The sequence below is a fragment of the Streptococcus sp. A34 genome (assembly GCF_043674115.1).
GTDB classification, from domain to species: Bacteria; Bacillota; Bacilli; order Lactobacillales; family Streptococcaceae; genus Streptococcus; species Streptococcus suis_V.
The window spans coordinates 56,226-113,896 of the sequence record NZ_JBIMJM010000001.1 but is presented as its reverse complement, the minus strand read 5'-3'; the positions used below and the strand labels follow the sequence as shown (position 1 = coordinate 113,896).

The 57,671-nt window shown below is 45.4% G+C and carries 53 protein-coding genes and 1 pseudogene (2 of these 54 cut by a window edge); 16 read left to right on the top strand and 38 right to left on the bottom strand.

Annotation, left to right across the window (positions count from 1 at the left end):
- The 6 genes from ACHBGV_RS00575 to ACHBGV_RS00550 all read right to left on the bottom strand — a co-directional run.
- Positions 1-1,199 carry the 5' portion of an ABC transporter permease/substrate-binding protein gene (locus tag ACHBGV_RS00575; RefSeq protein ID WP_394735418.1) on the bottom strand. 316 nt of this gene lie to the left of the window's left edge, so the window shows 1,199 of its 1,515 coding nt (coding positions 1-1,199); its start codon is at positions 1,197-1,199; the stop codon falls past the left edge of the window.
- A complete protein-coding gene (locus ACHBGV_RS00570) occupies positions 1,199-1,930 on the bottom strand; it encodes an ATP-binding cassette domain-containing protein (protein WP_394735417.1) in 732 nt (243 codons plus the stop codon). The genes ACHBGV_RS00575 and ACHBGV_RS00570 overlap by 1 nt, the downstream gene beginning before the upstream one ends.
- The gene (locus ACHBGV_RS00565; protein WP_394735416.1) at positions 1,923-2,372 is read right to left on the bottom strand and encodes a MarR family winged helix-turn-helix transcriptional regulator; all 450 of its coding nucleotides are present in this window, start codon (positions 2,370-2,372) and stop codon (positions 1,923-1,925) included. The genes ACHBGV_RS00570 and ACHBGV_RS00565 overlap by 8 nt, the downstream gene beginning before the upstream one ends.
- 87 nt (positions 2,373-2,459) lie before the next feature.
- The gene (locus ACHBGV_RS00560; protein ID WP_394735415.1) at positions 2,460-3,224 is read right to left on the bottom strand and encodes an aspartate/glutamate racemase family protein; all 765 of its coding nucleotides are present in this window, start codon (positions 3,222-3,224) and stop codon (positions 2,460-2,462) included.
- On the bottom strand, positions 3,225-4,454 hold the full coding sequence (locus tag ACHBGV_RS00555) for an NAD/NADP octopine/nopaline dehydrogenase family protein (protein ID WP_394735414.1): 1,230 nt from the start codon (positions 4,452-4,454) through the stop codon (positions 3,225-3,227).
- Positions 4,455-4,570: 116 nt separating this feature from the next.
- On the bottom strand, positions 4,571-5,878 hold the full coding sequence (locus ACHBGV_RS00550) for a nucleobase:cation symporter-2 family protein (RefSeq protein WP_394735413.1): 1,308 nt from the start codon (positions 5,876-5,878) through the stop codon (positions 4,571-4,573).
- 212 nt (positions 5,879-6,090) lie between these two features.
- Here ACHBGV_RS00550 and ACHBGV_RS00545 point away from each other — a divergent pair, with 212 nt between their 5' ends.
- The 4 genes from ACHBGV_RS00545 (at position 6,091) to ACHBGV_RS00530 (ending at position 8,927) form a co-directional block, all read left to right on the top strand.
- Positions 6,091-6,672: a xanthine phosphoribosyltransferase gene (locus tag ACHBGV_RS00545; RefSeq protein WP_394735412.1), complete on the top strand. Its 582-nt coding sequence runs from the start codon at positions 6,091-6,093 to the stop codon at positions 6,670-6,672.
- Positions 6,673-6,856: 184 nt separating this feature from the next.
- Entirely contained in the window at positions 6,857-7,330 is a 474-nt protein-coding gene (locus ACHBGV_RS00540; RefSeq protein WP_105111282.1) for a DUF2975 domain-containing protein, read from the top strand.
- A gap of 9 nt (positions 7,331-7,339) precedes the next feature.
- Positions 7,340-7,564, top strand: coding sequence for a helix-turn-helix transcriptional regulator (locus ACHBGV_RS00535; RefSeq protein ID WP_105111283.1), 225 nt, complete (start codon positions 7,340-7,342; stop codon positions 7,562-7,564).
- On the top strand, positions 7,554-8,927 hold the full coding sequence (locus ACHBGV_RS00530; RefSeq protein ID WP_172094780.1) for a DUF4153 domain-containing protein: 1,374 nt from the start codon (positions 7,554-7,556) through the stop codon (positions 8,925-8,927). Before ACHBGV_RS00535 ends, ACHBGV_RS00530 begins: the two co-directional genes overlap by 11 nt.
- Before the next feature lie 65 nt (positions 8,928-8,992).
- On the opposite strand, the gene ACHBGV_RS00525 is transcribed toward ACHBGV_RS00530, so the two are convergent.
- Both ACHBGV_RS00525 and ACHBGV_RS00520 read right to left on the bottom strand, forming a co-directional pair.
- Positions 8,993-9,721: a pseudouridine synthase gene (locus tag ACHBGV_RS00525; RefSeq protein ID WP_172059198.1), complete on the bottom strand. Its 729-nt coding sequence runs from the start codon at positions 9,719-9,721 to the stop codon at positions 8,993-8,995.
- A gap of 14 nt (positions 9,722-9,735) precedes the next feature.
- Positions 9,736-10,899: an MFS transporter gene (locus ACHBGV_RS00520; RefSeq protein ID WP_394735411.1), complete on the bottom strand. Its 1,164-nt coding sequence runs from the start codon at positions 10,897-10,899 to the stop codon at positions 9,736-9,738.
- Between the two features lie 129 nt (positions 10,900-11,028).
- Between ACHBGV_RS00520 and def the strand changes: the two genes are divergently transcribed.
- Complete coding sequence (gene def / locus ACHBGV_RS00515) at positions 11,029-11,643, top strand: peptide deformylase (protein WP_024377359.1); 615 nt, start codon at positions 11,029-11,031, stop codon at positions 11,641-11,643.
- A gap of 43 nt (positions 11,644-11,686) precedes the next feature.
- Here the strand turns inward: def and ACHBGV_RS00510 are convergent, their stop codons facing one another.
- Both ACHBGV_RS00510 and ACHBGV_RS00505 read right to left on the bottom strand, forming a co-directional pair.
- Positions 11,687-14,029, bottom strand: a complete 2,343-nt coding sequence (locus tag ACHBGV_RS00510) for a hypothetical protein (protein WP_394735410.1) — start codon at positions 14,027-14,029, stop codon at positions 11,687-11,689.
- Complete coding sequence (locus tag ACHBGV_RS00505) at positions 14,026-14,910, bottom strand: ABC transporter ATP-binding protein (RefSeq protein ID WP_394735409.1); 885 nt, start codon at positions 14,908-14,910, stop codon at positions 14,026-14,028. Before ACHBGV_RS00505 ends, ACHBGV_RS00510 begins: the two co-directional genes overlap by 4 nt.
- 163 nt (positions 14,911-15,073) lie before the next feature.
- On the opposite strand from ACHBGV_RS00505, the gene ACHBGV_RS00500 reads away from it, so the two are divergent.
- The gene (locus ACHBGV_RS00500) at positions 15,074-15,934 is read left to right on the top strand and encodes a helix-turn-helix domain-containing protein (RefSeq protein ID WP_394735408.1); all 861 of its coding nucleotides are present in this window, start codon (positions 15,074-15,076) and stop codon (positions 15,932-15,934) included.
- Between the two features lie 217 nt (positions 15,935-16,151).
- Here ACHBGV_RS00500 and ACHBGV_RS00495 read toward each other — a convergent pair whose 3' ends face one another.
- The 14 genes and pseudogenes from ACHBGV_RS00495 to ACHBGV_RS00430 form a co-directional block, all read right to left on the bottom strand.
- On the bottom strand, positions 16,152-16,937 hold the full coding sequence (locus ACHBGV_RS00495; protein WP_014638675.1) for an L-threonylcarbamoyladenylate synthase: 786 nt from the start codon (positions 16,935-16,937) through the stop codon (positions 16,152-16,154).
- 340 nt (positions 16,938-17,277) lie between these two features.
- Entirely contained in the window at positions 17,278-17,871 is a 594-nt protein-coding gene (gene leuD / locus ACHBGV_RS00490; RefSeq protein ID WP_394735407.1) for a 3-isopropylmalate dehydratase small subunit, read from the bottom strand.
- The gene (leuC, locus tag ACHBGV_RS00485; RefSeq protein ID WP_394735406.1) at positions 17,871-19,250 is read right to left on the bottom strand and encodes a 3-isopropylmalate dehydratase large subunit; all 1,380 of its coding nucleotides are present in this window, start codon (positions 19,248-19,250) and stop codon (positions 17,871-17,873) included. The genes leuD and leuC overlap by 1 nt, the downstream gene beginning before the upstream one ends.
- Positions 19,247-20,299: a 3-isopropylmalate dehydrogenase gene (leuB, locus tag ACHBGV_RS00480; protein ID WP_394735405.1), complete on the bottom strand. Its 1,053-nt coding sequence runs from the start codon at positions 20,297-20,299 to the stop codon at positions 19,247-19,249. The genes leuC and leuB overlap by 4 nt, the downstream gene beginning before the upstream one ends.
- An 8-nt stretch (positions 20,300-20,307) precedes the next feature.
- On the bottom strand, positions 20,308-21,870 hold the full coding sequence (locus tag ACHBGV_RS00475; protein WP_394735404.1) for a 2-isopropylmalate synthase: 1,563 nt from the start codon (positions 21,868-21,870) through the stop codon (positions 20,308-20,310).
- 379 nt (positions 21,871-22,249) lie between these two features.
- A pseudogene (locus ACHBGV_RS00470) lies at positions 22,250-22,385 on the bottom strand (GlsB/YeaQ/YmgE family stress response membrane protein); the annotation flags it as partial.
- A 7-nt stretch (positions 22,386-22,392) separates the two neighbouring features.
- On the bottom strand, positions 22,393-24,042 hold the full coding sequence (locus tag ACHBGV_RS00465; RefSeq protein ID WP_394735403.1) for an AAA family ATPase: 1,650 nt from the start codon (positions 24,040-24,042) through the stop codon (positions 22,393-22,395).
- A gap of 9 nt (positions 24,043-24,051) precedes the next feature.
- Complete coding sequence (locus ACHBGV_RS00460; RefSeq protein WP_394735402.1) at positions 24,052-24,609, bottom strand: hypothetical protein; 558 nt, start codon at positions 24,607-24,609, stop codon at positions 24,052-24,054.
- A 103-nt stretch (positions 24,610-24,712) separates the two neighbouring features.
- Complete coding sequence (locus ACHBGV_RS00455; protein WP_394735401.1) at positions 24,713-25,429, bottom strand: hypothetical protein; 717 nt, start codon at positions 25,427-25,429, stop codon at positions 24,713-24,715.
- A gap of 24 nt (positions 25,430-25,453) precedes the next feature.
- A complete protein-coding gene (locus tag ACHBGV_RS00450) occupies positions 25,454-25,783 on the bottom strand; it encodes a hypothetical protein (protein WP_105206516.1) in 330 nt (109 codons plus the stop codon).
- Between the two features lie 126 nt (positions 25,784-25,909).
- Complete coding sequence (locus ACHBGV_RS00445; protein ID WP_394735400.1) at positions 25,910-27,031, bottom strand: LPXTG cell wall anchor domain-containing protein; 1,122 nt, start codon at positions 27,029-27,031, stop codon at positions 25,910-25,912.
- A 54-nt stretch (positions 27,032-27,085) separates the two neighbouring features.
- Positions 27,086-28,459, bottom strand: coding sequence for an SEC10/PgrA surface exclusion domain-containing protein (locus ACHBGV_RS00440; RefSeq protein ID WP_394735399.1), 1,374 nt, complete (start codon positions 28,457-28,459; stop codon positions 27,086-27,088).
- 346 nt (positions 28,460-28,805) lie between these two features.
- Positions 28,806-29,732 (bottom strand): helix-turn-helix domain-containing protein, encoded by a 927-nt coding sequence (locus ACHBGV_RS00435; protein WP_394735398.1) that lies wholly within the window; start codon positions 29,730-29,732, stop codon positions 28,806-28,808.
- A gap of 152 nt (positions 29,733-29,884) precedes the next feature.
- A complete protein-coding gene (locus ACHBGV_RS00430; protein WP_105111298.1) occupies positions 29,885-30,118 on the bottom strand; it encodes a GlsB/YeaQ/YmgE family stress response membrane protein in 234 nt (77 codons plus the stop codon).
- Positions 30,119-30,247: 129 nt separating this feature from the next.
- On the opposite strand from ACHBGV_RS00430, the gene ACHBGV_RS00425 reads away from it, so the two are divergent.
- Positions 30,248-30,388, top strand: coding sequence for a putative holin-like toxin (locus tag ACHBGV_RS00425; protein WP_105111299.1), 141 nt, complete (start codon positions 30,248-30,250; stop codon positions 30,386-30,388).
- A gap of 220 nt (positions 30,389-30,608) precedes the next feature.
- On the opposite strand, the gene ACHBGV_RS00420 is transcribed toward ACHBGV_RS00425, so the two are convergent.
- The 5 genes from ACHBGV_RS00420 to dhaS form a co-directional block, all read right to left on the bottom strand.
- Positions 30,609-30,842: a GlsB/YeaQ/YmgE family stress response membrane protein gene (locus tag ACHBGV_RS00420; RefSeq protein ID WP_024377350.1), complete on the bottom strand. Its 234-nt coding sequence runs from the start codon at positions 30,840-30,842 to the stop codon at positions 30,609-30,611.
- Between the two features lie 59 nt (positions 30,843-30,901).
- Positions 30,902-32,143: an aminopeptidase gene (locus tag ACHBGV_RS00415; protein ID WP_394735397.1), complete on the bottom strand. Its 1,242-nt coding sequence runs from the start codon at positions 32,141-32,143 to the stop codon at positions 30,902-30,904.
- Positions 32,144-32,440: 297 nt separating this feature from the next.
- Positions 32,441-36,835 carry a PolC-type DNA polymerase III gene (locus tag ACHBGV_RS00410; protein ID WP_394735396.1) on the bottom strand — a complete coding sequence of 1,465 codons (4,395 nt, stop codon included), beginning with the start codon at positions 36,833-36,835 and terminating at the stop codon, positions 32,441-32,443.
- A gap of 96 nt (positions 36,836-36,931) precedes the next feature.
- The gene (dhaQ, locus tag ACHBGV_RS00405) at positions 36,932-37,927 is read right to left on the bottom strand and encodes a DhaKLM operon coactivator DhaQ (protein WP_394735395.1); all 996 of its coding nucleotides are present in this window, start codon (positions 37,925-37,927) and stop codon (positions 36,932-36,934) included.
- The gene (dhaS, locus tag ACHBGV_RS00400) at positions 37,924-38,478 is read right to left on the bottom strand and encodes a dihydroxyacetone kinase transcriptional activator DhaS (RefSeq protein WP_105122619.1); all 555 of its coding nucleotides are present in this window, start codon (positions 38,476-38,478) and stop codon (positions 37,924-37,926) included. Before dhaS ends, dhaQ begins: the two co-directional genes overlap by 4 nt.
- Before the next feature lie 147 nt (positions 38,479-38,625).
- On the opposite strand from dhaS, the gene dhaK reads away from it, so the two are divergent.
- From dhaK to dhaM, 3 genes are read left to right on the top strand one after another with little or no spacing between them, the layout of a single operon-like run.
- Complete coding sequence (dhaK, locus tag ACHBGV_RS00395; RefSeq protein ID WP_172066899.1) at positions 38,626-39,615, top strand: dihydroxyacetone kinase subunit DhaK; 990 nt, start codon at positions 38,626-38,628, stop codon at positions 39,613-39,615.
- 10 nt (positions 39,616-39,625) lie between these two features.
- Complete coding sequence (dhaL, locus tag ACHBGV_RS00390) at positions 39,626-40,204, top strand: dihydroxyacetone kinase subunit DhaL (RefSeq protein ID WP_105160275.1); 579 nt, start codon at positions 39,626-39,628, stop codon at positions 40,202-40,204.
- Positions 40,201-40,575, top strand: coding sequence for a dihydroxyacetone kinase phosphoryl donor subunit DhaM (gene dhaM / locus ACHBGV_RS00385; protein WP_105122616.1), 375 nt, complete (start codon positions 40,201-40,203; stop codon positions 40,573-40,575). The genes dhaL and dhaM overlap by 4 nt, the downstream gene beginning before the upstream one ends.
- 357 nt (positions 40,576-40,932) lie before the next feature.
- On the opposite strand, the gene ACHBGV_RS00380 is transcribed toward dhaM, so the two are convergent.
- The 5 genes from ACHBGV_RS00380 to ACHBGV_RS00360 form a co-directional block, all read right to left on the bottom strand.
- Positions 40,933-42,786, bottom strand: coding sequence for a proline--tRNA ligase (locus ACHBGV_RS00380; RefSeq protein WP_394735394.1), 1,854 nt, complete (start codon positions 42,784-42,786; stop codon positions 40,933-40,935).
- Positions 42,787-43,125: 339 nt separating this feature from the next.
- Positions 43,126-44,385: an RIP metalloprotease RseP gene (gene rseP, locus ACHBGV_RS00375; protein WP_394735393.1), complete on the bottom strand. Its 1,260-nt coding sequence runs from the start codon at positions 44,383-44,385 to the stop codon at positions 43,126-43,128.
- Between the two features lie 9 nt (positions 44,386-44,394).
- Complete coding sequence (locus ACHBGV_RS00370; RefSeq protein WP_105122233.1) at positions 44,395-45,201, bottom strand: phosphatidate cytidylyltransferase; 807 nt, start codon at positions 45,199-45,201, stop codon at positions 44,395-44,397.
- A 9-nt stretch (positions 45,202-45,210) separates the two neighbouring features.
- Entirely contained in the window at positions 45,211-45,966 is a 756-nt protein-coding gene (locus ACHBGV_RS00365) for an isoprenyl transferase (protein WP_105111706.1), read from the bottom strand.
- Positions 45,967-46,124: 158 nt separating this feature from the next.
- Entirely contained in the window at positions 46,125-46,982 is an 858-nt protein-coding gene (locus ACHBGV_RS00360; protein WP_172009548.1) for a helix-turn-helix domain-containing protein, read from the bottom strand.
- Positions 46,983-47,290: 308 nt separating this feature from the next.
- Between ACHBGV_RS00360 and ACHBGV_RS00355 the strand changes: the two genes are divergently transcribed.
- Entirely contained in the window at positions 47,291-48,055 is a 765-nt protein-coding gene (locus ACHBGV_RS00355; protein ID WP_394718679.1) for a YiiX/YebB-like N1pC/P60 family cysteine hydrolase, read from the top strand.
- A gap of 12 nt (positions 48,056-48,067) precedes the next feature.
- Positions 48,068-49,186, top strand: coding sequence for a hypothetical protein (locus tag ACHBGV_RS00350; protein WP_172009550.1), 1,119 nt, complete (start codon positions 48,068-48,070; stop codon positions 49,184-49,186).
- 356 nt (positions 49,187-49,542) lie between these two features.
- Here the strand turns inward: ACHBGV_RS00350 and yajC are convergent, their stop codons facing one another.
- From yajC to ACHBGV_RS00335, 3 genes are all read right to left on the bottom strand, one after another.
- Positions 49,543-49,866 (bottom strand): preprotein translocase subunit YajC, encoded by a 324-nt coding sequence (gene yajC / locus ACHBGV_RS00345; protein ID WP_394735392.1) that lies wholly within the window; start codon positions 49,864-49,866, stop codon positions 49,543-49,545.
- Positions 49,867-49,959: 93 nt separating this feature from the next.
- Entirely contained in the window at positions 49,960-50,295 is a 336-nt protein-coding gene (locus tag ACHBGV_RS00340) for a hypothetical protein (RefSeq protein ID WP_105122234.1), read from the bottom strand.
- Between the two features lie 44 nt (positions 50,296-50,339).
- A complete protein-coding gene (locus ACHBGV_RS00335) occupies positions 50,340-51,632 on the bottom strand; it encodes an adenylosuccinate synthase (protein ID WP_394735391.1) in 1,293 nt (430 codons plus the stop codon).
- A 409-nt stretch (positions 51,633-52,041) separates the two neighbouring features.
- Between ACHBGV_RS00335 and gshAB the strand changes: the two genes are divergently transcribed.
- From gshAB to ACHBGV_RS00315, 4 genes are all read left to right on the top strand, one after another.
- Positions 52,042-54,273, top strand: coding sequence for a bifunctional glutamate--cysteine ligase GshA/glutathione synthetase GshB (gene gshAB, locus ACHBGV_RS00330; protein ID WP_394735390.1), 2,232 nt, complete (start codon positions 52,042-52,044; stop codon positions 54,271-54,273).
- Positions 54,274-54,351: 78 nt separating this feature from the next.
- Positions 54,352-55,218, top strand: a complete 867-nt coding sequence (gene hslO / locus ACHBGV_RS00325; RefSeq protein WP_394735389.1) for an Hsp33 family molecular chaperone HslO — start codon at positions 54,352-54,354, stop codon at positions 55,216-55,218.
- Complete coding sequence (gene dusB, locus ACHBGV_RS00320; RefSeq protein ID WP_105122238.1) at positions 55,211-56,215, top strand: tRNA dihydrouridine synthase DusB; 1,005 nt, start codon at positions 55,211-55,213, stop codon at positions 56,213-56,215. The genes hslO and dusB overlap by 8 nt, the downstream gene beginning before the upstream one ends.
- A 185-nt stretch (positions 56,216-56,400) precedes the next feature.
- Entirely contained in the window at positions 56,401-57,225 is an 825-nt protein-coding gene (locus ACHBGV_RS00315) for a C39 family peptidase (protein ID WP_125265905.1), read from the top strand.
- A 61-nt stretch (positions 57,226-57,286) separates the two neighbouring features.
- On the opposite strand, the gene pnuC is transcribed toward ACHBGV_RS00315, so the two are convergent.
- Positions 57,287-57,671, bottom strand: partial view of a nicotinamide riboside transporter PnuC gene (gene pnuC / locus ACHBGV_RS00310; RefSeq protein WP_172079647.1) — the end only. It continues 419 nt past the right edge of the window; only the last 385 of its 804 coding nucleotides appear in the window; its start codon lies off the right edge, out of view; its stop codon occupies positions 57,287-57,289.

Genomic DNA, 57,671 nt, shown 5'->3' with positions numbered 1-57,671 from the left:
GGCTCCATGGTTTTAACAGTAAGATTGAGCCCGTACAGATTGGTCAGACCGACATTCCCGTCCTCACGATCATTAAACTCCAAAGAGAAGCCTGCGACAGCTGTCTGCCGCACTTTTGCCAAATCCGAAATCTTTTCAAGACCATGATCTTGAGCATAGTCTTCCATCACCGCCAAGGCAAAGGTATTTTGAAAATCCGTCGGAGCCAAATAAACCAAATTATCCTGCTCCAAAATCGCCTCCTTGGCGTAGCTGTAAACCTCCTCAGGATTGTTGGACAGATCAGACGGTGGACTAGTCAAAAGAGTGGTCGTAATGGTGCCAGTGTACTCAGGGTAAATATCAATCGAGCCTGATTTGAGGGCTTCATAGAGGAAGCTGGTCTTGCCAAAGTTTGGCTGCAGCTCCACATCGATATCTGTTTGATCTTCAATCAAGAGCTTGTACATATTGATAAGAATTTCAGGCTCTGCCCCTAGTTTCCCAGCGATGACTAGCTTTTTCGATGACGATTGGTTGAGCGGAACATAGCTAGCTCCGACTGCCAAAAGTGTCACTAAGAGAGCCACCAGAATGGTACGAGGCTTCTTGTCCTGCAAGAACTTGATGACCGAGCCAAAGAGGACTGCCAAGACTGCCGACGACACCGCCCCAATCAAAATCAGAGCCGAGTCATTGCGGTCAATTCCCAAGAGGATAAAAGAACCCAGACCACCTGCACCAACCAAGGCAGCAAGCGTTGCCGTCCCGATAATCATAATGGACGCCGTCCGAATGCCAGACATGAGAATGGGCATGGCCAGAGCCAGCTGGAACTTACGCAGTTTTTCCAGCTTGGTCATCCCAAAAGCCGTCGCAGCCTCTTCCAGCGAAGGATCGATTTCCGAAAGTCCGGTCAAAGTCCCCTGTAAAATGGGGAAAATGGCATAAATAACCAGAGCCACCACCGCAGGCAACGTGCCAATCCCCATAAAGGGAATGAAAAGTCCCAAGAGTGCCAAGGAGGGAATGGTCTGGAAAACGCCTGTCACCTGCAAGCTCCACTCGGTCAGCTTTTTCTTGTTAGACAAGACCAAGCCCAGTGGCACCGCAATGGCAATAGCGATAATTAAGGCCAGAAGGGAAATCCGCAGGTGCTCAAAGAGAGCTGTCAGCCAGTCTGACTTGCGTTCTAGAAAGGTTGTTACCAACTGATCCATTAGGCACCTCCCCGATTTTTCATAAATTCAACAACAAAGTCATTAGCAGGCTGGTTGCGAAGCTCATCAGGCGTGCCCAACTGGACCACCTCACCTGCCTTCATCAAACAGATACGGTCTGCCAGCTTAACCGCCTCGTCCATATCATGCGTCACGAAAACCGTTGTCATCTTGAATTCTTCATGCAAGTCCTTGATCAAGTCCTGCAACTGCCCCTTGCTGATCGGGTCCAAGGCTGAGAACGGCTCGTCCATAAGCAAGACCTTAGGATTGGCAATAATAGCTCGCAAAATGCCTATTCGCTGCTTTTCTCCCCCAGACAAGTCCTTGGGCAGACGGTCCAGGTAGCTGTCTGGATCCAAGCCCACCTTAGTTAAAAGTTCTCTTGTTTTTTTCAAGGTTTCATCCTTGCCCAAACCTTTCATTTCAGGAATAAGAGCGATATTTTCAGCCACGGTCATGTTAGGAAAAAGGGCAATCTGCTGAAGGACATAGCCTGTTTCCAACCGCAAATCACGTAGGTTAAAATCCTTGAGCCGCTTGCCCTGAAAGAGAATGTCCCCATCTGTCTGCTCAATTAGGCGGTTAATCAATTTCAACGTGGTTGTTTTTCCGCTCCCGCTTGGTCCAATCAAAACAAAGAATTCTCCCTCTTGAATGTCAAAGGTCAAATTTTTCAAGATTGGCCCGCTGACCTTACAGGTCAAGGATACATTTTGGTAATCAATCATCATTTTCACCTTTTAACAAGTCTGTCAAGCCCTGGCTATATCGCTCGGTCAGCTCTAGCAAGCGTTCCTGGTCTTCCAAGCTGAGCTGGGACAGGGCTGTTTTTTCAGCTTCTTCCAAGGGATCTAAAATCTGACTGGCAAACTGCTTACCTGCTTCTGTCAATTTGACCTTCTTATGCCGTTTGTCTGCTGAATTTTCCTCTAGAAAGACCAAACCTTTTTCCTGGAATTTCTTAATGGTGGCATTGACCACTTGCTTACTAGAGTAAGTCTTCTTACTGACCAAATTCTGTGTCAAACCTCCGGGATTATAATAAAGCCACATAAGGATCGATAGGCACTTGCCGTTGAGGCTCTGCCGCCGTGCATAACCCTCGTAAAGCCCGACCTGCTGGTCAAAGATACGGGCCAAGTTCTTACTCCGCTGTCTCAATTCTGTCATCGTCGCTCTGCTCCTGTAATTAGTCAATTTTTTTTACTATTTTACCAGAAAAAGAAAGATAGTCAATATTATTGACCATCTTTTCTCTCACATATACCCATAAAATTCCCTGCGGACCACTGCCGAATGCACCCAGTTAATCAAGGTGGTGAAATCAAAGACTGGCAGGCCTGTTGCTCGGTGAAGAGCCGCCGCATAGGGAGGCAGGTCACTACATTCCAGCAAAATCGCCCCAATTTCTGGATGATTGGCACCTAGTTCCTGCACAACTGCGATCAGGTCTGCCTTCAAGCGACCATTGTCCAGATAGGGCTTGTTGTAGCGGATAGGAGCAAAACTCTCCAAGCTACCAATTTCCTTGACAATACAGTCTTCAATGGAGGCATTGGCCTTGGCAAAGAAATCTGCATCGGCCCCCTCTCCGTCTGCTACCAGAACCGCAATCTTCTGGTCTGGTTTGAGCCCCATTTTAATCAAGGGAATCTGAAGAACGCTGGACAGATAGACAGGAACCGCTACCGCATCCCGCACCTGCTCTTGAAAATGATTGAAGTAGCCACAGGCACCAACAATAGCCCGCACACCCTTTTTCTCCAGCTTCTTAGCAGCCTCAATGACCATATCCAACAATTTTTCCTCACCATTGAAGAGGTCTTCTATTTCCAAAACAATGTCCTCATAGACGACCGGGAAGGAGAAGGTAGTCGCATTGGCGACATTGCCTGGCAACTTGACATAGTTAAAATCTATGGTAATAATTCCAATGGAAAATCCTGCCACAGAAGCATCCTGCACCTGATAAAACTGGTCTAGCTGCCCTGCACTCTCAATACTGGCTCTGAAATGTGTCATTTATACCTCCCGCTCTCGAAAGAGTCCTGTTTCCAAATAAGCCAAGGTCTCCTCCTTGGTCAAATGGGCCAAATCCAAGTCTTCCAAGGTCAAGCCTTCTTCAAAAAATTTACGACCTGTCATGACGGAGCCCAAGACAATCATACTATCAATAACCGGCGTAGTCACCCCGTATTTCTTACCTAATTCATGATAGATATGGCAACCAACTGGCACATCCTCTGTCACATAGCGGTCCTGAATGGTGAAGGGGCCTGTCCCATAAGCCATCGGAAACTGCTGATCAAAGGGAACAATGCAGTCATCACCCATATACTCTGGCCCCAAAATACTGGTCCGCGACAGAAAATTCTCCTTGGGATAACGGAGCAAATCAACACCAATTGCCTCTGCCAGTTGCACTTGCTCCATATAAAAGGCGTATTGCACTTCTGCCACGGATTCACTATAAGCGTGTGAATAGATTGAGTACTGGAGCGGATCATTGCCACCGAAAATTCGACCAAAATTCTCCATCACACTAGCCCCCAAAATCGTACCAGGACAATGCAGGACTGGATTGACATTGCTAAAACCAACATCCAAAACGGTCTGACCACCCGTCACACCGTCCCCTTCCGTAATGGCATCAAAAGCTCCAATCGCCTGCGAACTTTCTAGGAAGAGTTCTTGGTCGGTCATGGGCAGAGCTGCACCCCGAAGCGTAATGGCCCGATATTTTAACTCGATTTTAGGCGTCATGACCCCGCCCTCCCTGACAATTCGAGCTCCGTAAGGGGCACTGGTCCAGCCACCGACAATCACCTGCTTCTGACAACCCAACTCTCTCATCTTCTTACGAAGTTTCAAACTGCCAAAATTATCCGGAATGATATGAACAATCATCCCATCTTCTAAGACAGGCACCAAGGCTTCAAAAAATTGGTCATGGGCAATGGACGGCACCGCCACAATGATAATCTTGGCTCCTGCTACAGCCTCTTCAATACGGTCTGTCACCAGGTCAAAAAAGGCACGTCCGCTACGCTCAAAACCGTAAAGGCTATTTTGTCCACCTGTCAAGGTGATTCCTGTCTTGTCCAGATTCTTCAAGGTTTGTTCCGCAAATCCTGGCAACTCAAAGAGGTGGACACGATTCCCAGCCAACTTAGAATCCGCTCCAACCGCTTTTCCAACCGCACCTGCTCCCAAAATCGCTATCGGTGCTTGTTTCCATTCTTCTACTGTCATAAATCCCTCCCATAGTCGTTTCTTCCTAGTATACCAAAACCAAATTCTCTCGGCCAATAGCAATAAATTATAACTATCTATAAGAATAGACTATCACGAGGATAGCCTATTTCATCTTATTTTTCTTTCAAAACGACATTTAGTAAGAGAGCTGCCAAGGTTCCTGTTGAAATACCAGATGAGAAGACCATTTGGAGAGCTGAGGGAAGATGACTTAACAACTCTGGACGTACCGTCACACCAATACCAAGCGCAAAGGCAATGGAAATAATCAAGAGCTCACGGTCACCGATTTTGATAGTCGCAAGGGTCTTAATTCCCTGAGCCGCCACGAGACCGAACATGATGACACCGACGCCACCCAAGACAGGTTGAGGCATGATCGAAATCAAGGCAGATAACTTAGGAAAGACACCAAAGATAGCCAAAATCAAGCCCGCTAAAATCATGACATAGCGGCTGGCAACCTTGGTCAGGGTAATCAAGCCAACGTTTTGCGAGAAGGCTGTGTTGGGACCTGCTCCAAAAACACCGGCAATCAAGGAACCAACTCCGTCTGCCAGAACACCATTTGCTGCCCGCTCAGAAGAAATCTTTTGATTTGAAGCTTCTCCAATGGCCATCATAATTCCGACCGTACCGATCAAGGATACAACATAAGCAGGAATAAAGGCTAGAATGGATGACACATCAAAAGTCACACCGTAGTGGAAAATTTTCGGAAGCGCAAACCAAGCTGCATCTTTAACCGCAGTCATATCAACTTTTCCAAGGAAAATGCAGAGAATATACCCAAAAACCATTCCGAAAAAGACAGAGGCTGTTGACAACATACCCTTACCATAGTGATTGAGGGCAAGAGTGAAAATCATAACCACGACTGCAATGCTGACATTTTCAACAGAAGCATAGTCTGCCGCACCGACACCACCCGCTGCCCAATCCATGCTGACCGGCAAGAGGGTAATCCCGATAAGAGCGACAACTGTTCCTGTGATCAGTGGCGGGAAGAAACGCATGAGGGGCTTAATAAAGCGACTAAGGACAATTTCCACCAGCGATCCGACAATGGTCGCACCAACAATTCCTGCAATACCAAACTGGCTACCGACAGTGATGGCTGGATTCGCAAAGGTAAAATCCGTCCCCATCATACCAGACACGCGCGAACCAATCGGACCGAGCCCCTTGGACTGCAAGAGGGTCGCAAGACCGGCTACGAAAATGGACGCCGAAACCATAATGGACGTATCTTCAACCGACAAGCCCAAGGCCGTTGCCACCACCAAAGGAACCGCAATAATACCTGCAAAAGCTGCTAAAATATGCTGCAGGGCCAACAAAATCGCAACCCCAACAGGTGGCTTTTCTTCAATCCCGTAGAGCATGTCTGATTGGACTTCATGTGTTTGTTCTTTGGACATAATAACCTCTTTTTCATAAAATAGATGGTTTATTCTATCAAAAACTATCCGTTTTTACAATATATTTTTAAAAAACCATATATAATCATTCGGATTTTAAGCCAAAACCCTCTTTCAAAACTATTATTTATTCACAATGTTCCTATTTTCCTTTTTCTATTTCGAAAAAAGTGTTATAATACCAAAAAAGATTTTACGAGGTTGAATATAGTATGCAAACATTGGAAGAACGCATTTTAAAAGATGGTCAGATATTAGGAGAAAACATCTTAAAAGTTGACTCATTCTTGACCCATCAGGTTGATTTTCGCTTGATGAAAGAAATGGGGCAGGTCTTGGCAGATACCTATCGCTCTAAAGAAATTACCAAGGTTGTCACGATCGAAGCCTCAGGTATTGCACCAGCTATCTATGTTGCAGAAAGTTTAGAAGTTCCGATGATTTTTGCTAAAAAACATAAAAATATTACGATGACAGAAGGCATTTTGACTGCTGAAGTCTATTCCTTTACCAAGCAAGTCACCAGCACGGTCTCCATCGCTAGCAAATTCCTCAGTCCAGAGGACAAGGTGCTGATTGTCGATGATTTCTTGGCCAACGGACAGGCAGCCAAGGGCTTGATTGACATTATCCAGCAAGCGGGCGCTACCGTGGTCGGTGTCGGCATTGTCATCGAAAAATCCTTCCAAGACGGGCGTCAACTGCTCATTGATGCCGGCGTTCCTGTCACATCTCTAGCTAGAATTGACCGTTTTGAAAATGGACAGGTCGTCTTTGCACCAGCAGATATTTAAACTAGAAATCGGTTGTTCTGACCGATTTTTTTCTTTTGTTTTGGCAAATGGCAGAGCTTCCTATACGACTTGCTCTGTTTATTCTTTATCCTTTTTTAATAAAAATATATCATTTTTCATTATTTTTTTATTGAAATTCGATAAATTCTGTGGTATGCTAGAGAAAAATCACAAAGGAGTTTTTATGTCACAACCACATCCGACCTATGAAGACTGGAGTATCAGTCTGACCAAAACTTGTTTAATCCTTCTCTTCTTGGCCTCCATCCTGCTCATGTGCACGGGTACATGGGTAGTTGATTTGGTTATCATCTACCCTTCTCCTTTGCTCCAAGGAGACACGCGCTACCTGACCCTGCTGATTTTCGGTTATCTTTTGGGCTTTTTGGCGCTGATTTTCCTCTTCCATCTCTACCAATTGGTGGCGCGCATCGGGAAAAATCAAGTATTTGTCGCAGAAAATGTCCGCAGTTTACAAGTCTTGGGCTGGGAAATGGCGCTTGCTACCCTGATTTCATTCGGTCTGGGGGTCACTTGCTACGTGCCCATGCTCTTAATTACAGTTGCTGGTCTCGCCTTGACCTTGGTCATTCGCGTTGTTCGCAATGCCTTTGGTAAAGCCGTCGAACTGCAAGATGAAGTCGACTATACGATTTAAGGAGGGCTTATGATACAAATCAATTTAGATATTATTATGGCTCAAAAGCGGATTAGCGCCGGTCGTCTGGCAGAATTGATTGAGCTGACGCCTGCCAACCTGTCGATTTTGAAAAATAACAAGGCCAAGGCCATCCGTTTTTCGACCTTAAATGCCCTCTGCCGTGAATTGGGCTGCCAACCGGGGGATATTTTAGAATATGTCCCCGATGAGGAGGATGAACATGAAGGTTAAAAGCATTTCTGACCAGACCATTTCCCCAATCAATCCCGCTCTTTCCCCGACAAAGAACCGGATTGCCCAGCTGACTCCGGCTGAAAGACAGGTCTTTAACACTGGACGCTGGCTCAGCTACCTACTGGCCTATCTCTATATCTATATTTTCTTCGATTACCAGCCTCGACTTCTCCTTCTCTTTAGCTTGGGAATGATAGCGCTGGTGGAGCTCGGACAATTTTTATCCACGGAAAAAAGATTAAACAAGCCTAACTTAGAAAGTATCATCTTTGCCAGCTCCTGCCTGCTGCAAGCCTTAGCCCTATCGATTTGGGACTTTCGCGAATCGATTGAGATGTTACAACTGCTAGCTCTCCACACCAGTTTCGTCTGTTATGTTCTCGCACGAAATGGTTGGCTGGCACAAGGACGAATTGGTGTTCTCTTCTGGTATGATGTGCTACAAGGTTTTATCCTCTTGCCCTTCAAACACTTCTTACTTCGCCTGCATTTTGCGACTTTTAAAGAAGATAAACCAGAACAGACCGGACAATCACTTGCCCGCTTCCGCTTTATCCTTCTCTTAACTGTCAGCTCCATTCTCACCTTTTTCCTTGTTTACTTTGTTTGGCAGCAGCTGTCGCAGGTATCACAAACCTTCTCTCTAGCAACTGGCGACCTCGGGAAATGGATTGACAATTTCATTCAAGGTTTGCTTTCTGGCTGGGATTTCAATCTCCTTTTCGGACGCTTTATCTTCTCTCTACCTGTCGGTGCTTGGTTATTCGGCTTGGTAGCTGGCAGCTTGCTCTATTATCCGAAAAAATCACTGACCTATTCGCAATTTCAGGACCAACTGAAACCGCTACGTATCTTTCCTACCCTGTCTGTCTATCTCCTACTGGGCAGTTTATTGACCATCTACCTGCTCTTTTTCGTCACCAGTTTGACCGAAATTGGGGATTTGCTGGCACTCAATGGCATTTCTCCTCAGACTGCCTCGACAGTTGCCGTTACAGGTTTTTGGCAATTGGTCCGGGTCTGCTTGGTCAACTTTGCAGTCTTAGCAGGGGCCTATATCTTTGCGGACAAACCACTCTGGGAGCGAAAAAGCACCCGCTTGCTCCTGACCTTGGTCTTTATCAGCGCCAGTCTCTTTGCCCTATTAGCCGCTTGGAAATTGTTTGGCATCTATATCTACCTCTACGGACCAACACCCCTGCGACTCCTATCAGGTTGGTTCATTACCGTTCTGATTGTTTGGTGCGCTTTGGCTCTCATCCGTTTCCACAAACCTATCCAAGCCATCCGCTACGCCATCTTCTATGCCCTCATCAGTTTTACCCTCTTGACCTATCTCCATCCCATTATTTTGGGATAAAGAAAAATCTGCCAGTGAGCAGATTTTTTTCATTTACTTCAAAGTAGGCATAGAAGCCACAGAGTTTACAGCTCCACTCCGAATCCTTCCAAACTGGTCAACTCCTCCACTGTCAACCTTCTGTAATCTCCCAGAGCCAATTGCGAATCCAAGCGCAAGGGTCCCATGGACAAGCGTTGTAAATCCGTAACCGTCTTACCACGCGCCTGCACCATACGTTTGACCTGGTGAAATTTGCCCTCTCGAATCGTGATGCGGACGGTAGATTGATTTTTTTCCTCATCTAGGGCAAGAATCTCCAGCTTGGCTGGTTGACAGGCAAAATCTTTCAGCTCAATCCCATTTTCAAAAGCAAGCCTATCTGCCTCATCCATGATTCCGTCAACCTGAGCTTGATAGATCTTATCCACGTGTTTCTTGGGCGACAACATGACATGAGCCAAGGGACCATTATTGGTCAAGAGCAGGAGTCCGTGGGTGTCAATGTCTAGTCGCCCAACTGGAAAAACTTCCTTGCGACGATCCGTGTCATCCAGCAAATCCAAAACCGTCCGATGCTTGTCGTCATCTGTCGCCGAAATGACACCCTTAGGCTTGTTGAGTAGATAGTAGACATATTTTTCATGCGTCAATCCTTGACCTGCAACTGCTATCTGGTCAGCCTGCTCATCGATCTGAGCCTTGGGCGACGTCTCCACTTGTCCGTTGACCGTGACTTGCTTGCTTTTCAAGATTTTTTTGACCTCGGTCCGACTGCCGACACCGCAGTCCACCAAAAATTTATCTAATCGCATGACATTTCCTATTTCTATTTACGAATTTGTTTATAAATCAAGCCTGAGCTGATCAAGGCACAGCCGATGGCGTAAATACCAAAGGCACCTGTTGGGGTTGGATTGAGTTTTTCCAGATAAGTCGGCAAGATGGCAGATGTCGCACCGCCGATATTGCAGCCCATAAGGACGATTGTCATGACCGCATTGAGCAAGGCCTTGGGTGCACGGTCTGTTACCTGACTAAAGACAATGGTTAGAATGATGCTGTAGAAAAATCCTGACACCATACCACCAAGTCCCAGCACCCAGAGATTATCCGCAAAGGCAATGCCGACAACCGCGAGTCCAAAGACCACGTAGGAAACAGCTAAAAGCCAACCCTTCAAACGACCAACCAAGCTACTAAAGACCGTCCCTGCCACAATCCCCATGACCTGCATAAGACTGAGAATGAGACTGGCTTGCTGAGCAGTACCAATGCCCTTGGCTAAAACAATCTGAGGAATACGAATGGTCAGAAAGGTATTGACATTGATAACAAAGAAGGCTAAGAATGCCAGATAAATGCCCATCATCCACATGGTCTTATCCAGCTTGACCTTGGGCGCGTTCTCCTCAACCTTTACCTCCATGCGAGCAAGTAATTCTTCCTTGGGAACAAAGAGAAGGAAGAGAGCCAAGATGACCAAGGCAAAAAGGTAGACCAAGAAGGCAGGTTGCCAACCAAATTGAGTCAACCAACCGACAAGAAGAGTTAAGCCTGCGCTTCCCAAAACCTCTGCTGAACCACGCAAGCCCATCATTTTGACCCGTTCCTGACCGGTGAAAAAATTACCGATGATATTAATCGCACGCGCATTGATCAAGCCAATCCCCAAACCAAGTAAGATACGAGCCAGCAAAATCAGAGGATAGGCAGTTAGAAACACCGGTAAAGCACCTCCAATTGCCATTAACAAGAGCCCTACAATGATAATGTTGCGTTCCGATAAGAAACGGACAACCAAGCCATTCATCAAGAGTGCTACCATAATGGCAAATGATGTCACCGTAATCAAATTTTCCACCTGGGCCGCTGCAATTCCCTGCTGAGCAAAATACTCAATCATCTGCGGAATAGCTGGTGAAACTGCAAATGTCGAAACCAGCATGGTGGACAAGGCCAGCAAACTGGCTTTTTCTAAAATTCTTTTCATTTTTCTCCCTTTCAACGTTCGTCTTTTACTAGTATAACAGATTTGAAAGCGAATGGATAGAAAAGTCCGACTTTTATTCTCTCCCATTTCATGCTATACTTATCTTAACTATATTCAAAGGAGAGAATTATGTCTGTTATTGAACGATTGACAAAAGCTGCCCATTTGATTGACATGGATGACATCATCCGTGAAGGGCACCCAACCCTACGCCAGGTCGCTGAAGAAGTTGCATTTCCTCTATCTGATCAGGAAATTATTTTAGGCGAAAAAATGATGCAATTCCTCAAACATTCGCAGGATCCAGTCATGGCGGAGAAAATGAAACTCCGTGGCGGAGTTGGTCTAGCAGCGCCTCAGATTGATGTTTCCAAACGCATCATTGCTGTCTTGGTCCCAAACCCAGAAGACGAAGAAGGCAATCCACCTGCCCAAGCCTACTCTCTACAAGAGGTCATGTACAACCCTAAAATCGTGGCTCATTCTGTCCAAGAAGCCGCCCTTGAAGGAGGAGAAGGTTGCCTATCTGTTGACCGCGAAGTCCAAGGCTACGTAGTCCGCCACGCGCGCGTGACTGTTGATTACATGGACAAAAACGGAGAAAAGCACCGCATCAAGCTCAAGGGCTATAATGCCATTGTGGTCCAACACGAAATCGACCACCTCAACGGTGTCATGTTCTACGACCGCATCGACCCAGAACACCCATTTGCCGTTAAAGAAGGCATGCTGGTGATTGAATAAAGATAAGAAACTGACTGAAAATTTTCAGCCAGTCTTTCTTTTTTTATGAAAATAGCAGAGCTAACTGCCTAAAGACCTCCTGCCCATCCAAAATCAGATCTTGAAAGAGGAGGTAGTCCAGCAGAGCCAGCAAACCAGCTAGTAGGATGAAAACCACTAAGCGATTTGAAAACCGAACTTGCAAAAGATGATTGAGACTGACTAGAATAATTTCCAAGACAAGCAAGCCAAGCACCATCCATAAGAGATAAGGAGCATTGGGCAGGAACCAAGCCCAGAGTTCTTGTCCCCTCAGGAGTTCAAGAAAAATACCCCTCTCCGAATGTGAAAGCAAGATAAGGCCATCTTCCAGATAACCGATTCCTCCGACCAGACTATTGACTAGGAAAAGGCTAACGAGAAAGAACACTGTGAATCCTAGTGCCTGCCCCAGTCCCAGCAACCACTTGGTGAATAGAACCTGACGCAAATCCACAGGCTGGGTCTGATAAAGACGCCAGTTTTTTCCAGCAACTTCCACCGCCTTGCCCCGACTGCCAATCCAAACCGCCAGCAATAGCAGCACCAAATAAGCCGGACCATCAAAAAAAGAGCGCAGGCTGCCGATACCTGACAGATCTCTGGAGCGGTCCCAAGAGGGATCATCTACTGGAACCAAGGCATCATTGGTATCAAAACGATTTTCCAAGCTGGGCAAAATGACATCCTTGCCCCGCTTAGTTGCTGGCACCCCAGCCTCCATCAGCTGCTTCCAGTAATACTGACTGACCTGATTGCGGGTCTGGTAACGGCGAAGATTATCTACCGTCTGGGTGGCCCCAATATCACCATTGGCAAATGCCTTCTCCTCCCTAGCCCATAGATAGACCTGCTCTGTCTCCAGCATAGCAAGGTGACTGGCTGGCAAAGTATTAGGATTGTCCTGATAAACCTGCCACTGCTTGACATATAGGTCTTTATAGACACGATATTCTTGCAAGAGACCAAGCCTCAGCTCCAACTCCTCCTGATAGCTCACGTCCTCTTTGACCAACTGCCTCAGACGGTTGATTTCCGACTGCAAAACCTCCACATATGCCCCATTCTGCTCATAGGACTGGGCAACCAACTCCATCGAAACCCTCTCCTCCTGGGCAACCTCTTGCTTTTGTAGGCCTGTTACTAGGGAAAATAGCAGAGCTAAGAGCAAGTTTACTAAGACGAGCCCTTTCCAAGTCTTGAGCCGACTAAGGATGAGTATTTCAAAAGACCAAACCTTGTCCAAAGGACCGGTTTCCCATTCTTTCTGATGACCAACTGACAAGACCAATCTTTTCTTTTCTGTCAGCACATAATAGGCAACGAAAAGCCCAATGGTCAGCAGGAGGAAAACATCCACCTGTAAAAAGACCTGTGAAAATGCACCTGTGTCTAAAAAACTCGGAAAGGCAAGCAAAGGCAGAATTTGACCTGACCAACCAGCTACTGCACCAGCCTGATAGGAAAGCCCCAGAGCCAATAGTAACCCCGTCACCACAAAAATCAGCCGACTGGCTAACAAGTGGTCCAAAAATCCAAATAGCAGGCGAATAGCTAGGAGTAAGATTAGCCAAAAGCCAAGCAAGATAAGCCCGTAAAGCCAAGAGCCGATCAACTGACTCTGACCCAACATCTCAAGAGGAGCTTGAAAACTAGATACAGCCAACTGACCTGTCAGCCCATCATAGACCAGGATAAAGAGCAACCCCAGCCCAACTGCAAAGAGTAGCGATAGCATGGAGGCAGCCAAACGCCTGATCCCCTGCAAACTCAGACTATCCCACTGCCGCAACTGCCAAACTTGATGAGCCAGTGTCTTTTCCGCCAGCTGATTGGCAAGCAGAAAACCAAGCACCAAAAATACAGGAAGAAAACCAAACAAACTTTCTAAGTAGGCTTGAACAATACGCCCTGTTGACCAAGCCTTGTTTTCAGGACCATCAGGCAATTGGTAGGCAAGCAACCAGTCATTCCATCTGGCCAAACGCTCGACTTCCGTTTGTGTCAAGGAATTCCGAGTTTGAAAAAGCTGTCGATTGCGACTGACAAAATAGTCCAGGTCTTGATACATGAGTTTGCTGTAGTTGGGGATAGCTTCAAACTTCCCCTCATCTAAAGCCTGACCGACACTTTCTATATCGGATTTCAAGCCCAGCATTCGCGGTGCTTCTTCTGAGCCCTCCTCAATTTTTATATCTACCAAGACACTGGCCAATTCACTCAGTTCTTCTTTATAGGTTTCCACATAGGTCGCTTGGTGGACTTGGCGCTGAGAAATAGGAAGGTAAGCCAGACCCAGAAAACCCAGCACGAGCAGGCAGTAAAGAGGCGACCAGAGGATTTTCTTGATTTCAAAGTTCAGCCTCATGTCTCCTCACCACCTTCCTCCACGTAGAGATCACGGTAGAGGGACTCCATATAGTCGCTGGCTTTTGTAAGGCCAGCCACCTGCTGGATTGGAATACAATCCAGACAGTCTAGTAAATCTCGCTCAGGCAAGAAGATTTCCACCAGACCCTGCTCTGCCTTTTTCCACAAGAGTTGAGGATAATCCCGTAAAAATTCCTGAACCTGCTTGGAGTTTTCCACAGCAAGATGGTAATCATAATCCGCCGACAACTCCACTTCTATGGCAATCAACTTGCTGGCCTTGAGGAAATAAACCTGATTAGTCAGCTTCTCAATCTCCGACAGATGGTGGGAAGAAAGCAAAATGGCAACCCCTTCTGCTTGTAGGTTTAGAAGAAATTCCCGCTGTTGAATGATATTGGTCGGATCCAAGCCGATATGGGGTTCATCCAGCAACAAGAGCTTGGGCTTGGGAAGGACAGCCATGGCAAAGAGCAACTTCTGCTTCATACCCATGGAATAGCCAGCCACCCGCTTTTTGACATAGTAGCCTATCCCCAATTCTTCCACCAATGCATCCACTTCCTTTTTCCCCAGCTTGTGGGTGGCAGCCACATAGGTCAGATGGTCATAACCCGTCAACTGTGGATAAAGGGCTTGGGCATCCAACATGACAGACATATCTTGAAAAATCGCTCGGTCACTATTGGGACGACCATTGATGGTTACCGACCCACGGTCAGCGGTTTCTGTGTTGCTGATGATATTCAACAGAGTGGATTTCCCCACCCCATTTGGTCCCACAAGAGCCACCAAGTCCCCCGCTTGTAGCTCAAAGGACACATAGGACAAGACCTGGTGGGCACCGTATCGCTTGCAGATATCGACTACTTTTAACATAGAAACTCCTTTCTTGGGGAAATGGCAGAGCGGTGCAGCAGACTTTCATCAGCCTATTTTCTATATACAAAAAACAATATTTCCATATTATTATGATATACTATTTTTATAAAGTTAATTCGTTTTGTTGCATATAATCACAATTTGATGAAAGGATATTGTTATGCGATGGGATTACGGAAGTGTTTATAGGAGCATTCGGAAAAGCAAGCATTTGAGTCAGGAGCAGATTTGTGGGGATTATCTCAATCGGTCTACTTTGGTTCGTTTCGAGAAAAATCAAACCATTCCTAGCTATGAGCTCATGCGGTTCTTGCTTAAGCAAGTTGATATGACCTTCGAGGAGTTTGAATACCTCTGTAACTACTACCAGCCCAGCCAACGCCAACAACTGCTCTATGATATAGATAATCTCAGAAATCCGACCACGAAGACCATGGAGGATTTGATAAAGCGTTGCCAGGACCACTTGAAAAAAGAACCAAATGATGGTCCTATCCGTCGAAAATGTCAACTTTTAGAAACTGTAGTAGCAATTCGAAACAGTACCTCTTTCAATCAACTTTCCGACGAGGCTGAAACCCTGTCCAAACTCCTCTGGTCCCAACTAGAAGAATACGACAACTGGTATCATAATGATATTATCTTAGTAGGCACTCTTCTGTCTAAGATTTCTTCACCTGATAGCCTTGAAGAAACTGCCAATCTTCTTCTTAAACGATTGGAAAAATACAAGGATTACAAGAAAATTCAACCCACTATACTGTCACATTATCGTTCACTTTCTTATTTTTTCTTGGAACAAAGACAGTACAGCAAGTCTACTTTTTTTGCCACCAAACTCATGGACCTAGCCAAGCAAGAAAAACGCTATGACCAACTATCCCGTGCCTATGTCTATCTAGGCATAGCCCAAAACAAGCAGGAACTGATTGACAAAGGACTACAAATCTTGGAACTGACAGACGAGAAAAGGATAGTCGACAACCTCCAATTTCTTATCAAACAGCACCAAACTGACTAAATCTCGGTCAGTTTTTTTCTGGTAGAAAAAACGATCCTTTCGGATCGCTCTATCATAGAACCTGTATTTACAAGTGAAGTGCTTGTATATAAGAGAAAGTTTTTCGCTCATCAAGGCAGTTTTTTGAGGGAATACTGACCGTATTTTGAAAAAAACTAACGATAAGTAGCTGAAAAACTAGCCTTAGATGGAAATGCTGAACTGTGAATATAGGTTCTTAGTAATATTCCCCTTGTCTATAATCCCAAGAGTTGAAATGATCAGACAAGTGCATCATGATTTTATCGATGTCCAAACCTTTACGGATGACAACTGGGCATGGGCTGATAGAACGGCTATCTGCACCTTGTTCTGGAATGAGTTTACCATCTTTGTCTACCATAGACACCATAACCCCTTGTTCATAGCGGGTTTCAATGGTCTTGTCTGGCTGGATAGATGCTACATAATCATCCGCCTCGATAATCAAGTCTACTTTAGACGCGATACGCTCACCGATACCTTCTACCTTGCCACGATTTCCCTTACCTGATGGGTTAGCAGATGAAGCGTAGACCATACGACCTTCTTTTTCCCACATTTCCTTAGCAATCTGCTCGCCAGCTACACCAAACTTGATAACAAAGCAAGAAGTCCCACGCACGTCAGTCATCAACTCTTCACGACCATCGCCATAGGCTTGCAACTTAGCATAAGCCTCTGGTTTCCACGGCAGGATACAGCCCAACAAAATGTCCTCATCCCAATGTTTTTGGTAGAAAGCATCAATCTCAGGAGTCAACTGAGCCAACTCACGAAGCTCCTCCATGCTACCACAAAGGACCACGCCCGGTTTATTCCGCTTGCGCTCTTTGGCATCAAACTTCCGCTCCAAACCAGCCTTGTCGGCAGTCATGATGATGTAACCAACCTTCGTCGGGCATACAATCACGCCTCCCTCACCCTTGATAATGTCAAAACCTTCTTGTGAAAGTGCGCCATCCCAGTGAATTTGTTTCGTCATAATCATTTCCTCTTTTCTTTTGTTCCATAGCAGAGCGACCTGCTTGTTTTCTTCATATTTCGTAGGAGTCTTTCAGTTTGCTTTTAGTACTAGCTCTAACTGTCTGGGAGACAGTTAGATGTTGGAGATAAAACGAACATTGTTCGTAGCAACGAGCTACAGACAGTTTCAACAGTCAGAGTAGTGACTTTTGAAGTTTAGAAATCATACTTACGATAGTAAGTAACGCTTGTAAAGTACGGCAAAGCGAGTTCAAATAATGATGAAATTATTTGAAGTTGGAAATAGGGAAACGGAGTTTCCTCGTTCGTCGCAGTAATAAAAGATAAAATGAAAGACTCTATTCTTGCCAGTAGCTTGGACGATTTACCTCATACTCCTCAATCAACTCCTGATACTGAAGGGTAATCCCAATATCATCTAGACCATTGAGTAATTTGTGTTTCCAATCTGCATCGATCTCAAAATCAAATTCTCCGACTGGAGAGATAATTTTTTGCTGGTAGAGATCGACAGTCACCTCATCAGTCGATGCCAGCGCAGCCAATTTCTCCCGAACCTCACGGGGCTGAACGATTGGCAAGATACCATTGTTGAGGTCATTGTTATAATGAATATCCCCGAAGGAGCCTGCAATGATAACCTTGAAGCCGTAGTCAGCAAGGGCCCAAGCGGCGTGCTCCCTAGAGGAACCTGCCCCAAAGTTATCCCCTGTAATCAAGATCGTTGCCTGACGATATGGGGCCGTATTAAAGATAAAATCAGGGTCCTCAGTGTACTTGTTATCCAAATAACGCCACTCATACATGAGGTACTTGCCAAACCCCTTCTTGTCAATCAGCTTGAGAAACTGCTTGGGCAAAATCTGGTCGGTATCAATGTTGTCATTCATGAGTGGAACGGTCGTCCCAGTGTAGATTGTAAACTTTTCCATCAGACCACCTCCATCTCACGAACATCTACAAAGCGTCCTGCAATAGCGGCCGCTGCTGCCATGGCTGGGCTGCAAAGGTGGGTTCTCGATCCAACTCCCTGTCGATCCTCAAAGTTTCGGTTACTGGTTGATGCACAGTGGACACCTGTCGGCACCTTGTCTGGGTTCATCCCCAAACACATGGAGCAACCCGGATCCCGCCATTCAAAGCCAGCTTCCAAGAAAATTTTGTCTAAGCCTAGTGCTTCTGCAGCTGACTTAACCGGCCTCGAACCCGGAACCACAATTGCAGTCACATGATCTGCCACACGTTTGCCTTCGACAATCTTGGCGGCCACTTGTAAGTCAGAAAGACGGGCATTGGTACAAGAACCTAGGAAAACATAGCCAATTTCGATGTCCCTTGGACTTTGTCCAGGCTGTAAGTTCATGTACTTATACGCTCGTTCATCATTCATATCGCGAACTTCAGGAAAGGTCTCATCAAAGGATACCCCCATGGAAGGATTGGTTCCCCATGTTACCATCGGTGCCAGATTCGAAACATCCATCTCAATGACCTTGTCATAAACTGCATCTGAATCAGATACTAGGGTTTTCCAATCAGCCACCGCCTCCTCAAAGTCTTTGGGGCGTTTTTCCTTGTCCGCTAGATAATCAAAAGTAGTTTGATCTGGGTTCATAATCCCCATCTTGGATCCGAACTCGATGGACATGTTACAAATCGTCATCCGTTCTTCCATGGTCAGAGCATCAATAGCCTCACCCACATACTCGACTACATAACCAACCCCCAGTGCCACACCATACTTAGCAATCAATGCTAAGACATAATCCTTGGAGTATATCCCCTTTTTCGGCTTACCTGTAAACCGTACTAAGAGCTTTTTGGGTTTGACCTGCCACAGGGTTTGAGTCGCAAAGACATGCTCTACTTCTGTTGTCCCAATCCCAAAGGCAATGGCCCCGAAAGCTCCGTGGGTTGCCGTATGGCTATCTCCACAGACGATGAATTTCCCAGGCTGGGTCAAGCCAGTCTCTGGACCCACCATATGGACAATGCCTTGATTGGCAGATCCATGTGGCGCATGTGGAATACCAAATTCCACCACATTTCGGGCTAAGGCATCCATCTGTGCCTTGGAAATGACATCACGAATATCATAAATATTAACCGTTGGAACATTATGGTCAAATGTACCAAAGGTCAATTCCGGCCGACGGACCTGACGTCCAGCCTCTCGCAAACCATCAAAAGCCTGGGGACTGGTCACCTCATGGATATAGTGTTGGTCCACATAAAGGAGCTGGGGCTGACCTTCCTGCCCTGTAATCACATGGCGGTCCCAGAGTTTATCGAAAATGGATTTTCCACTCATGGCGACCTCCTTTCAAGCTGTTCAATAATAGCCGCTGTCATTTCTTTGGTAGAGGCAGTGCCACCTAGGTCTTTCGTGAAAACGCCTTGTGCAAAGACTGCTTCAACGGCTTGGCGAATGGTCTGACCTGCTTGGACCAAATCAAAACTTTCTTCCAACATCATGGCAACAGATAGAATCATACTGACAGGATTGGCAATGCCCTGACCTGCAATATCTGGTGCCGAACCGTGGATAGGTTCATAAAGACTAGGACCTGCCACCGCATGACTGGCAGAAGGCAGAACACCTAGCGTTCCTGTCAGTACACTGGCCTCATCCGACAAAATATCTCCGAAAAGATTTTCCGTCACCAAAACATCAAACCGACTAGGATCAGTAATCAAGAGCATGGCCGCACTATCCACCAACTGGTGCTCCAAGACCACATCTGGGTAGTCCTTCGCTACCTCATCCGCCACCTTACGCCATAATTTTGACGTCGCCAGTACATTTTGCTTATCAATGCTGGTGACTTTTTTTCGTCTTTTTTGGGCTAGGTCAAAGGCAGAGCGGACAACCCGTTCAATCTCTTCTGCCTGATAGGTATTGCTATCGCTGGCTTGGTCTGTTTCCAGAATATGCTCCCCAAAATAAATCCCACCTGTCAACTCCCGTACCATGACCAAATCCACACCGTCCAAGCGCTCCGCTTTCAGAGGAGAATAGTCTTTCAGGCTATCAAAAATCTTAACGGGACGGATATTGGCAAAAAGACCCAATTCCTTACGAAATTGAAGAAGGCCTTGTTCTGGACGGACAGCCGCATTGTCATACTGAGGGCTACCGATTGCTGCCAACAAAATCGCATCCGCCTTTCGGCAAGCTTGCAAGGTATCCTCAGGTAGAGGATGACCTGCTACATCAATCCCAGCGCCACCAAAAGCTTTCTCCTCAATCTCATAATCAAATCCTACTTGCCCAGCCACAGCCTCAAGGACTGCTAGGCCAGCCTCCATGATTTCAGGACCGATACCATCACCAGCCAAGGCTACAATTTTTTTCGTCATATTTCCTCCTAGATGTGTGGCAAGTCTTTCTCTGATAGTTTCTTATCTATCTGGCCACTATTTTCTTTTTGCACCATGACATTGGCATGGATATAGGCAATGGCCGAAGCCTTCAGTACGTCAAAGTCAATACCAGAGGCATTAAAGACCGTTTCCGTTGCCTTGTTTTCTACGGCGACAAGCACACGCGCCTGGGCATCAATCCCATCAGTAATAGCGTCGATATGGTAGCGTTCTAAGCTGATTTCCTGCTGGAAGAATTGGTCAATGGCATTAAAGACAGCCTCAACCGAACCCTTGCCTGACTCTGCAACAACCACTTCTTCCTCATCCTGATTGATAAAGATGACCTGAGCCTGAATGCTGCCGTCAGACTGACTATCCAAACGTAAATCTTTAAATTGGAAACCATCTCTATTGCTGATTTCTGTCCCTGCTACCAAGGCACGAATATCAGCATCCGTAATTTTTTCCTTCTTGTCTGCAAGGTTTTTGAAACGAGCAAAGAGGCCCGCAACATCACTCTCTTCAAAATACAGGTCTAGTTCTTTCAGCTTTTCTACAAAGGCATGGCGACCAGATAGTTTACCCAGTGGCAGAGAATTTTTCTTGACCCCTACCAACTCAGGTGTAATGATTTCATAGGTCAATGGATTTTTCAAGACACCATCCTGATGGATACCAGATTCATGTGAGAAGGCGTTGCCACCAACCACCGCCTTATTGCGTGGAATAGCAATACCAGAAAAGCGAGAGACTAATTCCGAAGTATTGAGCGTTTCCTTAAGGACAATGGGACTAGTCACATCATAGAAATCTTTCCGAATTTCAAGGGCTACAGCCACCTCTTCCAGAGCCGCATTTCCTGCTCGCTCACCGATACCATTGATAGTACCTTCGACCCGACCAGCTCCATTTTTTATGGCTGAAAGGGTATTGGCAACAGCCATACCTAGGTCATTGTGGCAATGGGGACTGAAAATAATCTCACGGTCCGATTTGACATTAGTTGTCAGATAACGGAAAATTTCTCCGTAGTGCTGAGGTGTCGTAAAACCAACTGTGTCTGGAATATTGATGTAGGTCGCACCCGCATCTACCGCTGTTTGCACCACCTCAAGCAAGTAATCCAACTCCGTCCGCGTCGCATCCTCTGGTGAAAACTCGACCACCTCAAAACGCTCACGGGCATAGCTGACATGTTCAGTGATTTGCGCCAAAATTTCTTCTTTGGTCTTTTGAAGTTTAAATTCACGGTGAATGGGGCTGGTCGCAATGAAAACATGAATCTGCGGATACTTGGCATCTTTCAGAGCCTCATAACAAGCATCAATGTCTGACTTGACTGACCGAGCCAAACCTGTGACGGCCGTCTTGGTCATGGTTGCCGCAATCTGACGAACCGCTTCAAATGAATCAGGACTGGCCGCTGGGAAACCCGCTTCAATGGCAGAAATCCCCCATTTCTCCAACTGCTTGGCAATGGTCACTTTTTCCTTGATAGAAAAATTCACACCCGGCGTCTGTTCACCATCCCGTAAAGTCGTATCTAAAAATTCAATCACACGCATAAGAACACCTTTCTAAACAATACAAACTTCAATATTGGGTTCTCTTTCTTAGTTTTTCTAAGTAAGCTAAGGAAAAGAAAACACCTCGAGGATTACTACCCGCGAGATGTTGTCAACAGCGCCCGCCTGGTAAGCCAAACAGGACTAATGCATTCTTTCAGCACTAGCCCGACCGTCGCAACAACAAAGCAAAGAATTTTGTAGTGACAGTGTTCATTTGACTTTTCCTCTCTGTGTTCTAATTGTTTACTATGATACCTCACTTATTTTCACTTGTCAACAGAAAAATGGAAATTTTCTGAAAAATCCGAACAATACGGCAATTCATGCAAATTCATATATTAAAGCCAAGCTCTTTTTCAAAACTCGGCTTTATTTTTTAATTCCGTCTAGAACTGCGAAAAATCGCCACCAACAATACGGCTCCAAAGACTGACGGTACCAAGGCCATTCCAGCAAACTGTGGACCCCCGGTCACCGAATAGCAGTTGTCCAATCCATGAACCTGCAAGTCCAGGTTCTCTATAAGTCAGCAACATCAAAGCCTAGCAACTTATCGATGTCTGCCTTGGCAATTTCTGTTACATCCACATTCATATCCATCATGACACGCAAGGCATTATTCATAGTTAACTGTTCATTAAAACCACGAACATAACGGGCGTTGCTCTTGTCTGTGTCATGCTGATATTTATAGGAAAGGGCTTTTCGATAGAATTCTTCATCGACGTGATACTGATCCTTAGCCAAACTTTGTAGACCCAAGTCAGCTAATTCTTCCACACTATAATCTTCAAAGAAAAATTCATGTGAAATACGCGAGGCAATACCTGGGTTGATTTTCAAAAAGTTCCGCATCTGTTGTGTATAACCTGCAAAGATAATCATAATATCATCACGATGATCTTCCATGTACTTCATGATGGTTTCAACAGCCTCCTTACCGAAATCATTAGATGACTCATTGTAAAGGGTATAGGCTTCATCAACAAATAAAATACCACCCGTCGCCTTTTCCAAGATTTCTCGTGTTTTGATTGCAGTCTGACCTACATACCCACCAACCAAGTCTTCTCGACCAACCTCGATAAAGGTGTCTGTCGCAATGACGCCTGCTTGGTACATGGCCTTTCCAAGCAACCGAGCAACAGTTGTCTTCCCTGTACCAGGGTTCCCCAAAAACATAGAGTGGAAACTGATGTTTTGAGTCGGCAAGCCCTTCATGGCACGGATTTTATTGACCTGGGCGACAGCCATAAAGGAAGTAACTTTTTCTTTCACCTGGGCTAATCCAGTCAATTGATTGATTTCATCCATGGGATTACTGGATGCTGCCTGCTTGAGAAGTTGGAAAGTAACCTGTGGAAATCTCGCTTCAATGTAAGCATCCGTTGTATGATGAATGGTGAACTGTTGGCTGGGCTGCAAGGCTAAATCCTGAATCACCACCTGGCTACTATAAATTTTCCCAGATAAAGATCCTTCAACATCAGATGCTATCTTTTCAATCATTAATTGGCTTTGGTCAGTGGCATGAAGACCAACATATTTTGAATCCTTTTGTCGCAAGGTCAAAGTACCAAAGGATTTCATAATAGACTGTTGTCTGATAGATAAAGTATTGTCAATGATGACATCTCTCATTTCCACAGTAGAACGATTGGATGCTTCAAAGGCACTAACCTGACTATTCATCAATTCCAATCGGGCATCATCTTTCAAAACTATGGGGTCTTTAAAATAATCATCCCATACCATAGAATCTTTGATAATCAATTGCCCACCTGTATTATGAATTATAGGATAGTAGGAGCCATTTGGATAGTCAGGATAGTCCTGCTCTAATTCTGTCCGAAAGACCTGACAGCGATCAAGTGTGATAGAGCCACCTTCCTTGACATTCAGTAAATTATTTCGAAAGTCTCCCTGAATAACCAGGTTTCTAAAGACAAGTGAAATATTAGGTTTTGTTTTAAAACCAGCCTTGATAACAACTGACCCCAACTGACCATCTTGGGCAACAAATTCAAAATTACTACCGAAAGTATAGAAGCTGCTCAGGTCATAAAAACCTGGTTCCAACAAGATGATGGTATCTCCCTTATTGGACATAATGGCATCAGCGAGACTGACACAACCACGACTGGTTCCAACACGAACAAAATTTTTCATACCATCACCCTACTTTTTAAAGACATTTATCCGCAAATGGAGGTAGAGGAAACCGATAGGGGCTAGGATAAATGAAAACGCATAAGTTATTAGATAAAGTACAACCTGAACAATAATCATAATGTATATCGGCAAAACATATATGAAGCCTGTTCCACCAAAGAAAAAGTCAGTGATTGAAAGCCAAACAAATCTGGACCATGGTGTCAGTACAAAACATAGTAAATACATAAAGGCAGCGAAAAGACCTCCATCCTCTGGCCGTGGGATGCCATCCTTCAACAGCCATGCCGTTACTAGCCCAGCAATCACATACTGTCTGAACAACCACTTCTTGTCCAAGGCTGAAAGAACATTTGCCATGGAGGTGGGGATTTTGACATTTTTGACTTTTCCAATCGCGTCACTCGCCTTTTGGAAGGTTGCGCTCGCCACTCCATCACCTGCTCCTGAGCTTGCTTCTTCGACTATAAATTCGCCATTATTCTTTGCATCCATAAACTCTTGCGGTGATGGTTCCCGACCATTGACCGCTCGAAAGTAATCCAACCAATCCTGTTTATTCATAATTTCTCTCCTTTTTCTCTCATACATAAAAGTTAATCTGGCAACTCTCTTGCTAGCACTCTTTTACCAACATGAGACAGAGCCATCCAACGCTTTTTGTTGATTAATAACCTAAAACCTGCCAATTTAATATCGACAAATCCAGTGGATTAGGGTCTGCCTCAGCCTGTTGTTCTGCGCTTCCCATGATGATTTCTTTTTCTTCCAGCAAGATAGCTGCGCTATCATCTGCTGCTAGTTGGTAGGTCTTTTTAATCCCTTCTCCTCTAAAGGAAGTCCATTCATACTGGGTCACAGTTCTATCTGAATTGATAGTAAAACTAGCCCGATAGCCACCTACTGGCGCAACTTCAGAGTGAGCCAGATAGGTAGAAACAGATTGATTCAGATAGTAAACTGCTGCTCCGTACATAGCACCAGTACTGTCCTGCACTCCTGTAAACAATTCCTTGGTTCCATTGCCATCAATGTCATAAAAGGCATAGTGGGTAACTGTCCCTTCTGGATCCTCAGCAACTTTTGTGAGCGTTTCTGCATACAGACTCTCATAGTCTCTTTCAGCTGAGCTCGTCACTGTCTCTTGTTGGCTACTACTAGTCGTGGAACTAGAAGTTGAACTAGTGCTCGCTTTTGAGCTGGTTGACGAACTGCTTTCCAAACTAGTCGAAGAAGTGGTAGATGAGCTTGTTTCGACAGTACTTGAATTGCTAGTTGATGAACTTGTGTTACCACCCGTCAGTTGCTGAACGATTTCTAACTGGCAGCCACTGAGCAAGAATAAACTGGCCAGTGCAAGCCCCAGTGTTAGATACTTTTTCATTGTTTCACTCCTAATACAAGAAACTTATTTTTCTTTTTCTAGCGTGATAGTATTGTCTTGAATTTCGAGTGTTATTGTATCATCTTTAAGAGTATAGGTTGCTGTTTCATTGATTTCTTGTCCCATCATTGAACCAGACAAGTCCATCGTTTTCTTAGAGGTATCGATAGTCCCTTCTAGTTCCATATTAAAAATCATAGCTGTCACGTCCATTGAAACATCTTTACCATCCACTACAAGGACATATTCTGCTCCGTCAGCTTGACCCTTATATGTGCCATCTACAGATGGGGCACAAGCTGTTAAAACGACTGCAACGATTGTCAAAAATACTAATTGTAAAATCTTTTTCATAAATTTCTCCTTTTTACTTTACCCTTCAAGTTAAAACCATCGGGGTCATATTCCTTTTCATACAAAGATAGCATACTCTTCCAAACCTATTGTTTAGTAGGGACGAAGAGTATGATACCCGCCATTTTATTCTTCGGTATACTTCCGACGCTTGATTGCGAAGGATAACCCTAAACCTAGTACCGTGAAACCAGCTAAACTAGACAAGATACTTTCATTACTTCCTGTTTGTGGTAGGCTAGCTGCCTGAACTGGCGCGTTTTCTACGTCAACGAATCGAGTTTGCTCTTTAGAAGTAGGCGCCATTCCAGTTGTCTTTATAGTTGATACATTTGATGGTGTATTTGTACCAATCGGTGCTGGGGTACCTGTGTTTTTCACTGTTCCTTGGTCATCACCAGTTCCCTCTGTCGGAGCCTTCACTTGTTCTTGGAGATTGTAAAGGTTCAGGAGATTTAGGTAGTGTTTGACAGCAAGGGAGTAGTTATCCTGTAATTCGGTCAACTTAGCAGATTCTTGTTGATATACTGCACATGCTTCCTCTCTGGCTTTCACAGCCTTGTCATAGGCTTCTTGTGCTTTGACCAAGTTTTCTTCAGCTTCTTGTAAACCTAAGAGTTTTGCCTTGGCATCTACCACTTCTTGTTTGGCGTTTGCTAAGTCCGTTTCCAAGTTTTGAACATCTTGGTTGAGTTGGTTTACTTTTGTTTTCAACTTATCAGCTTGGGCTTGCTTGACTAGATAGTCTGAATACAAGTCAGCAGCCTTAGCTTGAGCCTGGTTAAGAACTGCTTTAGCAGTAGCCAGTTTTTGAGCTTGTTCAGCTTTTTGGGCTGTTAGAGCATCTAGGGCATCCACAGCTTGGTCATATTTCACTTTAGCTTCTGACAATTTGGTTTTAGCTTCATCCAAGTTCGCTTGAGCTTTTGTTGTTTCACTTTCGGTAGACAACAAATCGTTGTAAGCATTTGTTGCTGATACAACATCGGCTTTCGCGTCATTTAAAGCAGTTACAGCTTGAGCCAAATCAGTTTTGGCGCGATTATGTGCCACATTAGCGATTGCCAATTGTGTTTTCGCGGTGGTTAGGGCGCTTGTGTCGCTTGTGAAGGTTACATCTGCAGAGTGTACTAACTCATTAGCTTCAACGGCGTCTGTGAATAGGCCATCAAGTGTGAACTGGTCGTGATATATTGCAATAACTGTCCATGGTTTATAATAGTCAGCGGAATACCCACCCAAATCCATAGTTTCTTCATCGTGAATGTATAAGCCGATGCTTTTAGCCTTGTCGAAATTACTCTAATGACCGTAGTTGCTGCGTGAGTCAATTAGTGTCATGTAGACCATCGAAGTGTTGAGCCCTTCCATCAGTTCACGCAATGTCGGTGCTGTTCTATATTCGTTGTATGCTAGGTTTTCACCTGCTGAAACAGTGGTATTTGGGAACACTACTTTTTCACTTTCGCGTAAGATTGTACGGTCATGTTCAAATTCCGCATCTTTCGCATCATACATTTCGCTTCGGACTTTCGCCAATTCAATCATTTTTGTGTTGGCTGTAATGGTCGTCAATCCAATGGTTTCTGCCAAGGTGTTATAAACATCGACTGCGAACTGGTTTAATTGTTCGATTTGTTTGGTTGCCAAATTATCCAAATCTACAAGCTCATCGCCACCAGTGATGTTAAGTTTCCAATGTTGTTCTAGATTTTCTCTAATTTGTGCTGATTCAATAATCTGTTTCAACTCAGCAACAGATTCCCGTGTTCGCGTTTCGGAAAGGAATTTCTTAACGGCATCTTTTACGTTTTGTGGTAGATTAATATCAACATTGTAAGATACTTCGTTCTGAAGAGAATCTACAACTTCTTGAGCTTCTGTCACTTTGTTTGCTGTGTCAGCTACTTGAGCTTCTAAACCAACAACCGTAGTTTGAGCGTTGCTTTCCGCTTCTTTAGCGGTGTCAAGGGCTGTTTTTGCATCTGCAATTTCTTGTGTCAAGGTTTGGTCTTTTGCTTCCGCTTCAACTACGGCTTGTTCAGCTGTCGCAACATTTGCTTCTGCTGTAGCCACTTCTTGTTTTGCTGTATCGACACTAGCTTGAGCTTGCTCAACGTTTACGGTTTGGTTTTCCAATTGTGTAACAGTTTCTTGAGCTGCGTCTGCTTGTGCTTGAGCTTCGGTATAAGCTGTGTTTGCGGTGTCAGCTACTACTTGTGCTTGGTTCGCTTGGGTTTGTGCTGTTGATGCTTCTTGTTTTGTTGATTCAAGCAAGGCTTCAGTTTCTGATACGGTAGTTTCTGCTTCAACAATTTCAGCTTCTACTACTTGAATAGCTTCTGGTGTTGCTGTTTCTGCGGTTGCTTGAGCAGCTACAAGTGTTTCTTGTGCTGCGGCTTCAACTGTTTGTGCTGCCTGCTTATCAGATAAAGCACTGGACACTACTGATTCTTGATTTTTCACTGCTTCCTCAGCAGTGTTCACATCTGTCTTTGCAGCAGCTACTTGCTCGGCTGTAACTTGATTGGTCGTTGGTGTTTCTGTTGAATTAGACGTTGGTGATGTTGAATCAAGTGTGTTAGCACTCACTGCAGCACCTGATAAACTAACCACTCCTGTTGCAAGAACGGCTGAGGCAAGGGTAACTGTCTTTAACAAGTCTTTCTTATTCATATAAGCTCCTTTTATATTGTATCACTACTATTGTCCCCCCCCCCCGAAGCCTTTTGTCAAGCGGTTTTGCTTGATTTTTTGTATATTTTTAGTTGCTTTTCAATGCCTTTTTTCTTTTGCTTGATGGATAGACATCCACTATCTCTGGAGGGGGAACAATGCACGAATGAGACAGGATCTCCCCAATAGTCTATCAAATATTTTTTTCTTAAAAATAGCCAAGCAAACTATTGTTTCAATTTAACTTGTAAAGCGGAAATTTCTTCTGATTTTTTCAATACAGGTAACTATAGTTTCATCTAGTTCTCATTCTGAAAATGAAAAAAGCAGCCACGGCTGCTCCTTACTAATATCGATGACCGACTGAATCGGTCAAATCAATTCCGGTTTTATTGAGTTTATTAAAGATTTCCCGAAATTCGATTAACCGGCGCATATTAGCCTCGGTGGGTATGAGATTGGTATCTGCTTCAAGATAGGTAATGATGTTTCGGGCACGAGGGATGGCGGACTTATCATTTTGCCGTAGAAGATTGTAAACGGCCCGCATTTCGATGCGACATAATTCCCTCACCAAAAAATGCTTGGCAGGGTGGGGGAAATTCTTAATTTCTTCAGCCAGAGTTCCAGCCTTGAGATAGTAGCCTTTTTCGGAAAAGTAGTCGATCATAAACCCCAGATTCAATAGGGACTGAATAGCTGTATCAAAACTCTTGGTCGTTTTATAGGTGTCCAGATAGAACTGTGTCATTTTTTCATTGAGTTCATAGGAACAATGTTGAAAAATTTGCACATGCAAGTCATGTTCTAGGACATTGAGGAAGGTGATTTTTTTTAGATGATGAATCATCCTTTCTTCTATCTCCTTCTTCCTATCCAGATTGCTACCCTTACTATAGTCTGTAAACATGTATGCAACCAAGTCCAACATTAATTGCTTGAGTTCGGGATTATCCTTGACATAGTCTCCCATTTGTTCATTAAACTTTTGACGAAATTCGAGGCTATTGACTTGTTGCCGTCTATTTTCTGCCCAAACTTGCAAATAATAATCGATACTATCCCCTTGATAACGAAAGGCAAAATCCTCCCAGGTGACACCGATCGAAATCAGGAGACGACTGAAGTTCTCAACACTGATTCCCTTCTCCTCTTTTTCAAATTGGCTGAGAAATTGTGGACTCACAATACTTCCAGCCGCTTCCTTTAGAGATAACCCTCTCTTTTCTCTCAATTCTTTAAAAGTACGGCCAAATGGATGCAAATCTGACATAGGATTCCTCCCTTTCTGTATATCTATGTCATCTATTATAACCGACTTTGCTATCTTTTGGGAGGTGGTTTAACTAATAGTTTCATTTTTCTTTCATAAAATGCCATTTATTCATTTTTCAAACCTTCATGAAACTATAGTTTACTTTCTATCTAGCTTTTTCGACTACTAGAAAAAATCGCCACCAGCAATACTGCTCCAAAGACTGACGGTACCAAAGCCATACCAGCAAACTGTGGACCCCAGTCACCAAAGAGCAGTTGCCCAATCCATGAACCTGCAAGTCCAAGGATGATATTTCCAAGACAGCCACGACGGTCATCTGACGAAGTAAGAGCACCTGCAAGCAAGCCAATAATGGCTCCTGCGATAATACTTGATAACATCTTCTATCCAGAATGTTTTCAGCATACCAGAAATATAATACATATTTGCATTTTATGATATAATTATTTAGTAGAAAAGTGAAGACGGTGGCTCTTGAGTTTCTGAAAGTGAGGTGATGCCTATGGGCAATTCATCAAAATCTAACAGAAAGGAGGAGCATTCTTTTGACAGCTTTTGAAGTTGTACAAACGATTCTAGCTTTTGGTGGCTTTACCATTGCTTTAATCAGCTTGTGCTATAAAATCTTCAAAGAAAATGACAAAAAATAACCCGTCCCCACTTTTGACCGAGTTGTTGGACGAGTTATAGTCTAATATAAACGAGTCACCGTCTTTTTAACGGTTCTACGTCAGGTGGTTGTTATCGCAACTACCTTTTTCTATTTCTATTATAACACGAAAGCTATGAAAAGCAACTTTTAATAATATCGGTATACCAGTAAATTTATCTGACTTTTTCAGAAAAAATCGGATAATAGAATTATTTTAGTTAATTCCGTCTAGAACTAGAAAAAATCGCCACCAGCAATACTGCCCCAAAGACTGACGGTACCAGGGCCATACCAGCAAATTGTGGTCCCCAATCACCAAAGAGCAACTGTCCAATCCACGAACCCGCAAGTCCAAGGATAATATTCCCCAGACAACCACGACGGTCGTCTGACGAAGTAAGAGCACCTGCAATCAAGCCAATAATAGCACCTGCGATAATACTTGCTAACATCTTGTATTCCTCCTATTTCTTACAAAATAAGACTGGTTGCCCAGTCTTATATCATATCATTAGATAGCCCACTCACCGTCGCGGAAGATTGGTACACGAGTACCATCTTCACGGATACCGTCAATGTTCATCTTGTTAGAACCAATCATGAAGTCCACGTGAACATCTGAACGGTTGAGACCAGCTTCTTTCAACTCTTCTTGGCTCATTTCTGTACCACCTTCGATAGAGAAGGCATAGGCTTGACCAATCGCCAAGTGGTTTGAGGCATTTTCATCGAAGAGAGTGTTGAAGAAAGTCACACCTGATTGAGAAATTGGACTCTTATCTGGCACAAGCGCAACTTCACCAAGACCACGTGCACCGGTATTGTCAAAGACCAATTTTTTCATGACTTCGTCACCTTTTTCAGCCGTTACATCCACGATTTCACCATCTTTGAAGGTTACTTTGATGCCTTCGATGATGTTACCATTGTAGCTGAGTGGTTTTGTAGACGTTACATAGCCGTCTGCTACACGGTAGTCAGGTGCTGTGAAGACCTCTTCTGTTGGCATGTTGGCAATAAAGTGTTCACCTTGGGCATTGACCGAACCAGCCGCTTCCCACAAGTGGTTTTTCGGCATACCGAGTACCAAATCCGTGCCAGGAGCCGTGTAGTGCAATTTGACAAACTGCTCGTCGTTGAGGACCTTAGCCTTAGCCACCAAGCGTGCTTCATGCTCTTCCCAAGCCTTGATTGGATCTTCCTCGTAGATACGGCAAGTCTTGAAGATTTGGTCCCAAAGAAGATCCACTGCCTCTTCGTCAGACGCTGCATTCGGAAAGACTTTTTTGGCCCATTCCAAACCAGAGGCTGCACCGAGTGTCCAGCTAATTTTGTTAGCTTGAGATGCTTGCCGCATTGGGTTCAAGGCCTGGCTAAGTGCGCGTGCGTTGCGAGACAATTTCTCTGGATCAACGCCATCGTAAGCACCTGGGTCATCAGACAAGACCACCAAACGGCTGGCCTTACGCTCCAAGAGGTAGTTCATTTCTGTGATGCGTTGTGGATGAACTTGTTCCAAGAGTTCCACATCGACATTGACCAAACGCTCACGAGCAATCACATCGTCCAACCAGTTGACCAATACTTCAGCCGCACCATGCGCATAAGCCTCTTTAACAATCAAACGAGCCAATTCAGCCTGTTCCACACCGATTGTCAACTGTACCGTATGTCCAGGTTGGACATTGATACCTGTTGAAACCAAGAGTTTAGCATATTTAGCAAGATTTTCTTTAAAATTTGGTAGTACCATTTTATTCTCCTTTGAAATGTAATACTAGATTATTGTATCATATTTTCTCATTTTTCTGACAAAAAAAACAAAGCCCTCCAATCCAAAGATTAGAGGGACTTAGCAACAAATAAATTTGGGAGGCGATAATCAGGAATACTCTATCTTAACCATTCCGTAGGTAGCTCAAACAGTCTGGGGGACTGTTTGAGGAGTAAACCTAGAAACAAGAAAGTTTACTACCGTCCGACATCATCTCAGGAAAGTCTGTAAAGAGACTTTGTCTACAAACTCTTTTCATTTTCTTCCTGACTATTTTTAAAACAAATCATCAAAGAGGCTGAGTTGGTTATCCTCTGGCATTTTACCGAGGATACCCATCTCGTCCATTTTTTCAACCAGCGTTGTGGACAAGCCACCCCGTTTGCGGAGCTCTGTTTTGGAAAGGAATTCCCCTTCTTCACGGGCTGCAACCAATTGCTTGGCTACGTTTTCACCCAGACCGTCCATGGCTACAAAAGGCGGTATCAAGGTATCCTCTTCAATTAAAAACTCGGTCGCATGGGACTTGTAGAGGTCCAGCTTGCCAAACTTGAAGCCACGCTCCAGCATTTCATTGACCAATTCTAGGGTAGTATAGAGATCTTGCTCGACGTTGGAGGCCTCGTTATTCTTCTTCTTGAGGGCAATCTCTTCCATCTTGGCCTTGACCCGGTCCAAACCACCTGACATGGTCGCCAAATCAAAGGCCTTGGCACGGATAGAGAAATAGGCCGTATAGTAATAAAGCGGATGATGAACCTTGAAGTAGGCTACCCGCAGGGCCATCATAACGTAGGCCGCCGCATGGGCTTTGGGGAACATGTACTTGATTTTTCCACAGGATTCGATGTACCAGTCCGGCACCTTATTGTCCTTCATGGCTTGGATGTAGCCGTTGCGCTCTTCCTCGGAAATTTTCAGCCAGAGGCCCTTCCGCACCCGCTCCATGATGTTAAAGGCCATTTTCGGTGGCAAACCAGCATGCATGAGATAGACCATAATGTCATCCCGACAGCCGATGACGGTGGATAGGTCGGCAATTCCCGCCTTGATCAAATCCTGGGCATTGCCCAACCATACGTCCGTACCGTGAGACAGTCCAGACAGCTGGAGTAATTCAGAGAAGGTGGTCGGCTTGGTTTCCTCCACCATGCCTCGAACGAAGTTGGTCCCAAACTCGGGAATCCCCAACATACCGGTCGGTGTGCCAATCTGCTCTGGGGTAACTCCCAGAATTTCCGTGCCAGAAAAGAGGGCCATGACTCCCTTGTCGTCAGCAGGAATGGTCTGCGGATCGATGCCAGACAAGTCCTGCAATTTACGAACCATGGTCGGGTCATCGTGCCCCAAGACATCGAGCTTGAGGACGTTCTCGTCAATATCGTGGAAGTTGAAGTGAGTAGTCTGCCAGTTGGCGGTCACATCATCGGCCGGGTACTGAACAGGCGTAAAGTCATAGACATCCATGTAATCAGGGAACACGATAATCCCCCCTGGATGCTGGCCTGTCGTCCGTTTGACACCAGCCGCTCCTGCCGCTAAGCGCTCCACCTCTACATCACGGTAGAATTTACCATAATCCCGCTCGTAGCCACGGACAAAACCGTAGGCTGTCTTGGCCGCAACCGTACCTACCGTTCCTGCCCGAAAGGCATTTTCCGCGCCGAAAATATCTCGCACATCCAAGTGGGCAGAGGGCTGGTCATCACCAGAGAAGTTCAAGTCAATATCGGGTACCTTGTCCCCATCAAAACCAAGGAAGGTCTCGAAGGGAATATCCTGTCCGTCCTTGTTGTACTTGTTGCCACACTGGGGACAAGGCTTATCCGGCATATCGAAGCCCGAACCGTAGGAACCGTCTGTGATAAATTCACTGTGTTGACAAGAAGGACAGACATAGTGCGGAGGCATAGGGTTGACCTCGGTAATCCCAATCATTGTCGCAACGAAGCTGGACCCGACAGACCCCCGTGAACCAACCAGGTAGCCCCGCTCATTTGACCGTTGGACCAACATCTGCGATGCCAGGTAAATCACGGCGAATCCATTACCCAGAATGGACGTCAATTCCTTCTCAATTCGCAGGTCAATAATATCCGGCAGAGGATTGCCATAAATCTCGAAAGCCTTCTGGTAGGTCAACTCCGCCACTGTCTCTTCTGCCTTTTCAATATAGGGCGTGTAGAGGTCAGTCTTGACCACTTCCACATCCTCGAAACGATCCAGCATGGCATTTGGATTAGTGATGACAATCTCACGCGCCTGCGCCTCGCCTAGGAAGGCAAATTCATCCAGCATTTCACTGGTAGTACGGAAATGCGCCTTGGGCAGGGGAGCAGGCTGGGCATTCTCACCATTGCCGATAGTCCAGTTAATCGGCGAACTTTGGCCCAAGGCCCGCACAATAATTTCACGATAAATTTCTTCCTCGGGGTCAATATAGTGGACATTACCCGTCGCAAGAACAGGCAGATTAGCCCTGCGACCGACCTCAATCAACTGCTTGATGGTCTCCTCAATCTCGCCCATGTTCTTGAATTGCTCCTTGGCAATCATGGGCGCGTAGAGGGCTGGAGGCATGACCTCGATAAAGTCATAGTAGGTAGCCTTCTTAACCGCATCGTCAATGCCCTTGGACAAGAGTTCGTCGAAGACTTCACCCTCTTGGCAGGCCGTTCCCAAAATCAAGCCTTCTCGATGAGCATCCAGCACCGTCCGCGGAATCCGAGGAACACCCTCAAAATACTGGGTATTGGACAGGGAAACCAGCTTGAAGATATTTTTCAGCCCGACCTGATTGATCACATAGACCGTCGCATGCTTGACGCGGGCTTTTTTGTAGGAATCCTCAGCAATCAGGTCACGATTGAGCTGATTGAGATTGGTAATAGCGTGCTTTTCGAGTGCATCTTTCAAGAAAATAAAGAGTAGACGACCAGTCGCCTCGGCATCGTAATTGGCCATGTGGTGGTGCTCCAAGGCAACCCCAAACCGCTTGGTCAGCGGCCCCAAACCGTGCCGTTTGAAATCTGGATAGAGATTGCGGGCAAATTCCAGCGTATCAATGACCGGCTGCGTGATGGTCGGCAGACCCGCCCGTTCATAGTTGACATCCATAAAGCCGACGTCAAAGCTGGCATTGTGGGCAACCAGAACGCTGTCCTGACAGAATTCCTGAAACTCCCGCAGGACCTGCTCCAAGGGCTTGGACCCCTGCACATGCTGGTCCGTAATTCCCGTCAACTCGGTCGTGAACTGGCTGAGTGGGTGCCCCGGATCAATAAATTCATCAAATTCTGCAATGATATTGCCCTTGTACATCTTAGATGCCGCAATCTGAATCAGAGCATTGTTGACCGCAGAAAGTCCGGTCGTCTCCACGTCAAAGACTACATAAGTCGCATCTGACAAAACCAAATCCGTCTCATTGTAGACAATAGGCACCGAGTCCTCAACGATATTGGCCTCCATCCCGAAAATCGGCTTGATACCCGCTTTTCTGGCAGCGTGGTAACCGTGAGGGAAGGACTGGACATTGCCGTGGTCGGTAATAGCAACCGCCTTGTGCCCCCAGGCTGCAGCCCGTGCCACCAAGTCCTCAACGGCAGGAAGGGCATCCATGGTTGACATGTTGGTATGGGCATGAAATTCGACCCGTTTCTCACCTTCTGGCATCAGGTCCTTGCGGATTTCCTTCTTGACTTCTTGGATTTCCTGGACATTCATGGTCAGATCACGGGTGAAATTGTTGGTCTCCACATTTCCCCGCACCCGGAGCCATTGCCCCTTCTTTATCATACTAAATTTCTGGGCCTCTTCCTCATTTTTAGCCCATTTTTGCAGGGTAAACGAAGAGGTATAGTCGGTCATCTTGAAGTTGATAATGACCCGTCCCGTCTTGGTTGTCTTGTGCTCCGCCTCAAAGACCAGCCCCTCAAAGACCACGCGGTTTTCCTCACTGTCGACCTCAATCATAGGCGTAATCTCCGCCTTATCGATGGCTACCTTGACAGGTCGGTTGGCCTTCTTATATTCTGGGACAAATGGCTGAGCTGCCTCTGGTGGTGGCGCCATCTGTGCTAGTTGTTCCAGAGCAGCCAGATTTTCCTCATTTGCCTGCTGGTAAATTTGCTCATTCTGATTCTGGAAGTCCGCAGCCTGTTGCTCGGTCATGGTTTGACAAACTTCGATGTCCACCTTGAGATTTGCAAAGCCGAAACGGGCGTATTGCTCGACTAGATTTGGCAGATGATTCTTGCGAAAATGAACCGTGTCAATGGTTTCAGGTCCCTTGATCCAGAGAACACCATCCCGATAGACGACTTCCAGCGGCTGAAAGAGGGCCTTGAAACCAGCACTCTGGCAGAGCTCCTCCGTAAAGGCCTCCGGATAGTAGGCCACCAGCAAGTCACCGTCATAGGCTTCCAAATCCGTCACAATGGCAAAACGGACCCTATTGCCCATCTTTTCAAACTCAGTAGCTAGCCTTGCCTTGAAAAGCTGATAATCCAGGAGGGTCAAGGGAGCAGGCAAGCGGAAGGTAAATTCCCAGAGCTTGCTGACCTTGTGCAGGACAACCTTCTCAATCTTTCCAGATGAAAAAGCCTCTGATTGCCGAGCATCAAGAGGCATATTGATCTGTTGGAGCAAGAGTTGAAATTTATCTGACATGTTGATTTCCTTTGAATGTTGTTAGGATTATTTTACCACAATCCAGCCCAATTTTCGAGGGGAAGACTATGGCAAGTCCTGACCGCATTCACCTTTCTACCAGGCAGCCGCATCCGTATCCGCCAGCAGATAATCCAGCCACTTACGGTCTTTCAAGCGACAGAGGGTCACCGAAATCCCAGCCATGTCTAAGCTGGTCATCAATCTTCCCTGCTTGATAAAAGGAAGCTGCAGGCCCTGCAAATCTAGAAATTGGCAGATAGCATTCGTGAAGATTCCCAATTCTAACTCTGAAACGGTACCCAAATTGTTGACCAAAAGGATATAATCTTCACCCTCTCGCCAGTGGAATTTTATATTTAATTTGTTGACGATTTCATTGGCCAACTGCTCAGCCGATTCAAAAGTGACCGTCCGGTAACCTTCCTCCCCGTGAATCCCCATGCCATAGGAAATCTTGCCCTTTTCCAGCTGAAAGAGGGGTTGGTCATGCCCAGGAAAATGAGCAGACCTGGTCGCAAAGCCAATGGTAGCAATCTCCGTCGCCAATTCTAGGCCAAGGGCCTCCAGTTCAGCCAAACTGGCCCCAGCCTGAGCCGCAGCACCTAAGATTTTATGCAAGAAAATAGTGCCTGCCAGCCCCCGATGCCGCATCTGAAATTGCTTTTTGGGCTCGACAGAAATATCATCGTGGGAAACAATATAGCGGACATCGATTCCTTCCTGACGCGCCTGTTTAATGGCCTGGCCGAAGTCTGCTAAATCAGCCTCGAAATTCTTGACAATGACAAAGACACCCCGGCCTCTATTGATATGGCGGATAGCTCTTAAAATCTGCTCTGGAGTCGGCGGAATAAAGATTTTCCCATAGACAGCGGCAGTCAGCATACCCTGGCCGACAAAACCAATATGGGCCGGTTCATGCCCGGAACCACCACCCGACAAAATCGGCACCCGGTCCTCGGCCTGATTTTTATCCACAATAATGGGATAATTCTCCAGTTGCTCCAAATGAGGATGAGCCAGCAAGAGCCCATCTATATAGGATTGTAGCAAGTCTTCCTCCTGATAAAATAATGGCAATTGACTCATTGTCCTCTCCCTCCTTCAAGTGATTGCAACAAGACGGAAACTAGGTTCCGATAGGAAGTATGTAGCTGGTGATTGGGGTCAACCACCCCCGCCTCAATAAAGCCCACCAAACCCTTGGTATGGTAGGCTAATAGGAAGAGCCTTAACGACCCTACTACTTCTACCTCTTGCTTAACAGACCACTCATCTATGATTTTTTCCAACAAAAGCCTAACATAGTCAGATAAATAGCTCCTGAAGTCATTCTGCTCATTGACTGAAAAAATCCGTGCATAAAAAGACTGGTTGCTGTCGAAATAGTAAAGTAACTCATCCAACAACTTCCATCCACTAATATAATTCAAATTATCCGTAATCTGCTCTTCCAGCTCCGTCTTAAAAATCCAATCTAAGAGCTCATACTTGTCTAGGAAATGATTGTAGAAGGTCTGGCGACGAATAGCAGCCTCCTGCATAACCTCTACCACAGACACCTTCTCAAATCCCTTTTCAATCAACTGCTTTTTAAATGCCTTTGCGATGCGCTTTTTGGTCAGCAATGAAGTGCCCATGCTGCCTCCCTTCTGGTCTCTCCTATCTTATTATACATTATCAGATACACTTATGTAAAAAAAGGGACAAAATTGACCAATTGTCCCTTTAATTTGTCTACACAATACAATATAATAATCTTAGTATTATATCACGGAGGTTTTCTCATGAAAAAAATTATCAATCAACCTGAAAATGTTGTTGACGAAATGCTCAATGGCCTGGTCTTTATGCACAATGACCTGGTAGAACGTATAGAGGGCTTTGAAGTCATTGTCCGCAAGGCAGAAAAGACTGGCAAGGTCGGTATCATCTCTGGAGGAGGCTCTGGCCACGAACCATCTCATGCAGGCTTTGTCGGTAAAGGTATGCTGTCTGCTGCTGTCTGTGGCGCAGTATTTACCTCCCCAACACCGGACCAAATTCTAGAGGCAATCAAGGCAGCCGATGAAGGTGCCGGGGTCTTCATGGTCATCAAGAACTACTCTGGTGACATCATGAACTTTGAAATGGCCCAAGAATTGGCAGAAATGGAAGGTATCGAGGTCGCAAGTGTAGTTGTCGACGATGATATTGCCGTGGAAAATAGCCTCTATACCCAAGGTCGACGCGGGGTTGCTGGAACCATCCTAGTTCATAAAATTCTCGGACATGCTGCTGAACAAGGCCAGTCTCTCGCTGCCATCAAAGAGTTGGCCGACAAATTAGTTCCACAGATTAAGACAATTGGTCTGGCCCTATCTGGTGCAACCGTTCCTGAAGTAGGAAAACCTGGCTTCGTTTTAGAAGAAGATGAGTTTGAATATGGGGTCGGCATCCACGGCGAACCTGGCTATAAGAAGGAAAAATTGCAACCGTCCGCAACATTGGCAGCCGAATTGGTTGAAAAATTAGCTCAAGGCTTTGAGCTCAAAGAAGGCGAACATTACGGTCTTCTCATCAATGGTCTAGGCGCAACCCCACTCATGGAGCAGTATGTCTTTGCCAACGACGTAGCTAAACTATTGCTGGAAAAAGGCATTGAGGTAGACTACAAGAAAATCGGCGATTACATGACATCAATTGATATGGCTGGCCTGTCATTGACCCTTATAAAATTAGAAGAACCAAGCTGGCTAGAGGCTCTAAACGCCCCTGTACAAGTAGCTGGCTGGTAGGAGAAAAACTATGGATGTAAGAACAGCATTAGCTTGGATGACACGATTCAACGAAAAAATTCAAGCAAACAAGGATTACCTAAGCGAGCTGGACACCCCTATTGGTGATGGTGACCATGGAGGCAATATGGCCCGTGGGATGGCTGCTGTGATGACTGAACTGGATGGCAAGGAATTTGCCAGTGCGGACCAGATTTTCAAAATTGTAGCCATGCAACTACTCAGTAAGGTAGGTGGTGCCTCTGGTCCCCTCTACGGTTCGGCCTTTATGGGTTTATCTAAGGCTAGCCAAGCTGGTGCTGAACTGGCTTCTATGTTACAAGAAGGCCTGGATATGATTCAAAAACGCGGCAAGGCGGAGCTGGGCGAAAAAACCATGGTCGACGTCTGGACCCCTGTCATCTCTGCCATTAGGGAAGACAAACTCACTCCTAATCTGATTCAGGAAATTGTCCAAGCTACTGCTGATACACTTGCGACTAAGGGACGTGCTTCCTATGTTGGCGAACGTTCTGTCGGCCACATCGATCCTGGTTCTTACTCATCTGGCCTACTCTTTGAATCCCTCCTGGAGGTGACAGGTTCATGACAAAAACTGGCATCTTACTAGTCTCCCATTCCAAAAATCTTGCCCAGGGGATTATCGATTTAGTCTCGGAAGTAACTCAGGACGTTTCTTTGACCTACTGCGGTGGCTTGGAGGATGGTTCAATCGGCACTAGCTTTGAGGCCGTCCAGGCAAAGTTAGAAGAAAATGATGCAGACACCATCTTAGCCTTTTTCGACCTAGGAAGCGCTCGGATGAATATCGAAATGGTTGCTGATTTTTCAGAAAAAGAAGTCCTAATTCAGACTGTTCCCGTCGTTGAAGGCTGCTATACAGCTGCCGCTCTCCTACAGGCAGGAGCCGATTTAGAAACCATTCTGCACCAATTACAGGAGCTTGAAATCAAAAAATAGATTCATTATTAAAAGAGCCTGGGCAAAAAGCCTAGGCTCGCTTTCTTTAGTTTGTGTCACCATCTCAGCGCAGGGGTTGATTGGCTTTCACAGTTTGGGGAACTGTGAAAGGCGGGAAATTGGGATTGTGAAACAATCCTCAGCACTTCGCGTTTTACGCTCCGAACCAGACCTTTACGTATGATGAGAACTGAGTTCGCTCAATTTCCAACCTTCTACTGTCTCCCAAACAGTTGAAGCTGTGCGAGGAAAACGAACTCTCTTTTTATCTATCGAGTTCTTTCTCGCTCCCGAACTAAAAATCACATAATAAAATAGTTAGAGGCTGGACTTTATGCCCAACCTCTCCTTTATTTGTTACTTATTCAAAATTTTCAAAGTTTCCAAGAGCTGGTCGACATGGACTTCGACAGTGTCGCCAGTGCCCTTGATTTTGACTTCGACCACGCCGTCGGCAGCTTTCTTACCAACAGTCACACGAATTGGCAAGCCAATCAAGTCACTATCAGAGAATTTCACACCGACACGCTCGTTGCGGTCGTCTGTCAAGACTTCATAACCAGCAGCCACCAAGCTTGTTTCGATGGACTGGGTCAAGGCCATAGCTTCTTCGTCCTTAACATTGACTGGGATCAAATGCACATCAAACGGTGCCAATTCTTTAGGGAAGTTGATGCCCCAAGCGTAACGGTATTCGCCTTTTGGTGTCTTATTAACAAAGAGGCGAGCATGTTGCTCAAGAACGGCTGACAAGAGACGGCTAACACCAATTCCGTAGCATCCCATGATAATCGGCATTGAACGACCATTCTCATCCAAGATGTTGGCATTCATGCTGTCTGAATAGCGTGTACCGAGTTTGAAGATGTGACCAATCTCGATACCACGGGCAAAGTTGAGAACCCCGTGTCCATCTGGAGAAGGTTCGCCTTCCTTGACTTCACGAATATCCACATACTCAGTCACTTGGAAATCACGTCCCGCATTGGCACCTGTGTAGTGGAAACCGTCTTCGTTGGCACCGACAACAGCATTTTTCACATCTTGCACCTTGCGGTCTGCAATAATCTTGATGTTTTCTGGCAAGCCGACTGGTCCAAGGGAACCAAAACCTGCACCGAAGATTTTTTCAGCATCCGTTTGGCCTGCTACATCAAAGAAATCTGCTCCGAGGTGGTTTTTCAATTTGACATCGTTAACTTGATCATTACCAACAAGGAGGGCAACAACTGGCTCGCCATCTGCCATAAAGAGCATGGTTTTGATAGTTTGCTCTTCAGCGACATTCAAGAAGGCTGCCACTTCGTCGATGGTTTTGGCATCTGGCGTCGCTACTTTAACCAAGTCTTCTTCGACGACAACTGCTGTACTTGGTTTGTATTCGCTAGTCGCCATTTCTAGGTTGGCAGCGTAGCCTGATTCGCTAGAGTAGGCGATGGTATCTTCACCAGACACAGACCAAGCCAAGAGTTCCGCCTTGATCGCTTCAAGAACATCCTCTGGGATTTCCTCAAAAGAAGCAACCGACTTATCCAAGACAACCCAACGGTCCAGGTCGGTACGGTCTGGGGTAATGGCCATAAATTCCTGGCTATCCTTACCACCCATGGCACCACCGTCACCGATGATAGCCTTAAACTCAAGTCCTGCACGAGTAAAAATAGCCTCGTAAGCCGCCTTATAGTCATCATAGGTCTGGTCCAAGCTTTCATAGCTAGCGTGGAAGCTGTAACCGTCTTTCATGATGAACTCGCGACCACGGAGAAGACCGTTACGAGGACGTTTTTCATCACGGTATTTTGGCTGGATTTGGTAGATGTTGAGCGGTAACTGCTTATAGGACTGCACCGCATCACGCGCCAAAAGAGTCACTGTTTCTTCGTGAGTTGGTCCCAAGATAAAGTCAGAACCTTCGCGATTTTTGAGCTTGTAAAGGTCATCGCCGTAGGTATCGTAACGACCAGACTCGCGCCAAATGTCGGCTGACAAGAGGGCTGGTGCCAAAAATTCAATAGCATCAATCTTATCAAATTCCTCCCGCATGATATTTTTGGCTTTTTCAATCACACGGTTGGCCAACGGCAAATAGCTGTAAATCCCAGCGGAAATCTGACGCACATAACCAGCACGCACCATAAGCGCATGACTGATGACCTGCGCATCAGAAGGCATCTCCCGAAGAGTCGGGATAATCATTTTAGATTGTTTCATGTTGATGATACAGAGAGCGACCAAAAAGCGACCGAATTTTAGGAAACGACCTGAAATCCTGATTTCAGAAGTCGTTTATCTAAATTCCGAGCTTTTCGCTCGAGTTCAAATCTAAAAACTCTCTGTTCCTTTCTTTTTCTTAGTTTTCAGAACTTCCTGCGTTTATCACGCATTCAGTTCCTTTCTTTATTTTGAAAAACCAGAGACGAATGACTGGCGACGACTGAAAATTCCAAGCTGACGCTCGAGTTCAAATCAGTAACTCTCTGTCTTCCTTTCTTCTTTAGTTCCTGGAACATCCTGCCTAGAGCAGGCATTCAGTTCCTTGCAAATTTTATTTTAGAAAAATACTCGCATAATGTCATTCCAGGTCACGACCAGCATGAGGACGACCATGATTGCAACGCCTGCCAGCGTGATGTAGGATTCCGTTTCTGGCTTGAGCGGTTTGCGACGAATTCCTTCCAGGATATTCATAACAATTTTTCCACCATCAAGGGCCGGAATCGGAATGAGATTGAAAATTCCTACGTTTATCGACAACATAGCCATCAGTCCAATAATAGACATCCAACCATCTTGAGCCGCTTGATTGCTGACAGAGTAGATAGCCACAGGACCACCTAGTTGCTTGACATCAAAGCTGGCAATCAGATTTTTCAAGGCTGTGACAATCATGAGAGCTGTCACTCCGGCCTGCTGGACACCACCAATAATCTTGTCCAAGACACCCGTCTTCAAAATAGGGGAAACACCTAGTCTGTAGGTGCCATCTTCCTGCTTGGCAGTCACAGACACATTCTTCTCAGTCCCGTCCTGCTCCACAAGCAAGTCAAACTTAGGAGCACTGCTAGCATCCTGCACTGCCTGCTCAATCACCTTAGAAATATCGGCGTAAGAATCTGTTACCTGACCATTGACCGAGAGAATCTTATCTCCAGTCTCTAATCCAGCAGCTGCAAGGGCACTACCCTCTACAACTGTCACCTGATTGCTAGACGTATCGGCCACACCGCCCTGCATGAACATAAGCAGGATGAAGGCCAAAACACCGAGGATAAAGTTGTTCATGGGACCCGCAAAGTTAGTCATGAGCCGACCCCAGATCGTCGCATTTTGATACTGGACATCCAGCGGTGCAATGCGGACTTCCGTCCCATCTTCCTCGACAATGGTCGCGTCGTGGTCCACCTTATAGGTCTTGGTCTCATCCAGGACCAGACCAGTGATTTCCAGCCTATCTTCAAAGTCAAAGCCGGTCACATTCATGGGCAGACTGTTGACATCAAAGCCCTTACCCGATAGGTTGATTCGAGTCACAATGCCGTCTGAATTGAGGGTCAAACTGGCCGGTGTCCCGGTCTTAATCTCCGTCTTGTCCTCGCCCCAGCCAGCCATACGAACATAGCCGCCAAGCGGAAGAATACGAATCGTATAGGTCGTCCCGTCCTTGCCCGTATGAGCGAAAATTTTCGGACCCATACCAATGGCAAATTCCCGAACCAGGATGCCTGCTTTTTTGGCGAAATAGAAGTGACCAAATTCATGGATAACCACAATCACGCCAAAGATAAAAATAAATGCTAAAATTCCCTTCATGGAACCTCCTTAAAATAAGCCGAAGAAGTGCATGATTGGAAAGACAAAAATGACACTGTCAAAACGATCCAAGATACCGCCATGCCCTGGAATCAAATTACCAGAATCCTTGACACCAAAACGGCGCTTGATAGCACTCTCAACCAGATCTCCAAACTGGGCCACGACAGAAAATACAGCCGCCAAGACCAGCATCAAGGGAATTGAATAGACGTCACGAATTTCCTTGGAGAAGATGAGATAGATGGCTGCCACTACAACTGCCGAAGCAATCCCACCGAGAAAACCTTCAATGGATTTATTAGGTGATACCAGAGGAGCCAGCTTGCGCTTGCCAAACTGACGACCAAGCATATAGGCACCAATATCCGTCGCCCAGACAAGCAGCAGGGCAAAGAATAGCTTGTTGAGACTATCCATACGCGCCAGGGCCAGATTGTGGAAACCAACCCCGATATAAAAACTGCTGGCAATAGGATAGACCACTTCTGAGTAAGTATAGGTGCCTGTATGGAAAACGATCGAACCCATCAGAATAAAGACAATGACCGTAAAGGCCACATAGTTCCCATCCGTCGGCAAAAATGGCAGATAGTTCTCAAGCGGAAGGGTCAAGACAAAACTTCCCAGCATGGCCAGGATACCCTCAATGGAATTAGGCGCCAGCTTGTACATCCGCATCAATTCCGCAGTAGCCAGCATGGCCAAGAGCCCCAGCACCAACTGGAAGGTCACCCCACCAATATATATAACAGGGATAAAGAGGGCCAGTGCAACGACCGCCGATATCACCCGTGTTCTTAGTTCCTTTGTCATCATTTCTCCTTACACACCACCAAATCTTCTATGGCGACGATTGTATTCTTTTATGGCTAATAGCAGAGCTTCTCCATCAAAGTCCGGCCAGGCCACGTCAGTGAAGTAGAGCTCACTGTAGGCTATCTGCCAGGGCAAAAAATTACTGAGACGGAGTTCACCACTGGTCCGAATGACCAAATCAGGGTCTCGCAGGGAAACCGGCAAACTACCTGTATACAGATAATCAGCAATCAGCTTGTCATCAATATCCCCTGGATTGAACTTAGCATCCAAAATATCCTGCGAAATCGCCTTAATCGCACGAGACAGCTCATCACGACCGCCATAATTCAAGGCAAAATTGAGGATGAGACCGGTATTTCTCCTGGTCTTTTCTTCTGCCATCCGCAGTGCCTTCAAGGTCGCCTCTGGCAGGCGAGAATGGTCACCAATCATCTGGATTTTCACATTGTTGGCATGAAGCTCCGGCACGTATTTATCGTAAAATTCAACCGGCAAATTCATGATAAATTTGACTTCCTTCTCAGGGCGGGACCAATTTTCCGTTGAGAAGGCATAGACTGTCAGGACCTTGACCCCTAGTTTAGACGCTGTTTTTGTTACCTTTTGCAGGGCATCCATACCGGCCTTATGCCCCATAATCCGAGGCTGCATCCGTTTTTTGGCCCAGCGACCATTCCCATCCATAATGATGGCAATATGTTTGGGCACCTCCACAGGCGTCTCAAACTTCTCTTTTTTCTTAAAATTCCACTTAAACATGACTTTTTCCTCAAGCTATAATCAGTCTATTATACCACAGTCTCTAGTTTTTAAGCAAAAAGCACATCATGAGGATAAGATAAAAACCAAGGATTCCCCTGGTTTTTCTGTCCATATTGTTCTAACCGAATATTTTGAGTTTGAGACAGGATTAGAAACTAATGTTGCATAAAGCTACGGTCAATCTCCATTTTAATTTGCTGCAAGGCAAGATTATCACCGCATAGTTCAAGTAAATCGACACCTTTTTCAATCAGAGATTGGTTTGATTGGCAAATGCCTAGTCGAACCCATGCAAATCCTAAAAAATCGTAACGTTTCGTTTTTTGAGCAACATCCAGCATTCTATCAGCAAACTCAGTTGCCTGTTTTATTCGTCCGTTAGCTAGATAAACCGTCGATAGGTTAGCATAAATACCAAACTTTTTATCAATCACCTCTATAAAGCCGTCATACTTATCAAGTGTTAGTAAAATTTTATCTGTCAAATACTCCAACGACTCAAATGATAAAGAAAATAACACTGCTGTCAAAAATTTCAAATCACTCAAATACCAAGTATCATGTTTTTCCAAATAAGTAAGAATTTGATCAACAAATTCTTGGCGCTCCTCCACCTTCTCAGTCAAACCATTTTCTCGAATATGATTAACAAGTCGCAAGCGTAAAAAAATATTTTGGATGGTAATATCATGACTCCTTTTCAAATACCGCTCACAGTCCTCCAGTATATCACGGATTCCATTAGTTCCAAGCAACGCTGGAATATCTTGCATTTTGTCCAAAATTTTTTGGCGTTCCGATGGATGATAAAGATTACAAATATATACAAACTCTTCGACAGTCATATCTATTTGGTCCAGTAAGTATAGCATGTGTTCAAAGCTAGGAATTGATTTACAATTTTCGAACTTAGATAAGGAGACACGTGAAATCTCATTACCACAAACATCCTCCTGACTCAAACCCTTAGACTTTCTAATATCTCTATAAACTTTGCCAACATCCCATCTCATAGTAATCCTCTCTATACTTTGTAACTAAAGTTTACATTTTATATAAGCTCTTTTTATTTATGTTAAAATTATAACATAAAATACAACAATACCGGAGGTATGTTATGAAAAAGTTTCAATTTCATTACTTTATACTAGCCTTATCAATGGTTATCACTACGCTTTCAGCTAGCGATTTCCCTTGGTTTTGGTGGCTATAGATATTTATACTTTAGAAAGTCTAGGTGATTCCCATGTACTAAAGTTTCAACCACATCTCTAATTTCCCCCAGAAAAGACCGTCATCTTTATCTGAGCAAATTCAAAAGATGACGCTAGCTATTTCAATTTTCTTTGCTTCCAATAAGGAGGAATTCAAAATAAAAAATAAAAAATTATTGACAGCTTTCTCTGTCCTCTGTCTATCCTTGGCTTTACCTGTAGCTACAATAAATGCTGAAGATAGCACTGACTTATATCGTGATGCTAATACTTCTGTCGGAAATGATGTACAACTAACTCCTGAGCAAGAGTCTATTCTGGAAAATATGCCTAATTTAGAGCAGGAATATTTAGAATATGGTTTAACAGCACCTGTACAGGCCGATGTCAAAGATCGCACCCGTGCCCGCATCGGAACTTGGAGTTGGCGTGATGGACTAATCTGTGTTACCACCCAAGGCTTCGGAACCAAAAGTATTAATACATGGCATGCCGCTATTGTTGCCCCTCAAGATGTTCATGTTGTAGCTGAAGCTCCTAGAAAAGGCGAAAATATTAGACTTAAAAGCGGAGAATGGACTAGCAGTTCCCACACAATCTGGCAAGTAGGTGTGAATGCAACTAGTGTGCAACAGGATTGGAACGCCGGACATTGGGCAGGACAGCAAGTTGGGAAACCTTATAACATCAACTTCTGGAATGCCAGACAAACAGGAAGTTTTTACTGCTCTCAATTAGTTTGGGCAGCTTACTATTATACTGCTGGTGTTGACTTAAATAAAAGCGATAACGATGCTGGAGCAGCTATTGCTATCCATCCTGGTGAGTTTGTAAACAACCCCAAAACAACCATTGTCTATAGGAACCGATAATGGAGGTGGTTTATGAAAAGGTTAAAGAAAATACTTTTATTAATTGTCGGATTGATGATAGCCATAAGTATTTATTTAATTGCAACCAAAATTCTATCCAATCCGACAATAGATATTAACTCTGAGGCAGATTTCTATATCATCAGCAATAACAATATCACTGGATACCGCTTTGAAAACAAGGAATTTATTCCCGTCTCTACAAACTCAATTGAGCTTGTAAAAGGGCAAATAAACCCTACTGTCCATCGTGCAGAATTGGAAAATCGTTATTTGGTTTTTTCAGAAGAAGGTCCTCCGTTAGGGGTTGTCGGACGGATTATTTCCATTGATTTTGAAGATGGGAAAATTCGATATAACAAAACACCTGAGTATGCCTACACCTCCTCGGGTCAATATCAAAATCTTTACTTCACATCTGAAGCCAATACAGGAGAAACCTTCATCGCCTCATTTGATTCGAATCTAAACAAAAAAAACAAATATATTTTTGAAGAACCCCTACTAGGAAATGATTTTAAAGCAGATGGAGACTATATCTACTTTCTGGGCACAAAGGTACATGGACAAGGAACTTTTCCTACAGATCTATATAAATTGTCTATCAATAATGGTGAAATACGTTTGGAAAGCAAGGAGACTCTTTTTGAAAACTCAGATACCACCTATTCTTTTGAAGACACTATTATAAAAAACAACAGTCTATTTGCTGTTGTGAATGGGCGCCGAGATTCTCCCTATGCGTCATGGGTACCCATTGGTAAAATTCTCCACTATGACTTAGACTCTAAGCAAAGTGAATTTATTGATTTACCTGAAATTTCACCAACCAACATCTACGACCTTGGTCAAGATATATTGGCAATAGAACACGAACGAAATGACTCTGGCAAGGTCTGCTTTAGCCTTTTCAATACCCGTGATTATTCTACTCAATTCGTAGACCTTTCTCAATATGGTCTTTCTAGTAATCAAGCTTACATAAAAGATGTAAAAAGAATTAATTCTGACACAATTCTCATACTAGCTGGAAATCAATTAATTGCATACAATACAGACGCAAACGAAGCTGTTACTTCTATGGACTCTATCGAAGAAAACTCGTTTCACATTTGGTCAAAATTTAGATAAAGTTTGTTTGTAAGTATACTTTTCAAAAATATACAATATTTACCGCTGCGGAGAGGTACCGCTACCACAGGAAGCAGTTGAAAAACTAAACAATTAGCAATAACGAATCTTAGTAAATTCCTGCTAATACTCAAAGAAAATCAAAAGTAGCTGAGCCTAGGAAACGAAGTTGACGATAGAACTTAGGTTCATTGATAAGAGTTGAGAGTGGATAAGATGATTCTCCAAGAGTGAAATTTCTCACTTACAGAACGTAACACTCTCATGCAACCCATCATCTATCTCTATACCTACCTATACACAAAAAGAGTTATTGACTCCCAAAATTAGCTGGGCAGTCAATAACTCTCTTTTCTTCACTCTTCAATAACTGATTCTTGAACTGGCTCAACTGTTTCTAGAGCTGGTTCTTCTGCTGCTACTGTTGTCGTGGTAGCCGGCATCACACGATTGCGAATGGCTCCACGTTCAAAAGTCAAATAGACACCATCCACATCCAGAACGACCTTCTTGTCGTCGATTTCATCAACGATACCAAACAAGCCACCGATGGTCACGATTTCGTCACCTTTTTTGATTTGACTAAGGGCGTCTTGGCGCTGTTTCTGTTGCTTACGCTGTGAATAAAACATGAAACCAACCATAGCCACCATGATTAGGGGTAAAAATAAACTTTCCATTTGTAAACCTCTTTATTTTATAGAATCTAGTAAAATCTATTATAGCAGAATATCAAAAAAGAACAAGTTCAGATAGAACTTGCCCTTCAATCTTTAATTTGAATATAGATCCAACACGGTTTCGGCAATCCAAAAAAGAGCTAGACCTGAACAAAGCAGCAATACCACCCCTACTATTATCAAAAAGGTTCTCCATCCTTTTGACAGTGGAGCAGAAATTCCATAACCAAGGCTAAAGCCAAATATAGGAAAAACCAAGGGTCCAATAAAGGGAAATAGGAGCAGACTTAGCAAGGAGCCTATCAAATAGTAACGATGTTGCTGTTTATCCTCCATACGTGGCAAACTCCAAGCAACCACGAAAACCAGGTAGCCCACCAATATGCTGAATAAGAACAGGACTCCAGTAACACCCAATATGAGGAACATACTATTTTTCTCCTCCTAACTCTACTGATTTCCCGCTCAATATCCTATTTAGAACTCCAGACACTTTCAAGGATGTTGGTTTGTTCGCGACCTGGTCCTACCGAGAACGTCGAGATACGGACACCGACCAATTCGCTGATACGGCGAACATAGTTGCGGGCCGCCTCTGGCAACTCATCCAAGCTACGCACGCCTGTAATATCTTCAGACCATCCTGGCATCTCTTCGTAGATTGGTTTGCAACGCTTGAGTTGCTCAAGGCTAGCTGGATAGTGGTCAATGCGCTCCCCATCCAAGTCGTAAGCCACGCAGATTTTCAAGGTGTCAAGACCTGATAAAACGTCAATCGAGTTGAGGGACAAGTTGGTAATACCTGACACACGGCGGCTATGGCGCATCACCACTGAGTCAAACCAACCGACACGGCGTGGACGACCTGTGGTCGTGCCGTACTCTTTACCGATTTCACGGATACGGTCTCCGATTTCATCGTGCAATTCAGTTGGGAATGGTCCGTCACCAACACGGCTGGTGTAGGCCTTACATACACCGACAACCTTGTCAATCTTACTTGGACCAACACCACTACCGATGGTCACACCACCGGCAACAGGGTTTGAAGAAGTAACGAATGGATAGGTACCTTGGTCAATATCCAACATAACCCCTTGGGCACCTTCAAACAAGACTCGTTTGCCTTGGTCCAAAGCATCGTTGAGGATGACAGACGTATCGGTCACATATTGCTTGATTTCTTGACCGTAGGCGTAGTATTCTTCAAAAATCTCGTCAAATTCGATTGGCTTAGAATCGTACATTTTCTCGAAAAGACGATTTTTCTCAGCCAAGTTGGTACGGAGACGTTCTGCAAAAATCTCCTTATCTAGGAGGTCGGCGATACGGATACCCACACGCGCAGCCTTGTCCATGTAAGCAGGACCAATACCCTTGTTGGTTGTCCCGATTTTATTATCCCCCTTGGCTTCTTCCTGCAATTGGTCTAATTTGATATGGTATGGCAAAATGACATGAGCGCGGTCTGAAATGCGCAGATTGTCTGTCGTTACACCCTCGTCATGAAGGTAATTGATTTCCTTGACCAAGGATTTTGGATTGACCACGACACCGTTACCGATGACAGAGATTTTTTCTGGAAAGAAAATTCCTGACGGGATCAGGTGCAATTTGTACTTGGTGCCATCAATGACGATGGTGTGACCGGCATTGTCACCACCTTGATAACGTGCGATGACTTCCGCATTGGCAGAGAGGAAATCCGTGATTTTGCCTTTTCCTTCATCACCCCACTGGGTTCCAACAACAACTACTGATGTCATAATTTAAGATACCTAGAACACCGCCAAATCGACTAGAAAGTCTGCCTTTAAACCTTTGACAGCTCCAACTTTTCCTTGGTGTCCAATTCCTTTCAAACACTTCTGGCAGGAATTTCACCTGCAAGTTTCGTTTACAATCTATTTTATCAAAAAACGAACGTTTCATCAAGAAATAGCCCGTATTTCAAAAATGACGAACTTTTATTTTTTTACTGTTTCTAAAACAAGCAAAATACGATTGTTGGCGCTGTTTTTACAAAAATATTATGTCCTTTGATGGAAAATTCCGAAGTCTAAACCTTGCTTTTGGTCGTTTTCTCTGGATTTTCAAGCCAAAACGTAGCGAAAATTTGTATTTCTTCAGCAAACTAGATAAAATTGGAATAAGAAAATAACAGGAATAGACACTATGCTGAAACACTTACCCTCTACCGCACCCATTCTTCAAGCAACTTTTGGCTTAGAAAGAGAATCTCTGCGGATTAACACTGAAAATCGTGTGGCTCAGACGCCCCACCCTGAAAAACTAGGTTCACGATCCTTCCATCCCTATATCCAGACCGACTACAGCGAGCCACAACTGGAGTTGATTACCCCTGTGGCTCATTCGACCAAAGAAGCGCGTCGCTTTTTGGGCGCCATCACAGACGTTGCCTGTCGGTCCATGAACAAGGACGAATACCTTTGGCCCCTGTCCATGCCTCCTCACATCACCGAGGACGAAATTCAAATCGCCCAGCTGGAAAGCGACTACGAGTACCAGTACCGTGTCGGTTTGGGTGAACGATATGGTAAGTTACTCCAGTCCATGTCAGGCATCCACTACAACTTCGAGCTAGGAAAGGACCTGACCCAGCAACTCTTTGAAGCCAGCGATTACGACGACCTCATCACCTTCAAAAACGCCCTCTATCTCAAGCTAGCTCAGAATTTCCTACGCTACCGCTGGCTCTTGACCTACCTCTACGGAGCTAGCAGTCTGGCTGAAAAAGGATTTTTGACAGAGGAAATTGGCTGCGTGCGGTCCATTCGCAATTCCAACTACGGCTATGTCAACGCCCCCGATGTCCACATCTCCTTCTCTTCTTTGGAGCAATATGTGACCGACATCGAGCTGACTGTGGCTAGCGGACAGCTGTCTGCTGAAAAGGAATTTTACTCCGCTGTCCGCCTCCGTGGTGCCAAGACCAGCCGGGACTTTTTGACAAAAGGCATTACCTACCTGGAGTTCCGCAACTTCGACCTCAACCCCTTCGAGCCTCTGGCCATTAGCCAAGAGACCCTTGACACCACCCACCTTTTCGCCCTGGCTCTGCTCTGGCTTGATGATATGGAGCGGGTTGACGAGGAGCTGGCTCAGGCGGCAGACCTCAACAACCGCATCTCCCTCAGCCACCCCCACACTCCCCTACCAGCAGAGGCAGACGCCCGCCCTATCCTGACCGCCATGACAGAGATCGTCGCCCACTTTGGACTGGACGACTACTACAGCCAGCTCATCGCTCAGGTAGAGGCAGCCCTTCAAGACCCACGCTTAACCCTCTCTGGAAAAATAGCAGAGCAGGTTGAAGACGGATCTTTGGAACGATTTGGTCAGCAGCAAGGACGACTCTTCCATGACTATGCTTGGACAGCCCCATACGCCCTCAAGGGCTATGAAAACATGGAACTCTCCACCCAGATGATTCTCTTTGACGCCATTCAGATGGGCTTGCATGTCGAGATCTTGGATGAAGAAGACCAGTTTCTCAAGCTCTGGCATGGTGACCATGTCGAGTACATCAAAAATGGCAATATGACCTCCAAGGACAATTATGTCGTGCCTCTGGCCATGGCCAACAAGGTGGTCACCAAAAAAATTCTCCGCGCAGCCGGTTTTCCCGTACCTGCGGGAGCTGAATTTGCTAGCAAAGACGAGGCCCTGCGGTATTACGGACAAATTGTTAGCTCTGCCATTGTCGTCAAACCCAAATCTACCAACTTTGGTCTAGGCATCTCTATCTTCCAGGAGCCAGCAAGCCTTGCGGACTATGAAAAAGCCCTTGACATCGCCTTTTCGGAAGATAGCCATGTGCTAGTTGAGGAGTTTGTAGCGGGAACAGAGTACCGTTTCTTCGTCTTAGATGGCAAGTGCGAGGCTGTCTTGCTGCGCGTTGCAGCCAATGTTGTCGGTGACGGAATCTCCACCATCCGCCAATTGGTTGACTTGAAAAATCAAGACCCCCTGCGTGGCCGTGACCACCGTTCACCGCTGGAGATCATTAACTTGGGCGACATCGAACTGCTTATGTTGGAGCAACAGGGCTACACACCCGATACAGTTTTGCCAGAAGGCGTCCAAGCCTTTCTGCGTGGCAATTCCAATATCTCCACCGGTGGTGACTCTATTGATATGACCGACCAGATGGACCAGTCCTACAAACAACTGGCTGCCGCTATGGCAACTGCTATGGGAGCTTGGGCCTGCGGTGTAGATTTGATTATTCCTGACCGCACTAAGCCAGCCAGCAAGGAAGAACCCAACTGCACCTGTATCGAACTTAACTTTAACCCTGCCATGTACCTGCATACCTATACCTACGCAGGACCTGGTCAGAGCATTACACCGAAGATATTACGGAAGTTGTTTCCTGAACTATAAACTGGCTAGTCATAGTCAGTTTTTTACTTTCGGTCACTCCCTTTCCCCATTTTCCCCACTTGTGCTATAATAATCCTTATGGATAAAATTATTAAGACTCTATCAAAAAGCGGGCATTTCCGTGCCTTTGTGCTAGATAGCACAGAAACCGTGAAAACAGCCCAAGAAAAACACGACACTATGGCGTCGTCCACCGTTGCTCTGGGTCGCACCCTCATTGCCAATCAGATTTTGGCTGCCAATGAAAAAGGCGATACCAAAATCACCCTGAAAATCTTGGCCAGCGGTGCTGTTGGGGCTATCATCTCTGTTGCCAATACCAAAGGGCAGGTCAAGGGCTACATTCAAAACCCAGACTTGGACTACAAACGGACGGCGACTGGCGAGGTTATCGTTGGACCACTTGTAGGCAATGGTCAATTCCTGGTCATTACAGACTACGGAACAGGTCACCCTTACAATTCCATGACACCATTGATTTCTGGTGAAATCGGTGAAGACTTTGCTTATTTCTTAACAGACAGCCAACAAACACCTTCTGCGGTGGGGCTCAATGTATTGTTGGACGAGGAAGACAAGGTCAAAGTAGCTGGTGGCTTCTTGCTGCAAGTTTTACCAGGTGCGACCGAGGCTGAAATTGCCCGTTTCGAAAAACGCATCCAAGAAATGCCAGCCATCTCTAGCTTGCTGGCGTCTGAAAACCACATAGAAGCTCTGCTATCCGCCATTTATGGCGACGACGACTTCAAGCGCCTGTCAGAAGAAGAAATCGGTTTTGTCTGCGACTGCTCTAAAGACCGCTTCCTCGATGCTTTAGCCAGCTTGCCAAAAACGGACCTACAAGAGATGAAGGAAGAAGACAATGGCGTGGACATCACCTGTCAATTCTGCCAGACCCATTACCACTTTGACGAAAACGATTTGGAGGAACTCATCAATGGCTAATCTCAATACCCCTTTCATGATTGGTGATGTGGAAATCCCCAATCGCTGCGTGCTGGCTCCTATGGCTGGCGTGACCAACTCGGCCTTCCGCACCATTGCCAAGGAAATGGGCGCTGGCCTGGTCGTTATGGAAATGATTTCTGAAAAAGGCCTTCTCTACAACAACGAGAAGACTCTCCATATGCTCCATATTGACGACAACGAATACCCTATGTCAATCCAGCTTTTCGGTGGCGAGGCTGAGGGCCTCAAACGTGCAGCTGACTTCATTCAGAAAAACACCAAGGCCAATATCGTAGATATTAACATGGGTTGCCCTGTCAACAAGGTCATCAAGAACGAGGCTGGTGCCAAGTGGCTCAAGGACCCTGACAAGATTTACCACATCATCAAGGAAGTGACTTCCGTCCTCGACATTCCTCTGACCGTTAAGATGCGGACCGGTTGGAATAATACCGACCTGGCGGTCGAAAATGCCCTGGCCGCAGAAAGTGCTGGTGTGGCTGCCCTGGCCATGCACGGACGGACCCGCGAGCAGATGTACACTGGAACTGTTGACCTCGAAACCCTGACCAGGGTTGCCGGCAACCTGACCAAGATTCCTTTCATCGCAAACGGCGACATCCGCAATGTCGAAGATGCCCGCCAGCGTATCGAGGAAGTTGGGGCTGACGCTGTCATGGTCGGCCGGACCGCTATGGGAAATCCCTACATCTTCAACCAGATTAACCACTATCTGGAAACGGGTGAAATCCTACCCGACCTATCCTTTGAGGACAAGCTCAATGTCGCCTTTGACCACCTGACCCGCTTGACAAATCTCAAGGGCGAAAGCATTGCCGTCCGCGAATTTCGTGGTCTAGCGCCCCACTACCTGCGTGGCTCAGCTGGTGCCGCTAAAATCCGTGGTGCCGTATCCCGTGCCGAAACCATCGAAGAAGTCCAAGAGCTCTTTGACCAAGCACGCGCTGCTTATCAAGCAAAACAAGTTAAATAAACAAAAGGAGATCAGTTCCAGCTGGTCTCCTTTGTCATCTCCGCAAAAGACGTGTTAATAAATAAAATATAAGGAAATGGTTGGGCATGCCTCAGCCATTTTTTATGGATAGTTCTTGATAAAAACATATAATTATAATATACTAATATTGTGAAATACTTTACAAAATCCTCCAGGAGGTGGCTATGAAATCAAAAGCTATTCTTATCAGTCTCTGTCTGTCTTCTTTAGCTCTCATTCTTGCCTCTGCCAGCTTTTTTCTGCTTGTCCCTCGGCAGGAGCAGACCTCCCCTGAAGTAAAGTCGACAAGTAGCTCTGTTGTCAAAACAAGTGGAGAACAGAATAAAAACCCTAGCTCTTCAAGCTCCAGTAGCTCTGCCATTACCCAAGAAAATGAACCAAATGAGACCACACCGAGTTCCGAACCAGAGCAGGAAAAGCCGGCATCCAAGCGAATCAAAAAACAGCTGAGTGTCCAACCGCAAATCCAAACTGTCTGGAACTATTGCGCTCCGACGACTGTCAGTATGATGCTATCTAGTCAGGGCGTCCATGTTGGGCAGAAGCAGTTGGCGTTTGAAATGGGAACCTACGAGCCTTTTGGCACCCATAATCGTGACGCCATTCGCATCCTCAATAAACATCTTTTCGGCTATGAATATCCTACAGATGGTCAGGCTGGCTATCGGCTGGTGACGGTGACGGACCCTAATCCAGCTGGACAAGAGATGGCCTTGTTTAAGCAGAGGGTCAGGGAAAATATTGATGCTGGCTACCCTATGTACTACACTTTTGACTCCGCTGTGATGTATCCTAGTAAAAAAGGGGAGCACAACGTCATTGGTATTGGCTATCTGACCACAGAAGACGGGAAGGATATTGAGCAGCTCTACTACCTCGACCCCTCTCCCAATGTCCAGGACCATAGATACGGTGGGCTGAAAGTCACTACGCCCGAAGAACTATTCCAAGCCCTGATGACCTGTGAAGAGCCAAATTATGGCTGGTAGCAATAGCAAAACCTCCGAATGCTGACTCGGAGGTTGTTTTTGTATTTAAGTTTTTAATTTCCTATCCCTTTTTCATAGCCTTGGACCATTGGTACCAGCCGACGACACTATTGAGAGCGTAGACCCAGTACATGGCCTGCATGTGGATGGAATTTCCCCACCAGAGGTAGATAGAAAAGAGGTTGGTCGCAATCCAGAAGAGCCACTGTTCCCTGTAAAGATAAGTCATGAGAAATTGCCCTGTCCAGTTGGTTCCGTCTGTCACAGAATCTCGGAAGGGTCTGGCAGATCCGATAGATTGGTAGAGAAGACCAAAAATCCCCCAGACAAGAGCTGTGAAGCTCAGCCATTTGACCCAACCAAAGAAAGACAGACTGCGGGTTTCAAATTCGCTGATTTCAGGCGTCTCATCCTCGGTTTCATTGATACGGGCAGCCAACCAAGTA

Bases quoted from the DNA above. Each gene is read 5' to 3' on its own strand.
- ACHBGV_RS00440 (WP_394735399.1), bottom strand. From the start codon at position 28,459: ATGAATAAGAAAGACTTGTTAAAGACAGTTACCCTTGCCTCAGCCGTT.
- ACHBGV_RS00555 (WP_394735414.1), bottom strand. From the start codon at position 4,454: ATGACAGTAGAAGAATGGAAACAAGCACCGATAGCGATTTTGGGAGCA.
- ACHBGV_RS00520 (WP_394735411.1), bottom strand. From the start codon at position 10,899: ATGAAAAGAATTTTAGAAAAAGCCAGTTTGCTGGCCTTGTCCACCATG.
- ACHBGV_RS00410 (WP_394735396.1), bottom strand. From the start codon at position 36,835: ATGTCAGATAAATTTCAACTCTTGCTCCAACAGATCAATATGCCTCTT.
- ACHBGV_RS00505 (WP_394735409.1), bottom strand. From the start codon at position 14,910: ATGTTAAAAGTAGTCGATATCTGCAAGCGATACGGTGCCCACCAGGTC.
- ACHBGV_RS00365 (WP_105111706.1), bottom strand. From the start codon at position 45,966: ATGTTTAAGTGGAATTTTAAGAAAAAAGAGAAGTTTGAGACGCCTGTG.
- gshAB (WP_394735390.1), top strand. From the start codon at position 52,042: ATGCTGAAACACTTACCCTCTACCGCACCCATTCTTCAAGCAACTTTT.
- ACHBGV_RS00565 (WP_394735416.1), bottom strand. From the start codon at position 2,372: ATGACAGAATTGAGACAGCGGAGTAAGAACTTGGCCCGTATCTTTGAC.
- leuC (WP_394735406.1), bottom strand. From the start codon at position 19,250: ATGAGTGGAAAATCCATTTTCGATAAACTCTGGGACCGCCATGTGATT.
- dhaM (WP_105122616.1), top strand. From the start codon at position 40,201: ATGACAAAAACTGGCATCTTACTAGTCTCCCATTCCAAAAATCTTGCC.
- ACHBGV_RS00370 (WP_105122233.1), bottom strand. From the start codon at position 45,201: ATGACAAAGGAACTAAGAACACGGGTGATATCGGCGGTCGTTGCACTG.
- def (WP_024377359.1), top strand. From the start codon at position 11,029: ATGTCTGTTATTGAACGATTGACAAAAGCTGCCCATTTGATTGACATG.
- dusB (WP_105122238.1), top strand. From the start codon at position 55,211: ATGGCTAATCTCAATACCCCTTTCATGATTGGTGATGTGGAAATCCCC.
- ACHBGV_RS00500 (WP_394735408.1), top strand. From the start codon at position 15,074: ATGCGATGGGATTACGGAAGTGTTTATAGGAGCATTCGGAAAAGCAAG.
- ACHBGV_RS00525 (WP_172059198.1), bottom strand. From the start codon at position 9,721: ATGCGATTAGATAAATTTTTGGTGGACTGCGGTGTCGGCAGTCGGACC.
- ACHBGV_RS00380 (WP_394735394.1), bottom strand. From the start codon at position 42,786: ATGAAACAATCTAAAATGATTATCCCGACTCTTCGGGAGATGCCTTCT.
- ACHBGV_RS00540 (WP_105111282.1), top strand. From the start codon at position 6,857: ATGTCACAACCACATCCGACCTATGAAGACTGGAGTATCAGTCTGACC.
- yajC (WP_394735392.1), bottom strand. From the start codon at position 49,866: ATGGAAAGTTTATTTTTACCCCTAATCATGGTGGCTATGGTTGGTTTC.
- ACHBGV_RS00420 (WP_024377350.1), bottom strand. From the start codon at position 30,842: ATGTTAGCAAGTATTATCGCAGGTGCTATTATTGGCTTGATTGCAGGT.
- ACHBGV_RS00560 (WP_394735415.1), bottom strand. From the start codon at position 3,224: ATGACACATTTCAGAGCCAGTATTGAGAGTGCAGGGCAGCTAGACCAG.
- ACHBGV_RS00335 (WP_394735391.1), bottom strand. From the start codon at position 51,632: ATGACATCAGTAGTTGTTGTTGGAACCCAGTGGGGTGATGAAGGAAAA.
- ACHBGV_RS00360 (WP_172009548.1), bottom strand. From the start codon at position 46,982: ATGAGATGGGATGTTGGCAAAGTTTATAGAGATATTAGAAAGTCTAAG.
- ACHBGV_RS00510 (WP_394735410.1), bottom strand. From the start codon at position 14,029: ATGAGGCTGAACTTTGAAATCAAGAAAATCCTCTGGTCGCCTCTTTAC.
- ACHBGV_RS00530 (WP_172094780.1), top strand. From the start codon at position 7,554: ATGAAGGTTAAAAGCATTTCTGACCAGACCATTTCCCCAATCAATCCC.
- ACHBGV_RS00545 (WP_394735412.1), top strand. From the start codon at position 6,091: ATGCAAACATTGGAAGAACGCATTTTAAAAGATGGTCAGATATTAGGA.
- dhaK (WP_172066899.1), top strand. From the start codon at position 38,626: ATGAAAAAAATTATCAATCAACCTGAAAATGTTGTTGACGAAATGCTC.
- ACHBGV_RS00355 (WP_394718679.1), top strand. From the start codon at position 47,291: ATGACGCTAGCTATTTCAATTTTCTTTGCTTCCAATAAGGAGGAATTC.
- ACHBGV_RS00460 (WP_394735402.1), bottom strand. From the start codon at position 24,609: ATGAATAAACAGGATTGGTTGGATTACTTTCGAGCGGTCAATGGTCGG.
- hslO (WP_394735389.1), top strand. From the start codon at position 54,352: ATGGATAAAATTATTAAGACTCTATCAAAAAGCGGGCATTTCCGTGCC.
- ACHBGV_RS00350 (WP_172009550.1), top strand. From the start codon at position 48,068: ATGAAAAGGTTAAAGAAAATACTTTTATTAATTGTCGGATTGATGATA.
- ACHBGV_RS00445 (WP_394735400.1), bottom strand. From the start codon at position 27,031: ATGGATTTGGGTGGGTATTCCGCTGACTATTATAAACCATGGACAGTT.
- ACHBGV_RS00430 (WP_105111298.1), bottom strand. From the start codon at position 30,118: ATGTTATCAAGTATTATCGCAGGAGCCATTATTGGCTTGCTTGCAGGT.
- dhaS (WP_105122619.1), bottom strand. From the start codon at position 38,478: ATGGGCACTTCATTGCTGACCAAAAAGCGCATCGCAAAGGCATTTAAA.
- ACHBGV_RS00340 (WP_105122234.1), bottom strand. From the start codon at position 50,295: ATGTTCCTCATATTGGGTGTTACTGGAGTCCTGTTCTTATTCAGCATA.
- ACHBGV_RS00465 (WP_394735403.1), bottom strand. From the start codon at position 24,042: ATGAAAAATTTTGTTCGTGTTGGAACCAGTCGTGGTTGTGTCAGTCTC.
- dhaQ (WP_394735395.1), bottom strand. From the start codon at position 37,927: ATGAGTCAATTGCCATTATTTTATCAGGAGGAAGACTTGCTACAATCC.
- leuB (WP_394735405.1), bottom strand. From the start codon at position 20,299: ATGACGAAAAAAATTGTAGCCTTGGCTGGTGATGGTATCGGTCCTGAA.
- ACHBGV_RS00455 (WP_394735401.1), bottom strand. From the start codon at position 25,429: ATGAAAAAGTATCTAACACTGGGGCTTGCACTGGCCAGTTTATTCTTG.
- leuD (WP_394735407.1), bottom strand. From the start codon at position 17,871: ATGGAAAAGTTTACAATCTACACTGGGACGACCGTTCCACTCATGAAT.
- ACHBGV_RS00570 (WP_394735417.1), bottom strand. From the start codon at position 1,930: ATGATTGATTACCAAAATGTATCCTTGACCTGTAAGGTCAGCGGGCCA.
- ACHBGV_RS00315 (WP_125265905.1), top strand. From the start codon at position 56,401: ATGAAATCAAAAGCTATTCTTATCAGTCTCTGTCTGTCTTCTTTAGCT.
- ACHBGV_RS00535 (WP_105111283.1), top strand. From the start codon at position 7,340: ATGATACAAATCAATTTAGATATTATTATGGCTCAAAAGCGGATTAGC.
- rseP (WP_394735393.1), bottom strand. From the start codon at position 44,385: ATGAAGGGAATTTTAGCATTTATTTTTATCTTTGGCGTGATTGTGGTT.
- ACHBGV_RS00495 (WP_014638675.1), bottom strand. From the start codon at position 16,937: ATGACGAAACAAATTCACTGGGATGGCGCACTTTCACAAGAAGGTTTT.
- ACHBGV_RS00435 (WP_394735398.1), bottom strand. From the start codon at position 29,732: ATGTCAGATTTGCATCCATTTGGCCGTACTTTTAAAGAATTGAGAGAA.
- ACHBGV_RS00415 (WP_394735397.1), bottom strand. From the start codon at position 32,143: ATGGTACTACCAAATTTTAAAGAAAATCTTGCTAAATATGCTAAACTC.
- dhaL (WP_105160275.1), top strand. From the start codon at position 39,626: ATGGATGTAAGAACAGCATTAGCTTGGATGACACGATTCAACGAAAAA.
- ACHBGV_RS00550 (WP_394735413.1), bottom strand. From the start codon at position 5,878: ATGTCCAAAGAACAAACACATGAAGTCCAATCAGACATGCTCTACGGG.
- ACHBGV_RS00475 (WP_394735404.1), bottom strand. From the start codon at position 21,870: ATGCGTGTGATTGAATTTTTAGATACGACTTTACGGGATGGTGAACAG.
- ACHBGV_RS00450 (WP_105206516.1), bottom strand. From the start codon at position 25,783: ATGAAAAAGATTTTACAATTAGTATTTTTGACAATCGTTGCAGTCGTT.